24 protein-coding genes (1 of these 24 cut by a window edge) are annotated in these 57671 nt (G+C 48.1%); 20 read left to right on the forward strand and 4 right to left on the reverse strand.

Translation table 11 applies throughout. The features are described 5' to 3' along the window. From AC58U0_RS10800 to AC58U0_RS10835, 8 genes are all read left to right on the forward strand, one after another. Positions 1-2570, forward strand: partial view of a non-ribosomal peptide synthetase gene (locus AC58U0_RS10800; RefSeq protein WP_497379005.1) — the 3' portion only. The gene continues 14500 nt to the left of window position 1, outside the view; the window shows 2570 of its 17070 coding nt (coding positions 14501-17070); its start codon lies beyond the left edge, outside the window; its stop codon occupies positions 2568-2570. A 31-nt stretch (positions 2571-2601) separates the two neighbouring features. Beyond that, on the forward strand, positions 2602-10278 hold the full coding sequence (locus AC58U0_RS10805; protein WP_497379006.1) for an amino acid adenylation domain-containing protein: 7677 nt from the start codon (positions 2602-2604) through the stop codon (positions 10276-10278). Between the two features lie 87 nt (positions 10279-10365). Beyond that, positions 10366-18045, forward strand: a complete 7680-nt coding sequence (locus tag AC58U0_RS10810) for an amino acid adenylation domain-containing protein (RefSeq protein WP_497379007.1) — start codon at positions 10366-10368, stop codon at positions 18043-18045. A 95-nt stretch (positions 18046-18140) separates the two neighbouring features. Further along, entirely contained in the window at positions 18141-30818 is a 12678-nt protein-coding gene (locus AC58U0_RS10815) for an amino acid adenylation domain-containing protein (protein WP_497379008.1), read from the forward strand. Positions 30819-30842: 24 nt separating this feature from the next. Next, positions 30843-32624 carry an ABC transporter ATP-binding protein gene (locus tag AC58U0_RS10820; protein ID WP_497379009.1) on the forward strand — a complete coding sequence of 594 codons (1782 nt, stop codon included), beginning with the start codon at positions 30843-30845 and terminating at the stop codon, positions 32622-32624. Between the two features lie 3 nt (positions 32625-32627). After that, positions 32628-34409, forward strand: coding sequence for an ABC transporter ATP-binding protein (locus tag AC58U0_RS10825; RefSeq protein ID WP_497379010.1), 1782 nt, complete (start codon positions 32628-32630; stop codon positions 34407-34409). A gap of 50 nt (positions 34410-34459) precedes the next feature. Continuing rightward, a complete protein-coding gene (ectB, locus tag AC58U0_RS10830; protein ID WP_497379011.1) occupies positions 34460-35743 on the forward strand; it encodes a diaminobutyrate--2-oxoglutarate transaminase in 1284 nt (427 codons plus the stop codon). Between the two features lie 26 nt (positions 35744-35769). After that, entirely contained in the window at positions 35770-36165 is a 396-nt protein-coding gene (locus AC58U0_RS10835) for a hypothetical protein (RefSeq protein WP_497379012.1), read from the forward strand. A 57-nt stretch (positions 36166-36222) separates the two neighbouring features. On the opposite strand, the gene AC58U0_RS10840 is transcribed toward AC58U0_RS10835, so the two are convergent. Further along, positions 36223-38961 carry a bifunctional diguanylate cyclase/phosphodiesterase gene (locus AC58U0_RS10840; RefSeq protein WP_497379013.1) on the reverse strand — a complete coding sequence of 913 codons (2739 nt, stop codon included), beginning with the start codon at positions 38959-38961 and terminating at the stop codon, positions 36223-36225. Positions 38962-39211: 250 nt separating this feature from the next. On the opposite strand from AC58U0_RS10840, the gene AC58U0_RS10845 reads away from it, so the two are divergent. Next, the gene (locus AC58U0_RS10845; protein ID WP_497379014.1) at positions 39212-40411 is read left to right on the forward strand and encodes an MFS transporter; all 1200 of its coding nucleotides are present in this window, start codon (positions 39212-39214) and stop codon (positions 40409-40411) included. 78 nt (positions 40412-40489) lie between these two features. Here the strand turns inward: AC58U0_RS10845 and AC58U0_RS10850 are convergent, their stop codons facing one another. Then, positions 40490-41620 (reverse strand): NADH:flavin oxidoreductase, encoded by a 1131-nt coding sequence (locus tag AC58U0_RS10850; RefSeq protein WP_497379015.1) that lies wholly within the window; start codon positions 41618-41620, stop codon positions 40490-40492. A 152-nt stretch (positions 41621-41772) separates the two neighbouring features. Here AC58U0_RS10850 and AC58U0_RS10855 point away from each other — a divergent pair, with 152 nt between their 5' ends. From AC58U0_RS10855 to AC58U0_RS10905, 11 genes are all read left to right on the forward strand, one after another. Beyond that, entirely contained in the window at positions 41773-41991 is a 219-nt protein-coding gene (locus tag AC58U0_RS10855) for a hypothetical protein (protein WP_497379016.1), read from the forward strand. Positions 41992-42142: 151 nt separating this feature from the next. After that, positions 42143-43147: a LacI family DNA-binding transcriptional regulator gene (locus AC58U0_RS10860; RefSeq protein ID WP_497379017.1), complete on the forward strand. Its 1005-nt coding sequence runs from the start codon at positions 42143-42145 to the stop codon at positions 43145-43147. Positions 43148-43232: 85 nt separating this feature from the next. Next, a complete protein-coding gene (locus AC58U0_RS10865; protein ID WP_497313745.1) occupies positions 43233-44147 on the forward strand; it encodes an ABC transporter permease in 915 nt (304 codons plus the stop codon). A gap of 12 nt (positions 44148-44159) precedes the next feature. Next, on the forward strand, positions 44160-45056 hold the full coding sequence (locus AC58U0_RS10870; RefSeq protein ID WP_497379171.1) for a carbohydrate ABC transporter permease: 897 nt from the start codon (positions 44160-44162) through the stop codon (positions 45054-45056). Positions 45057-45173: 117 nt separating this feature from the next. Continuing rightward, positions 45174-46838: a type 2 periplasmic-binding domain-containing protein gene (locus AC58U0_RS10875; RefSeq protein ID WP_497379018.1), complete on the forward strand. Its 1665-nt coding sequence runs from the start codon at positions 45174-45176 to the stop codon at positions 46836-46838. A 23-nt stretch (positions 46839-46861) separates the two neighbouring features. Further along, a complete protein-coding gene (locus tag AC58U0_RS10880) occupies positions 46862-49105 on the forward strand; it encodes a GH32 C-terminal domain-containing protein (RefSeq protein WP_497379019.1) in 2244 nt (747 codons plus the stop codon). 40 nt (positions 49106-49145) lie between these two features. After that, positions 49146-50114: a carbohydrate kinase family protein gene (locus AC58U0_RS10885; RefSeq protein WP_497379020.1), complete on the forward strand. Its 969-nt coding sequence runs from the start codon at positions 49146-49148 to the stop codon at positions 50112-50114. Next, entirely contained in the window at positions 50101-51573 is a 1473-nt protein-coding gene (locus AC58U0_RS10890) for a glycoside hydrolase family 32 protein (protein ID WP_497379021.1), read from the forward strand. The genes AC58U0_RS10885 and AC58U0_RS10890 overlap by 14 nt, the downstream gene beginning before the upstream one ends. Positions 51574-51733: 160 nt before the next feature. Then, on the forward strand, positions 51734-52705 hold the full coding sequence (locus AC58U0_RS10895; protein ID WP_497379022.1) for a Gfo/Idh/MocA family protein: 972 nt from the start codon (positions 51734-51736) through the stop codon (positions 52703-52705). 388 nt (positions 52706-53093) lie between these two features. Continuing rightward, positions 53094-53738, forward strand: coding sequence for an FMN-dependent NADH-azoreductase (locus AC58U0_RS10900; protein ID WP_497379023.1), 645 nt, complete (start codon positions 53094-53096; stop codon positions 53736-53738). Positions 53739-53777: 39 nt separating this feature from the next. After that, a complete protein-coding gene (locus tag AC58U0_RS10905) occupies positions 53778-54068 on the forward strand; it encodes a hypothetical protein (RefSeq protein WP_497379024.1) in 291 nt (96 codons plus the stop codon). A gap of 393 nt (positions 54069-54461) precedes the next feature. Here AC58U0_RS10905 and AC58U0_RS10910 read toward each other — a convergent pair whose 3' ends face one another. After that, entirely contained in the window at positions 54462-55070 is a 609-nt protein-coding gene (locus tag AC58U0_RS10910; protein ID WP_497379025.1) for a TetR/AcrR family transcriptional regulator, read from the reverse strand. Positions 55071-55222: 152 nt separating this feature from the next. Next, positions 55223-57544 carry an alpha-xylosidase gene (yicI, locus tag AC58U0_RS10915; RefSeq protein WP_497379026.1) on the reverse strand — a complete coding sequence of 774 codons (2322 nt, stop codon included), beginning with the start codon at positions 57542-57544 and terminating at the stop codon, positions 55223-55225. Positions 57545-57671 lie beyond the last annotated feature (127 nt).

The following is a 57671-nucleotide window of genomic DNA, read 5'->3' on the forward strand; positions in this document are numbered from 1 at the left end:
GCAGTTCCTTTGACGCTTCGGTTTGGGAAATGTTTATGGCGCTGCTGACGGGTGCTTCGCTCTACGTGCTGTCCAAGGATATCATCGGTAATTATACAAGGTTTGAAGATTATGTAAGTGAACACCGGATCTCCATTCTTACTTTGCCGCCGACCTACATGACGCACCTGAATCCGGAGCGGATGACATCTCTGAAGAAGATGATTACCGCCGGCTCCGCCACCTCATTTGAATTGATCCGCAGGTGGGAAGGAAAAGTGCAGTACATGAATGCGTACGGACCGACCGAAACAACCATTTGCGCAACCATTTGGAGTGCCAGTCATTCTGAGCTGCATACGGGTGCGGTACCGATTGGTTACCCGATTCCAAATACGCAGGTGTACATCGTGAGCGCAGATAACCTGCTGCAGCCGATCGGCGTACCCGGCGAATTGTGCATCGGCGGTGTCGGATTAGCAAGGGGATATGTAAATAAGCCGGAACTGACGGACGAGAAGTTCACAGACAATCCATTTGTTTCAAGTGAACATATCTATCATACCGGCGACCTTGCCCGCTGGCTGCCTGATGGAAATATCGAGTACTTGGGACGGATCGATCATCAGGTGAAAATCAGAGGGTATCGCATTGAATTGTCAGAAATCGAATCTGTGATGCAGGATCACGATCGGATTCAAGAAGCGATCGTCATTGCCCTTGAAGACCATCATGGTCACCATTACTTGTGCGCTTATTTCACAGGTAGATCCAGTGCTCCTATATCGAACATGAGAGAGCATGTAGCTGAATCATTACCCGACTACATGGTGCCATCGTATTTTATTCAACTGGGGCAAATGCCGCTGACACCAAACGGTAAAATTGACCGCAAAGCACTTCCGGAGCCTGAACCGGGCACAGTAATCACCGGTACGGAATATGAAGCGCCTAGAAATGAACTCGAGCGTCTGCTAGCGGAAGTATGGGAAGAAGTGCTGGGCGTTCGTCCAATTGGCATCAAGAATAATTTCTTTGAGCTTGGCGGCGACTCGATCAAAGCAATTCAAGTATCAACGCGTTTGTATAAACATGATTTGATGCTGGAAATGAAGGATTTGTTCCAAAATCCCGTTATTGAAAAAGTTAGTTCCTACGTACAAATATTAAGCCGTAAGAGCAGTCAAGAAATGGTTGTCGGGGAATTAGAGCTGTCTCCCATCCAACGATGGTTCTTTGCTCAGAGATTCACCGATATGCATCATTGGAATCAATCGATCATGCTGCAGAGTACACATGGATTTAAGGAGTCAGTTGTCCGCAAAGTATTCACCAAAATTACCCGGCATCATGATGCGCTAAGAACCGTATTCCGGGTTGATAACGATAGAGTCGTTGCACAGATCCGCGGTTTGGTGGAACCCTTGGTAGACCTGAAAGTGATCGATGTAAGGAATCAAGCTGATGAGTCTTCGGTTATTACCGAAGAGGCGAGCCGCCTGCAGTCAAGCTTTGATTTGAACGAGGGGCCTTTGATCAAGCTGGCGTTGTTCAGAACAATAAGCTGTGACCATCTGCTAATTGTCGCGCACCATCTCGTGATCGATGGCGTTTCCTGGCGTATTATTCTGGAGGATTTTGCTTTAGGGTATGAGCAAGCGATGAACGATGAGGACATCCTGTTTCAGGATAAAACGGATTCCTATCAAGTTTGGACGGAACAGTTGAAGACCTATGCCGCAAGTAAAGAATTGGCAAAGGAAAAGAATTACTGGCAGCAAATCAACGACTTGTCCTGGACTACGCTGCCGAAAGATAAAAAAGCGGAAGAAATGAAACTCATTCATACGAGAAGCACTGCCTTTGAGCTGAATGAGGAAGAGACTGAACGGTTATTGAAGCAGGTTCATCAAGCTTATCATACTGACATTCAGGACATTTTGTTGACGGCTTTAGGCTTAAGCGTCGGGGACTGGACGAAGCAGGACAGCGTGATCGTCAATATGGAAGGGCACGGCAGGGAAGATCTGGATGGGCAGGTTAACGTATCGAGAACGGTCGGTTGGTTCACAGCACAATTCCCGATAGTATTTGACTTGACAGGATCGAACGATATGGGCTCCCATATTAAGCGGATCAAAGAGCATGTAAGGCGTATTCCGAACAAAGGCATCGGATTCGATCTGTTGAGATTTATGTCCCCGGAGGAGCTGCGTTTGAACTTGGCACAAAAGCCTGAGATTGGCTTCAACTATTTGGGCCAGTTCGACTCTGACGTTACAACAAAATGGTTTACGGTGTCACCCTATGATATGGGAGATCCGATGAGTCCGGATGCGGAGCGTTTGTTTACACTCGACGTGACCGCGATGATTCAAGGCGGCAAACTAAGCGTCCGTTTTTCCTACAATATCCAGGAATATAATCCGACGACGATTACACAGCTGCAGAATAGCTTTAAGAAGTACCTGCTGGAAATCATGGAGCATTGCGTTAATAAACAAGGACCTGAGCTGACCCCGAGCGACCTCGGCGATCATGAGCTTTCCTTGGAAGAACTGGATGGTTTGGTTGATATTTTCGAGATTTGATTCCGGAGTGCGAACTCTTTAGAGGTGAATAATGAAAAAATCAGACACAATCCAAAAAGTGTATCCGCTCACTCCCATGCAGGAAGGGATGCTCTTTCATTCAATCATGGATCCAGATTCGAGCGCCTATCATAACCTGCTGCAAGCAAAAATATGCGGGCTGCTCGATGTTAGTCTTTTCGAACAAAGCTTTAACCAATTAATCGTAGAAAACGATATTTTACGTACAGCTTTCGTACATCAAAATCTTCAGCGCCCAAGGCAGGTCGTTTTAAGCAAAAGAACGATCCAGATTCATTTCGAACAAATCGATCATCTGGATGAAAGAGAGCAGCGGATCTGCATCGCGTCTTTTATCAGTGAACGGAATGCCGGCCATTATAACCTGGCCAAAGATATACCGATGCACATTGCTGTATTCCAAACGGCTGATCAGGAATATCAGTTCATCTGGAGCCACCATCATATCTTGATGGACGGGTGGGGACTTGGTATTGTCATCAACCGGCTGTTTCAAATCTATGAAGCTTTGAAGCATGACAAGACGCTGCCTCAAGAAGCGGTATACCCTTTTAGCGATTATATCAAGTGGCTGGAAAAGCAGGATAAAGACGAATCGCTGGCCTATTGGCAAACGTATCTGGACGGCTACGAGCAATCCGCTCATATACCTAAAGCACCCGCACCTAAGGACAGTTTGTATCGCAAAAAAGAGATCAGCTTCACGATAGACGAATCGACGACTGGGCGGATTGCTCAGCTTGCCAGCAGCTGTCAGACGACTGTAAACACGGTTTTCCAGACGATTTGGGGTCTGCTATTAAGCAAATATAACCATACGAACGATGTTGTGTTTGGCTCGGTCGTTTCCGGACGCCCTTCACAGGTGAAGGGCATAGAGAAAATGGTCGGTTTGTTTATTAACACCATTCCGGTACGCATTTCCTATCAAGATGAGCAATCGTTTGGCAGCCTGCTAGCCGAAGCTCAGCGCAATGCGCTGGCTTCGGAGGCCAATCATTTCGTTCCTTTGTACGAAATTCAGAGCCAGAATGGACATAAGCAGGATTTATTCGATCATATTGTTATTTTTGAAAACTATCCGGTCGCCAAAGAACTGCAAAATAACGGTTGGGAAGGGGCGCTGGGCTTTACTATCAACGATGTGCATGTCGAGGAACAGACCAATTATCCTTTGAATATCGTTGTGGCGCCGGGCGCCGAACTCTTGATCAAGCTAAGTTTTAATGCAGCTGTTTATGCGGCGGAATGGATGAACAGCATCGAAGGGCACATGAAGCAAATCATCGCTCAGGTTGTTGCCGATCCGCAAGTGCTGCCCAAGCATATTCAAATCGTAACGGAGCAAGAGAAACAGCAAATTCTCTACTCTTTTAATGATACGGAAATCCGTTATCCTCAGGACCAGGAGCAAACGCTCCATGCGCTGTTTGAGCAGCAGGTCGAAAAAACACCGGATCAAACGGCTATTGTTTGCGGAGATTTGAGCATGACGTACCGCGAGCTTAACGAAAGAGCCAACAAACTCGCTCGGGTATTAAAAGAAAAAGGCGTAGGCAAGGACCGAATGGTTGCCATTATGACGGAACGTTCCTTAGAAATGCCCGTCGGTCTGCTCGCTATTCTGAAGGCCGGCGGGGCTTACGTGCCATGTGACCCGGAATATCCAGCTGAGCGGATCCGCTATTTGCTTGAAGATAGCGGAGCACAGCTCCTATTGAGCAAAAAGGGCTTGATGCACAAGATCGATGGGGGCCGCCTCGAATTCCTGGATCTGCAAGACGAGACGAATTTCGCTGCCGATGCTTCCAATCTTACGGGAACAAGCGGACCAGCGGACTTGGCTTATATGATCTACACATCAGGAACGACCGGTCAGCCGAAGGGCGTTATGATCGAGCACGCAAGCATCATGAATACGATCCGTTGGAGAAAAGAGGAATATGGTTTCGGTACGGATGATCATATATTGCTGTTTTTATCGTTTTCGTTTGACGCCTTTGTTAGCAGCTTTTTCGCACCGATCGTGTCCGGTTCGACGGTTGTCCTAGCGAGTGATGAGGAAGCGAAAGATCCGCTGGCGCTGAAGAAACGAATCTCATCCTTGCAGATTTCCCATTTTAGCTGCGTTCCGAACATGTATGCTGCGATTTTGGATTCGATGGATATCGAGGAGGCCTCATCGCTGAAAGCTGTAACACTAGGCGGAGAGAGTATTTCACCCTATTTGCTGGAGAAAACAAAGAGAATCATTCCCGGAGCGGAAATCGTCAACGAGTACGGTCCGACGGAAAACAGCGTCATTTCCACCGTAAGCCGAAATCTTATGCCTGGAGAGTCAGTGACAATCGGTCACCCAATCGCTAACTCGCAGGTGTACATCGTGGATCAACATCACCAGCTGCAGCCTGTTGGGGTGAAGGGCGAATTGTGCGTAGCTGGAGCAGGGCTGGCCAGAGGGTATTGGAACAGAGAAACGCTCACCTTGGAAAAATTCATCGACAATCCCTTCCTTCCAGGTACGAAGATGTACAAAACCGGCGATTTGGCCAAGTGGCTGCCGAACGGCAATATCGAATTTATCGATCGGATCGACCATCAGGTTAAAATTCGCGGTTACCGCATCGAGCTCGGAGAAATTGAAGCAGCTATTCATGGGCATCGCCGAGTGAAAGAAGCTGTCGTGCTCGTCGTTGAAGACGGCGGGGGAGAAAAAGCGCTTGCTGTGTATTATACACTTGAAACAGAGGCAACAGCTGCTGAGCTTAAAGAAGACCTCCTGCAAAAGCTTCCGGCGTATATGGTGCCTTCCTACTTTATACCGATGGAACGCCTGCCGCTTACGTCAAACGGCAAGATTGACCGCAAAGCGCTGCCGAAGCCGGAAGGGGAAATGAAAGCCGCTGCTGTGTATGAAGCGCCGGCCAACCTTACAGAAACTAATCTGCTGCCGCTATGGCAAGAGATTTTAAAGACGGAGTATCTCGGTGTCACCGACAATTTTTTCGAAAACGGCGGCCATTCTTTGAAGGCGATGATGCTCATTTCAAAAATTCATCAGGAACTGAAAGTGGAAGTGCCGATCAAGGTACTATTCGACAGGCCTACGATAAGGCAGATTGCCAAGTATATTCAAGGCGCAGACGAACTAGCCTACGAAGCTATCCGATCTACGGAGCAGCGTGATTATTATCCGGTATCCTCCGCGCAGAAACGGATGTTCGTGCTGAATCGTCTTGACCCTGACGGTACCAGCTCCAATATGCCAGGGGCCATGCTGCTGGAAGGACCACTCGATGTAGAAAGGTTCCGCGGAGCATTCCAAGCTCTTGTGGCGCGGCACGATACGCTGCGTACTTCTTTCGATACGGTGGACGGGGAGCCTGTGCAAATCGTACATCCGCAGGTTGATCTGCAAATCCGTTTAAAGGAGGCGAACGAAGAGGAAGCTGCTGGGATGTTGAACGACTTCATACGCCCGTTTAATTTAAGCAAGGCGCCGCTGCTGCGCGTGGAGTTAATCGGATTCGCTGCAGAACGCCATCTCTTCTTGTTCGATCTTCATCATATTATTTCCGACGGTACCTCGATGGGTCTCATCGTCAAGGAATTCATGCTCCTGTATCAAGGGAACCACTTGCCGGAGCTTGCGATCCAGTATAAGGATTTTTCCGTTTGGCAGCACGAATGGTTCGGATCCGAAGTGATGAAACGGCAGGAGACGTTCTGGGTCGAGATGTTTGGCGGGGATGTTCCTGTTCTTGAAATCCCAACGGATTATCCAAGACCTCCGCTGCAGAGCTTTGAGGGGGATAAGGTCATCGTCCATACTGGCAAAGAACTGCAGGATGCGCTCAGACGTCTTGCATCTGAATCGGGATCTACATTGTTTATGGTGTTGCTGGCAGCCTACAATGCGCTGCTTGCCAAATACACCGGACAGGAAGATATCGTCGTCGGGACGCCGATTGCAGGCAGATCCCACCCCGATCTGCAAGCGATCATCGGCATGTTCGTGGGTACGTTGGCGCTTCGTAATCGAGCAGATGGCAAACTTCCGTTTGCCGAGTTTTTGACACAAGTCAAGATGAACTTGCTGCATATTTACGATAACCAGGATTATCCATTCGAAACGCTGGTTGAGCAGGTCGATGTGCGCAGAGATATGAGCCGTAATCCGTTGTTCGATACGATGTTTGTCCTGCAAAATATGGAGCTTGAAGCCATGGAGCTGGACGGATTGTCGATATCGCCAGGCCTACTCGACAATCCCATCGCGAAGTTCGATTTGACGATTGAAGCGAGAGAAGACGAAGAGGGGATCGAGCTTTGCTTCGTTTATAGGACCAAGTTGTTTAAACAGGAAACCGTTCAGTGTATGGCCGATCATTTTCTGAATATTTTACAAGCTGTAGTTTCGAACCCGTACCAGTCGCTTTCGCATATAGATATGCTGAGCGAGGCGGAGAAGAGACATTTGCTGGTCGAGAGGAACGACACCGCTGCCCAGTATCCGGAAGGACTGACGCTGCACGAACTTTTCGAGGCACAAGCTGCGAAATGGCCGGATCGCATAGCGGTCGTATTTGGCGGGGATCGGATGACCTACCGCGAGTTGAATGAGCGAGCCAATAAGCTTGCTCGAGAAATGCGAAGTCTCAGCGTACTGCCGGATGATAGGGTCGGTCTGCTCTTGGAGCGCTCACCCGATATGATCGTGGGCATACTCGCCACGCTGAAGGCCGGCGGCGTCTACGTGCCGCTCGATCCGGATTACCCTCAGGACCGACTGCAATTTATGCTGGACGACTGTGGCGCCCGCGTATTGCTGACTCAGCCTCATTTGACCGGCAAAGTGCCGTTTGATGGGACCGTACTTGATTTGGGAGCGCTATATAACGGAGACGGCTCGAACCTGGAGTCCGTAAATCAGCCTGAAGATATGGCTTACATCATTTATACGTCCGGCACGACGGGCAAACCGAAAGGCGTCATGATCGAGCACCGCAATGTCGTTCGTCTGATGCTGAACGACAAGATGAAGTTCGATTTTAAAGAACTCGACGTGTGGACTGTGTTCCACTCCTTCTGCTTCGATTTCTCCGTTTGGGAAATGTACGGCGCTTTGCTGTACGGCGGCACTTGTGTCGTTGTGCCAAAAGCGGTGGCACAGAATCCGAAGGCGTTCGCAAAGCTGCTGCGTCAAGAGGGTGTAACTGTGCTAAACCAGACGCCGACCGCGTTCTACGCGCTGATTCACGAGGTGCTGGGTCGACAGGACAATGATCTGCAGGTCCGTTATGTCATCTTCGGCGGCGAAGCGTTGAATCCGATCATGCTGAAGCCATGGAAAGCGAAGTACCCGCATACACAGCTGATAAATATGTACGGCATCACAGAAACGACCGTTCACGTTACTTATAAAGAAATAACGGAACAGGATATGGAGTCGAGCTTAAGCAACATCGGCCGACCGATTCCGACACTGACAAGCTACATCTTTGATAGCGGGCAGCGTCTCGTTCCGATTGGCGTCACGGGAGAACTTTACGTGGGCGGAGAAGGTGTAGCCCGCGGGTACTTGAACCGCGAAGAGTTGACGGCTGAGCGGTTCATCATGAATCCTTACAAGCCGGAGGAAAGGCTGTACAGATCAGGCGATCTCGCCAGATTATTGCGCAGTGGAGAAATGGAATATTTGGGTCGGATTGACCACCAAGTCAAAATCCGCGGGCATCGGATCGAGCTGGGCGAAATCGAGACACAGCTCTTGAAGCAGGAGGCGATTCGCGGGGCTGTTGTGATGGCACTGGACGATGAGCAAGGGCACAAGTTCCTTTGCGCGTACGTGGTGTTGGATCAGGATCTGACCGTGGCGGAGCTGCGGGCGCATGCATCCGAGGATCTGCCGGCCTACATGATACCGTCGCATTTTGTAAGGCTCCCGCAGATACCGATGACGTCTAACGGTAAAGTTGACCGGAAGGCGCTGCCGAAGCCGGAGGGCGGGCTAAAGACAGGTGCCGAGTACATAGCGCCTCGAAACGATTTGGAAGAAATGCTGGTGCATATCTGGCAGGAAGTGCTTGGATCGGACCAGATCGGTATACGTGACAATTTCTTCGATCTCGGCGGCGATTCGATCAAAGGCATTCAAGTAGCCTCGCGTCTGTTCAATCAAGGGCTGCAGCTTGAGATGAAAGATCTGTTCCGATACCCTTCGATCGAAGAGTTGAGCGGCTTAGTTGCGCTGGTCAAGCGCCAAATCAGTCAGGAGACAGTAACAGGTGAAGTCGGGTTGACGCCGATTCAGCAATGGTTTTTCGATCAGCGGTTTGCAAACCAGCATCACTGGAATCAATCTGTCATGCTGCATAAGTCTGACGGATTCGATTCGCTGGCTTTGGAGAAGGCGCTGCGGGATCTTGTCCGGCATCATGATGCGCTTCGCATGGTTTATGACGAGAAGGACGGGCGAATCGTCCAGTTCAACCGCGACCTGGAAGGCGAGATTTACGGATTCGAGCAGTTTGATTTCAAGCATCATTCTGACACAGAAGTACGCATTGCATCGGAAGCCAATCGTATTCAACAAAGCTTCGACCTGAATCAAGGTCCTCTGCTGAAAGCAGCTCTGTTCCAAGCAGCCAATGGTGATCACCTGCTGCTTGCCGCTCACCATTTAATCGTAGATGGTATCTCCTGGCGCATCCTGTTTGAAGATTTGGCGACAAGCTATGCGCAGGCCCTAGCAGGTGAAGAGACATCCCTACAGGAGAAAACGGATTCGTTCCAATATTGGTCTCAGCGGTTAACGGCCTACGCGGAAAGCAAGGAATTGCTGCAGGAAATTGATTACTGGAAGCAATTAGAAAAAACGTCAGTTGGCTCATTATATAAAGATTTTGCGGTTGAAGCCTGTACACTTGGCGAGAGTGCAACGGCAGAAATGGCGCTTACCCGGGAACAGACCGATCATCTGCTGAAACATGTTCACCATGCCTACCATACGGAAATGAACGACATTCTTTTAACCGCTCTTGGATTGGCGGTTCAGGAGTGGGGTCAGACCGATCGTATTGCTATTCAACTCGAAGGCCACGGACGCGAAGAGATGATGGAAGACGTCAACATTTCCCGGACAGTCGGCTGGTTCACCTCCATGTATCCGATCGTGCTTGATCTGACGGATGGTGATTTATCCAAGGAAATCAAGTCGGTGAAAGAGACCCTCAGACAGGTTCCGAACAAGGGAATCGGCTATGACATTCTGAAATATCTGACACCGGAAGACAAACGGGCTGGGCTGCAATTTAAGCTAAAGCCGGAGATCTGCTTCAATTATCTCGGTCAGTTCGATGCGAATCTCGTCCATGATGCGTTCGGTCCGTCCACGTATGACATGGGAGATCCGATTAACCCGAATTCCCGCCGCATGTATCCGATCATCACGAACGGAATGATCGCAAACGGCGAGATGAGCTTCCGGTTCTCGTATAGCCCTAGGCAGTATGAAGAGTCGACTATGCAATGTTTATCTGCAGCGTTCAAATATCATTTGCTCCGCATCATTGACCACTGTAGGAACAAGGAGGAAAGCGAGCGGACTGCGAGCGATTTCAGCTCCAAAGGACTGACTACGGACGATGTCGATGATATCTTCGAATTGCTGGGTGAAAAGCTGTAATCATGTCGAGAAGCGCAAATCGAGCGCGATAGCAAATGCCTACGAAGCAAGTTTCCTAATGTAAATTCTAAGGAGAGAAGCCGCTGTATGAGCCAATTTAAAAAAGAACACGTCCAAGACATGTATTTTTTATCCCCGATGCAGGAAGGGATGCTGTTTCATTACTTGCTCGCGCAAGGCCAATCGAACGCTTACTTCGAACAAATGTCCATCCGCATACGAGGGACACTCGATAATAGCTTGTTTTCGGTCAGTTTAAACCGAATCGCTCAGCGGTATGACGTATTTCGCACTGTGTTCCTTTATGAAAAAGTGAAACGCCCGGTGCAAGTGGTGCTGAAAGAGCGACAGATTCAGGTCCACTTAGAAAATGTCAGCAGTTTGCCTGAGCAGGAACGCGACCTATTTGTAGAGCGGTTTAAACAGGAAGATATGGAGCGGGGATTTGATCTGTCCAAGGACATGATGATGCGTGTCTCCGTCATACAGACGGGCGAGTCCGACTATCAAATCTTTTGGAGCCACCATCACATTCTGATGGACGGTTGGTGCCTCGGTATCATCGTCGGCGAACTGTTCCAAATCTATGCCTCTTTGCGTGAACAAGCGCCGATACAGTTGGAAAGGACGTATCCATACAGCGACTACATCAAATGGCTGGAACGCCAGGACAAGGAAGAAGCGAAACGTTTTTGGGCTGAGGCGCTCTCCGGATACGAACAACTAGCGTCCGTGCCGCAGAAGACAGCTGCCGCCACGGATCATGCAAAGCGCGGATATAAGCAGGAAGAGCTGACGATCCGGTTCGATGAGAACCTGACTGCGAAGCTGCAGCAGTTGGCGAGTAAGCATCAGGTAACGTTGAACACGGTGTTTCAGACGATCTGGGGCATCGTGCTGCAAAGGTATAGTCATGCCAATGATGTCGTATTTGGTTCCGTTGTTTCCGGGCGGCCGTCGCAGGTTGTCGGCATTGAGAAAATGGTCGGTTTGTTCATTAATACGATACCGGTACGCGTAAAGTCGTCCCCGGACCAGTCATTTGCAGATGTGCTGCAAAGTGTACAGTTGGGTGCGCTGGCTGCAGAATCGTACACCTACTTGCCGCTTGCTGAGGTTCAGGCGCAAAGCGTGCTAAAGAGTAATCTGTTCGATCATATTCTCGTTTTCGAAAACTATCCCGTAGAAGAGTCTGTGCAAAATGGATCGCTCGAAAGCCAATTGGGATTTGAAGCAACGGATGTGAGTATGATCGAGCAGACGAGCTACGATTTGAACTTGTTGGTGATGCCAGGCCGGGAGCTGGCGGTGCGCCTGAACTATAACGCGATCGTGTACGACACGCAATTTCTGCGGAGCATCGAAGGGCATTTGAACACCGTCGCATGGATGATCGTTGAGCATCCGGAGATACGCCTGCAGGATCTTGTGATGGTCACTGATGAGGAGAAGCAGCTTCTTCTGCAGCTAAACGATACGAGGGAAAAGGTTTCAAGCCATTTAACCATTCATCGTATGTTTGAGGAACAGGCGGAGAAAACGCCGGATCTGGTGGCCGTTGTATTTGGGGAACGGCAATTGACGTACCGTGAACTGAACGAAAAGGCCAACCGATTAGCCAGAACGCTTCATGGCAAAAACGTTGGAGCGGATCAGGCTGTCGGGATAATGGTGGAACGTTCGCCGGATTTGGTAGTCGGTATTCTGGCGATTCTGAAAGCGGGAGGCGCTTATGTGCCGATCGATCCGGAGCTGCCGGAAGAGCGTGTAAACTATATGCTTCACAACAGCGGTGCATCCATTTTACTAACACAAAGCCATTTACACGGAAAAGTAGCTTTTAGCGGGGAAATCATCGATATTACGAGCGATGATGTATATGACTCGGAGAGAAGCAACTTAGAGCTAACCAGCAACGCTGATCAGCTATTCTATATTATTTATACGTCAGGTACGACAGGCAAGCCGAAAGGTGTCATGCTGGAGCATCGCAATATGGTCAACCTGCTTCACCATGTTTTCCGCAACGACAAAGTCAATTACGGCAGTACCGTTCTGCAATACACAACGATGAGCTTTGACGTGTGCTACCAGGAGATTTTTTCAACATTGTGTTCGGGAGGGAAATTATATCTGATTGACGGAGATACAAAACGAGAGGTGCACAAGTTGCTTCATTTGATTGAAGAGGCGCAAATCGAAGTCGTGTTCCTTCCGGTCTCCTTCTTGAAATTTATATTTAACGAGCAAGAATATGCCAGCCGGTTTCCATCCTGTGTACGGCACATCATTACTGCCGGCGAGCAGCTCGTGGTCACGAAGCGGCTTCGTTCCTTTTTGCAAAAAAATGGCGTGAACCTACATAACCATTACGGTCCGTCGGAGACCCATGTCGTTACCATCTTTCAGATGGAGCCAAACGATGACATTCCTGAGCTGCCTTCGATTGGAAAGCCGATTGCAAACAATGGCATCTATATTTTAAATGATGGATTGCAGCTTCAACCGTTCGGCGCACCGGGAGAATTATTCATTGCCGGCGATAACGTGGGGCGCGGTTACAGAAACAACGACGAGCTGACTGCGGAAAAATTTATGCAAAATCCATACCATAGTGGCGAGCGTATGTATCGAACAGGCGATCTGGCGCGGTGGATGCCGGACGGTAATCTCGAGTTTCTCGGGCGTATCGACCATCAAGTAAAAATCCGTGGACACCGCATTGAGCTTGGCGAAATCGAATCGCAGCTGTTGAACCATCCTTCCGTGACAGCCGCAGCCGTAATGGACCGGAAAGATGCGCAGGGAGGAACCTACTTGTGCGCTTATTACGTGTCAGAGAGACCGCTCCATTCGCAAGAGCTGCGGGCGTATTTGCTTAAAGAACTGCCGGAATACATGATTCCGTCGTTTTTTATGGAACTGGCTAAGCTGCCTGTGACACCGAACGGCAAAACAGACCGTCGAGCGCTGCCTGAGCCTGATGGGGAATTCGTAACGGGGACGGAGTTCATACCGCCGACCAATGTCGTGGAAGAAGCGCTTATCGCGATTTGGCAGGAAGTGTTGGGGATTGCCCGCATCGGCATTCATGACAATTTCTTCAGTCTCGGCGGACATTCGCTGAAGGCCATGACGCTGATGTCGCGCTTGAACAAGCACTTCGGCGTCAACATCCCGCTGCGCGAGCTGTTTGAATCGCCTACGGCGGAAGGGTTGGCACGCAAAATCCGCGAGGCGGAGGAGGATGTCAGGAACGCGATCCAACCAGCGGGTAGAAAGCCGTATTATCCGGTATCCTCCGCACAAAAGCGGATGTTTGTGCTGCAAGATTTGGATGATGCAGGTACAGGCTACAATATGCCCGGCGTGTTCATCATCGAAGGCGTGTTAGATCGCGACCTGTTCGAGGGAGCGTTCCAGCGCCTTATCCTGCGGCACGAATCGCTGCGCACGTCCTTTGAGTTGATCGACGGGGAGCCGGTTCAGAAGATTCATGAAAACGTCGATTTCACTGTAGAGTTCTCACGATTGTCTGAAGGCGCCGAGGATTTGGCCGTAGAAAACAAAGTTATTGAACGTATGGTCGAACGTTTTATGCGTCCGTTCGATCTGCAAAAGGCGCCATTGATCCGTGTGGCGCTCGTAGAGTTGCAGGAACGGCGGCATTTGTTCATGTACGACATGCATCATATTATCTCAGATGGCGTATCAATGTCCGTTATCGTGAAGGAGTTTGTGCAGCTATATGGCGGTGGTACTTTGCCTGAGCTGTCCATCCAATATAAAGACTACGCGGTTTGGCAGCAGGCTCAGATGGAAAGTGAACCACTGCGTAAGCAAGAAGCGTTCTGGTTGAATTCGTTTGCTGGCGAGCTGCCGCAGCTGGAGCTCCCGTCTGACTTCCCTCGTCCTGCGGTGCAGAGCTTCGAGGGTGACCATATACGCTTTGAAGTTGATACCGAATTGCTCGGCTCATTGAAACGTTTGGCTGCGGAAAACGGGTCAACGCTTTACATGGTTCTGTTTGCTGCTTATAATGTGCTGCTTTCCAAGTATTCGGGACAGGAAGATATCGTTGTAGGAACACCGACGGCCGGCCGTTCCCAGGCTGATTTGGAGCATGTCGTCGGGATGTTCGTCGGTACGCTGGCGCTGCGAAGCCGTCCGGAAGGCGGGAAAACATTCCGCACCTTTTTGTCGGAAGTAAAGGAGTTTGCCCTTCAAGCATTTGAAGCGCAGGAGTATCCGTTTGATATGCTGCTGGATCGGTTGAATATTAGGCGCGATCCCAGCCGCAATCCTCTGTTCGATACAATGTTCAGCATGCAGAGCATCGATCCTGGACTAGGCCTAGAGGACGGAGCAGGCTTTGGGGAAGTGACCTTTACACCGCATGTATGGCAAAGCGGCATCGCCAAATTCGATCTGACGCTGGAAGTGCGGGAAGGAGCGGGAAATCTGGCGTTCCAGCTGGATTACAGCACGAATTTGTTTGCGATGGAGACAGCGGAGCGGATAGCGCGTCATTTCGTATATTTGTTAGAAAAAATCGTATTAGTCTCGGATCTGACATTGGCGGAACTAAGCATAATACCAAATGAGGAAGCATGGCAAATCGTCCAAGAATTCAACGATACAAGCTCTCATTATCCGAACAGCGAGACGATCGCGACGGTGTTTGAGAAGCAGGCTGCGCTGACGCCGGATCATCCGGCTGTCGTCTATGAGGGCAAACAACTCACCTATCGGGAACTGAACGAGAGGGCAAATCTTCTTGCAAGTGAACTGAGGAAGCAAGGTGTTGGCCCCGACAAGGTCGTTGGCCTGTTGGCGGATCGTTCGATCGAGCTGATGATCGGCCTGATGGGCATTCTGAAGGCGGGCGGCGCTTATTTGCTGCTTGATCTAGAAATGCCTGCGGAACGGATCAGATTTATGCTCGAAGATAGCGGCGCCATCATTGTACTGGCGCAAAGGGAATTGTACTGGATGGCACAGGCGGCGCTCGCTGAACATGTGATCGACCTCGATGATGACGCATTGTATACAGATAGCGGAGTTAACGAGAACTTGCTGTCGCTGGGAGGACCGCGCGATCTAGCCTATGTGATCTACACGTCCGGCTCCACAGGTAAACCGAAGGGCGTGCTTATCGAACAGCGCAGCGTCGTGCGGCTGGTGAAAGAGACGAACTACGTCCAGTGGAACGAAGACGAACGCATTTTGCAGACAGGCGCGCTTGGCTTCGATGCTGTTACGTTTGAGATCTTTGGCGCACTGCTAAACGGAGGTACGCTGTATCTAGCAGATAAGAGCGTTATTCTGGATAGCGATAGACTCGGCGCGTTTATCGCCGCCAATCGAATCACAACCATGTGGCTCACTTCACCGCTTTTCAACCAGCTTTCGCAGGAAAATGCGGAGTTGTTCACGGGTGTGCGACAGCTGCTGGTCGGCGGAGACGCGTTATCACCGAGTCATATTAATCACGTGCGCTACATGTGTCCGGGTCTGCGTTTGATTAATGGTTATGGTCCGACGGAGAACACAACGTTCTCCACAACATTCTTGATCGAACGGGATTACGAGGGAAGTATTCCGATTGGGCGGCCGATCAGCAATTCCACAGCGTACATCGTGAACAAGCACGGACAACTACAGCCGATTGGCGTGCCGGGCGAGCTGTGTGTCGGCGGTGATGGCGTGGCGCGAGGGTACGCAAACCGTCCAGAACTAACGGTCGAGACCTTCATACCGAACCCATTCAAAGAGGGAGAGACGATGTACCGCACCGGCGACCTGGCGAAATGGCTGCCGGACGGGACGATTGAATATAGAGGCAGGATCGATCAGCAGGTGAAGATCCGGGGGTACCGGATCGAGCTGGGCGAGATCGAATCGGAGCTGATGAAGCATCCCGCCATGAAGGATGCCGTTGTGATCGCACGTGAGGACGCGAACGGGCAGAAGTTCTTGTGCGCCTACATAGTGGCGGAGCAGGAGCTTGGTGCACCAGAAGTCAAGGCGTTTCTGGCGCAGGAGCTGCCATCTTACATGGTGCCGACGTACGTGGTGCAGATGGAGAGGCTGCCGTTGACCGTTAACGGCAAAATCGATCGCCGCGAGCTACCTGAGCCGGAGGGCGGCTTGGGACTAGGCACAGCATATGCAGCGCCGCGCAATAGTGTGGAAGAGCGTCTCTGCGTCATCTGGCAGGACGTGCTCGATGTACCGCAGGTCGGTATCCGCGATGATTTCTTCCAGCTCGGCGGCCACTCGCTGAAGGCGATGACACTGCTGGCGCGAATCAAGCAGCAGCTTCAAGTGAATGTGCAGCTGCGGATGCTGTTCGAGTCGCCGACGATAGAGGCGCTTGCCCAGCAGATCGCACAGGCCAATAAGGCGGCGTATACGGCATTAAAGCCGGTGGAGCCGCGCGACTATTACCCGGTTTCCTCCGCCCAGAAGCGGATGTTTATCATGAGCCAATTTACTGGCACGGGCACGAGCTATAACATTCCAGGCGTCATGTTCATCGAAGGCGAATTGGATCTGGAGAGATTCGAGCAATCGTTCCGATACCTAGTTGCCCGGCATGAATCACTGCGGACGACGTTCGAGACGGTAGGCGGCGAAGCGGTGCAGATCGTACATACGGATGTTGATTTTCAGGTTGAGTACGCCAGAAGCACTGAGGAAGGGCTGGCGTCCATCGTTACAGAGTTTGTACAGCCATTCAATCTGCAAAAGGCGCCGCTGCTGAGAGTCAAGCTCGTACATGTAAGTGCTCAGCGCTATTTACTGCTGTTTGATATGCACCACATTGTATCCGACGGCGTGTCGATGGGCATTTTGTTGAACGAATTTGCTTGTCTGTATCACGGAGAGGATCTGCCTGAATTAACAGTTCATTATAAAGATTTCGCGGTTTGGCAGAACAGCATGATCTCTTCCGAGTCGATGCGTATCCATGAAGCCTACTGGCTTGAGACGTTCTCCGGCGATATTCCGTTGTTGGCGCTGCCGACCGACCATCCGAGACCCGCCGTGCAAAGTTTTGAAGGAGATGCAGTCACCATGAGGTTAGAGCAGTCATTGCGCGATCATATTCATAAGATAGCGTCCGAATATGGAGCCACACTCTATATGATGATGCTTGCTGCGTATCAAGTGCTGCTTTCCAAATACAGCGGGCAGACGGATGTGATCGTTGGAACACCGGTTGCGGGAAGGCCGCTTGCAGAAACGGAGAACATCCTTGGTATGTTCGTTAATACGCTCGCTATACGAAGCAAGCCGGAAAGCAGCAAAACGTTCGCGCAGTTTTTAGAGGAAGTGAAGCGAAGTTCATTACTTGCTCTGGAACACCAGCATTACCCGCTAGAGATGCTTATTGATCAATTGGAGCTGCGCAGGGATTTAAGCCGAAATCTGCTCTTCGATACGGTTTTCAGTGTGCAGAATCAGGAGATGAAAGCTTCAGAGTTTGCCGGCCTTAGATTCGAGCCTTACCAAAGGGAAAACAATATCGCCCAGTTCGATTTGTCTGTCAAAGCGATCGAGGACGAGAGCGAGATTGTGCTCCATGCGGAATACGGTATCCATTTGTTTAATAAAGAGACGATTGAACGGATGATGACCGATTATCAAGCGTTACTGCAACAGGTTACGGAAAATCCGGACATTTTGTTGAGAGACATCACTCTGCAGCGCTACGTTAAGTTAGAAAATGTGCTGGATGAGACAGTAGAGTTTCTATTTTAGTTGGCCAATGCTTACGAAGTCAGTTTTCCTTTGCAAAACTCAGCCAATGCTTACGTAGAAAGTTTTGCTAAAGCAAAACTCTTAGGAGGATGCTCATGATCGATAAATATTCGCAAAATATGATGCTTGCTGGCGGTCAATTTGAGAAGGAACAGCAGTATTGGCTGAACAAGCTGCAGGGTGAAATCGTTCTTTCGGAATTTCCGAGGGATGCTGATCGATCAGGCGCTATCCCTGACAAAATGTCGGCGATGAAATATGACTTCCCGTCAGAGCTCTCGCAAAAGCTGCAGAATATCACGAGTAAGTCCGATTTTGCTCTTTATATGATCCTCTTGTCTGGGGTTACATACATCCTGCAACGGTATACTTCCCAATCGGAGATCGTCGTTGGCATGCCTGTTTTCAAGCAAAACAAGCAAAGCTCCGTTCTGGTGAACTCGCTGTTGCTATTGCAAACGACCTTCAACCAGGATAACTGCACGTTCAAACAATGGCTGACAGCTGTAAAAGAAACCATCCTATCTGCCAACGAGCATCAAAATTTTCCGTATGCGAAATTAGCGGAGCTGCTTGACCTGCCGAGAGGGAGCGGAGACAAACCCTATCTGCCTACACTCGTTTTGCTCGATAGCATTCATGACCGCAGCATCGCCAACCATGTCCAATCCAATGTTATCTTCCAGTTTTCAAAAGCCGAAGAGCAGGTTGAACTGGTTATCCAATACAACACAGGTATGTATAGCGAATTTTTGATGAAGCAAATCGTGTTTCACCTGATTCATTTTTTACGGTCGGCTTTGAATGAGCCGGACCGCAGCCTGGCGGAGTTTGAGCTTGTATCCATGGCCGAAAAAATGACGCTGCTGGACGAATTCAACCAGACCGCGGCGAAGTTCCCGCAGGATCAAACGATCCACGGTTTATTCGAGGAGCAGGTGCAAAGGACGCCGGAGCGTGTCGCTGCTTCTTGCGGCGAGGAACGGCTGACGTATCGCCAGCTGAACGAACGTGCCAACAGCCTTGCCCGCATTCTTCGCAGCCACGGAGTGGGGTCGGATGTTAGGGTTGGCCTGCTCGTAGAGCGCTCACTCGATATGATCGTCGGCATCCTCGCGACGCTCAAAGCCGGCGGCGCTTATGTACCGCTGGACCCTGACTATCCGCAGGAGCGCACGCAGTTCATGCTGGAGGACAGCGGGGCTCGCGTCCTGCTGACGCAGCCGCATCTAGCCGATAAGGTGCCTTATGACGGCGTTGTGCTCGACATGAGCGACGCTCAGGTGTACGCCGGGGATTGTGCAGGCTTAGAGTCTGTGAATGGGCCGCATGATATGGCCTACATCATCTACACATCCGGCACGACCGGCAAGCCAAAGGGTGTTATGATCGAGCATCAGAACGTCGTGCGTCTCCTCGTTCATGACCAGCTGCAATTCGATTTCAACGAGCGCGACGTGTGGACGGTATTCCACTCCTTCTGCTTCGATTTCTCCGTGTGGGAAATGTACGGGGCGCTGTTGTACGGCGGCAGGTGTGTGGTTGTGCCAAAAACAACCGCACAAAACCCGAAAGCATTCGCCCAGCTGCTGCGGCAGGAGCAAGTGACGATACTGAATCAAACGCCGACCGCTTTCTATACGCTGGTCCAAGAGGAGCTACAGGAGCCGGGCAAGGGGCTTGCCGTCCGCTGCGTCATCTTCGGCGGGGAAGCACTGAATCCGGTCATGCTGAAGCCGTGGAAGACGAAGTATCCAGATACGCTGCTGATCAATATGTACGGGATTACCGAAACGACTGTGCATGTTACGTATAAAGAAATAACGGATCGTGAAATCGAAACGAACCTGAGCAACATCGGCCGTCCTATTCCGACGCTGACGAGCTACATCTTCGACGCGCAGCGCAGGCTGGTGCCGATTGGCGTCGTCGGAGAGCTGTACGTGGGCGGAGACGGCGTGGCTCGCGGATATTTAAACCGCGAAGAACTGACGGCGGAGCGGTTCGTCGCGAATCCATACAAGCCGGAGGAACGGCTGTATCGATCCGGTGACCTTGCGCGTCTGCTGCCCAATGGCGAGATGGAATACTTCGGACGGATCGACCATCAGGTGAAGATCCGAGGGCATCGCATCGAGCTCGGCGAGATCGAGACGCAGCTGCTGAGGCACGAGCAGATCAAGGAAGCGACGGTGCTGGCGCAGGATGACAAACAGGGGCAGAAGTTCCTGTGCGCCTACTTCATCGCAGACGGGGAGCTGACCGTATCCGAGCTTAGGGCGCATATCGGCAGCGATTTGCCGGCGTACATGATTCCGTCGCATTTTGTGAAACTGGACAAAATCCCGCTTACCGCCAACGGCAAAATCGACCGCAAAGCGCTGCCGAAGCCGGAAGGCGGGCTGGACTCAGGCACGGCCTATGTGGCGCCGAGAACAGAGTTGGAAGCGGAGCTTGCACAAATTTGGCAAGAGGTCCTCGGCTGCGGCCAGGTTGGGGTGCTGGACGATTTCTTCGCGCTGGGCGGGCATTCGCTGAAGGCGATGTCGCTCATCACAGCGCTGCACAAAGCGTACGAAGTGGAAGTACCGTTAAGCTTGATTTTCGAGACACCGAATATTGAAGCAGTAGCACGTTATATAGAAGCTGTCGACGTAGAAAGCAGCGGATTTATGGCGATTCGCCCTGCACCGCAGCAGGATGTTTATCCCGTTTCTTCGGCACAAAAGCGGATGTATATCATCAATCAATTTGAGGGATCAGGCACAGGCTATAATATGCCAGGCGTGTTCATTTTGAAAGGGAAGCTGGATAGAAACCGCTTGGAACAGGCATTCCGCCGATTGATTGAACGCCATGAGACGCTGCGAACATCGTTCGAAACGGTAAATGGAGAGCCTTTTCAGAGAGTACACGCATCTGTTCCGTTTGAGGTCAGTTATTCGGAGGTTGATGGGGGAGAGCCGTCTCATGTCGAGGTCGAGGCGTTAATCCGCTCATTTATTCAACCGTTTGATTTGCATTCGGCTCCGCTGCTCCGCGTAGGGTTGATTCAGCTTGCCGACGATCATCACATCTTCATGTGCGATATGCACCATATCATTTCGGATGGGGTGTCCATGTCGATCCTCGTCAACGAATTTACAGAATTGTATCATGGGGCAGATCTGCCGGAACTTTCCGTTCAGTATAAAGATTTTGCTGTATGGCAGCATGACAGTCTGCACAGCGAGAAACTGAAAAACCAGGAAGCCTACTGGCTTGACTTGTTTGAAGGGGAACTGCCGCAGCTGGAGCTGCCGACTGACCATGCGAGACCTGCGGTGCAAAGCTTTGAGGGCGATCATTTGACGCTGCAGGCGGAAAAACGAATCTTGGAAGGCATCAAGCGCATTGCTGCGGAAACAGGAACAACGCTTTACATGGTGCTGCTTGCCGCCTATAACGTCTTGCTCTCCAAATATTCCGGAAAAGAAGACATTATTATCGGTACGCCGACAGCCGGAAGATCCCATGCCGATGTGGAAGGTATCATTGGCATGTTTGTCGGCACGCTGGCAATGAGAAATAAGCCCGAGGGCCACAAAACATTCAAGCAGTTTTTAGCGGAAGTCAGGTTAAACGCGATGATGGCGTACACCCATCAGGATTACCCGTTTGAATCACTGCTCGAAAAGCTGAACATTGTGCGCGATATTAGCCGCAATCCGCTGTTTGACACGATGTTCATGGTACAAAATATTGATGTACAGGAGGCAGGATTCGAAGAGCTGCATGTTGAGCCGTACGCTGTTGAGAATTACGTTTCCAAATTCGATTTATCCTTGGAAGCGAAGGAAGCGGCGAATGGTCTGAACGTACATATCGAATACAGCACGAATCTTTTTGAGAGGGAAACCGTTGAGCGAATGGGACGCCACTACCTCGTACTGCTCGAATCCATTGTGCAGGAACCGGAGAGGAAGCTGGCGGAGCTCGACTTGCTCTCTGAGGAAGAAAGACAACAAATTTTGGCGGATTTCAACGATACGCAAACGGATTATCCGAGCGAGATGACCATCGCTGCATTGTTTGAGCGGCAGGCCCGGCAAACGCCTGATCATCCAGCACTTGTTTGGCAGGGTCAACAGTTGACATACCATCAGCTCAATGAGCAGGCAAACCACCTTGCTCGGACGCTGATAGCACAGGGAGTAGGGCCCGATCATGTCGTCGGATTGATGGCGGAAAATAAATTGGAGCTCATGGTTGGTCTGATCGGCATCCTGAAGGCAGGCGGCGCCTTCTTGCTCCTTGATCAGGATGTGCCTGTAGAGCGCATGAAGTACATGCTCGAAGATAGCGGCGCTCGTATCATTCTGACGGAGCGGCACCTGCGTCAGCAAACAACGGCATTTGCTTTTGTTCAAGTGATCACCCTTGACGATGAGGTTGTCCCTAATGATAGTGACTGCTCCAACCTGGAACTGCCCGGCTCATCTCGCGATCTGGCGTATGTCATCTACACATCCGGATCCACCGGCAAGCCGAAAGGGGTGCTCATCGAGCAGCGCAGCGTCGTAAGGCTGGTCAAGGATACGAATTACGTTCAGTGGAACGCGGATGAGCGGATCCTGCAGACAGGAGCGCTTGGATTCGATGCGATCACCTTCGAGATCTTCGGGGCGCTGCTGAACGGAGGTACACTCTACCTGACCGACAAAAGCGTCATCCTGGATAGTGAGCAGCTCAGCGCATTCATCACCGAACACCGCATCACGACCATGTGGCTCACGTCACCGCTGTTCAACCAGCTTTCGCAGGAGAACGCGGAGCTGTTCACGGGTGTTCGCCAACTGCTAGTAGGCGGAGATGCGTTGTCGCCGAGCCATATTAACCATGTACGCAGCAAGTGTCCGGATTTGCGTCTGATTAACGGCTATGGGCCGACGGAGAACACAACGTTCTCCACGACATTTAGGGTCGAACGGGATTACGAGGGAAGCATTCCGATTGGACGGCCGATCAGTAATTCCACCGCGTATATCGTAAACAAGTACAACCAGCTGCAGCCTGTCGGCGTGCCAGGTGAGCTGTACGTCGGCGGTGATGGTGTGGCGCGAGGTTACGCGAACAGATCGGAGCTGACGGCCGAGACCTTCGTACCGAACCCATTCGTAGCGGGAGAGACGATGTACCGCACAGGCGACCTGGCGAAATGGCTGCCTGACGGGACAATTGAGTATAGAGGACGCATTGATCAGCAGGTGAAAATCCGAGGGTACCGGATCGAGCTGGGCGAGATCGAGGCGGAGCTCATGAAGCATCCTGCCATGAAAGATGCTGTAGTGATCGCACGCGAGGACGCGAACGGGCAGAAGATTTTGTGCGCCTACATCGTAGCGGAGAAGGAGCTGGGTGCGCAGGAAGTAAAAGCATTTCTGATGCAAGAGCTTCCGTCCTACATGGTGCCGGTGTATGTGGTGCAGATGGAGAAGCTGCCGCTGACGGTTAACGGCAAAATCGATCGTCGCGAGCTGCCTGAACCGGAAGGCGGTCTTAGAATCGGTTCGGACTATGCAGCACCGCAGAATGAAACGGAAGAAAAGCTCGCTCTCATCTGGCAGGACGTACTCGGTGTGCCGCAGGTCGGCATCCGCGACGATTTCTTCCTGCTCGGCGGCCACTCGCTGAAGGCGATGACACTGCTCGCGCGAATCAAACAGCAGCTTCAAGTGAATGTGCCGCTGCGGGTGCTGTTCGAGTCGCCGACGATAGAGGCGCTTGCCCAGCATATCGCACAGGCCGATAGGGAGGCGTATACGCTGCTCAAGCCGGTGGAGCATCGCGACTATTACCCGGTTTCCTCCGCCCAGAAGCGGATGTTTATTCTTGGACAATTTGAAGGCTCCGGAACGGCTTACAATATGCCCGGTGTTATGTTCATTGAAGGTGAGCTGAACCTCGAAAGATTCAAACAGTCGTTCATTCGCTTGGTTGAACGGCACGAATCGCTGCGCACCTCTTTCTCTGTTGTAGATGGCGAACCGGTTCAAACCGTACATCGGAATCTGCAATTTGAGATTGAATATATGGATTACATTCAAGATGGTACTGATTTAGGCCAATTGGTGGAACAGTTCGTAAGACCGTTCGCTTTATCAAAAGCGCCTCTGCTTCACGTTGGTTTGATTTATTTACAGCCCGGACGTCATCTATTCCTTTTCGATATGCACCATATCATTTCCGACGGCGTATCGATGGCTATTCTCGTCGATGAATTCGTCCGTTTGTATCAAGGGGAAGCCTTGCCGGAGCTTTCGATCCACTATAAAGATTTTGCTGTGTGGCAAAACGAGTTTTTTCAATCGGAATTCATGCAAAAGCAGGAGACTTATTGGTTATCTCAATTTGAAGGGGAAATTCCGGTGCTGGATTTACCGACCGATTTCTCCAGACCTTCCATCCAAAGCTTTGAAGGCGATTATATGACCGTAGGGTCAGGTAAAGAGCTGGCTGACATGCTCAAAGGACTTGCTGCCGAAACCGGCACAACGCTGTTTATGGTGCTTTTAGCTGCTTATCATGTGCTGATGTCCAAATACAGCGGGCAGGAAGATATCGTGATCGGAACGCCGATCGCCGGCAGACCGCGTGCAGAGCTTGAACCGGTTATCGGCATGTTCGTAAACACGCTAGCACTGCGTAACCGCTCGGAAGGCAGGCAAACGTTCAAGCAGTTTTTGGCATCGGTGAAAGATACGACGCTCAGCGCATTCGAGCATCAAGATTATCCCTTCGAATCTCTTGTCGACAAACTGAACATGGCTCGTGATTTAAGCCGCAACCCTTTGTTTGACACCATGTTCAGCATGCAGAACATTTCTGTTCGGGCGGCACAAATGGAAGGGCTCCAATTTACGCCTTATGAAATGGAGAGCCGTATTGCCAAATTCGATCTTTCAATGGAAGCAACGGAAGAAGAGGATCAAATCCGTTTCAATTTGGAATACAGCACGCAGTTATTTACCCGGCCGACAATGGAAAGATTAGCTGATCATTATTTGCGGACGCTTCATCAAATCGTCAAGAACCCAGATAGTTTGCTGGCTGAGATTGATATGCTTAACGCTGCGGAGAGGCATGAGATCATCCATGTATTTAACGATACGAAAGAACCGTTCAACCTGGATGTTACGATGCCGCAGCTCTTCGAACAACAAGCGGCGCAAACGCCGGATCGCATTGCGGTCAGCTTCGAAGGAACGCACCTCACTTACCGCGAGTTGAATGAGCGGGCAAATCGGTTAGCTCGTTACTTGCTGATAAAAGGTATGAAGCAGGAGGATTTGGCGGCCATCTTGCTTCACCGTTCACCAAGGATGATTGTGTGCATCCTGGCGATTTGGAAGGCGGGCGGCGCTTATGTGCCAATCGATCCGGACTATCCGCCGCAAAGAGTCCGCGATATGCTTGCTGATTCTGGCGCTCTCTGCCTATTGACCGAAATGCCATACTTAACAGCTGAAATCGAGCAAGGCTATAACGGAGTAATCATTCCGATCGACACGGACGATGAGGTCATCCGTCAGGTAGAGGAAGAGAACGTCAAGCTTCCCGTACCCGTATCGGGCAACCTGGCATATGTCATTTATACGTCCGGCTCTACCGGAAAGCCGAAGGGCGCCATGCTGGAGCATGCTGGCATGCTGAATCATATGGATGCGATGATCAGCGCCTTTCATCTAGACGAACAAAGTGTCATTGTTCAGAATGCCCCGCACTGCTTCGATATTTCCGTTTGGCAGTTGGTTACTGCCTTGGTCATTGGTGGACGGACGGCGATGTACAGTCATGAACTCGTATTGAATGTACGTGAATTTATGAAGCAAGTAGCGGAAGACAAGGCGACGGTTCTGGAGGTAGTCGTTTCATATTTGACCGCGATGCTGGATTTGCCGGAAGCAGTATCGCTTCCCGACCTGCAATTTGTGTTGGTAACCGGGGAGTCGATCAAACCTCCGCTCGCACGAAAATGGTTCGAGCGCTATCCGCACGTTAAGCTGGTTAACGCATACGGGCCAACCGAAGCGTCGGACGACATTACGTTGTTTGAGATGGATGAAGCGCCGAAACTGGAAACGGTGCCGATCGGCAAACCGGTGCAAAACCTGCATGTTTACATTGTGGACCCTTATATGAAGCTTGTGCCGATTGGCGTTCAAGGCGAATTATGTGTGTCAGGCATCGGTGTTGGACGCGGCTATTTGAATGACCCGGAGAGAACGAAGAAAGTGTTTATGGAGGACCCGTTCCGCAGCGAAACTGGAATTCGCATGTACAAAACAGGTGACTTGGCACGCTTCCTGCCAGACGGCAATTTGGAATATGTCGGACGGGTCGATCATCAGGTCAAAATCAGAGGCTACCGGATCGAGCTCGGCGAAATCGAGGCGATTTTGCTGAAACAAGCGGGTATCAAAGAAGCCGTAGTCGTTGATCGGACGGATTCCCATAGTCAAAAGTACTTATGCGCGTACTTCGTTTCGGACGAAATCATGCCAGCTTCGGAGCTGAAGGAAAGCTTAAGCAAGGAGCTTCCTGCTTATATGGTGCCGTCTTACTTTGTTCAAATGAATCAGCTTCCTTTGACACCGAACGGTAAAATTAACCGCAAAGCGCTTCCGGAGCCGGATGGCGGGCAAGAGCACGATTATAGGGCACCGTCAAATGAAACGGAGCGTAGGCTATGCGGCATCTGGCAACAGATACTCGGAATCGGCCGGATCGGCATTGAAGATAACTTTTTTGAATTGGGCGGCCATTCTCTGAAAGCGATGATGCTCCTCGCCCAGATTCACCGTGAAACGGGTGTAGAGGTGCCGCTGCGTACACTGTTCGAAATGCCGACGGTGCAGCAGATTGCCAAGTTTGTTGACCAATCCGCATCGCACGATTACCGCTCGATTCAGCCTGCAGAAGAGCAGCCATATTACCCGCTGTCATCTGCTCAAAAACGGATGTTCATTCTGCAGCAGTTTGAGTCGGGCAGCGTTGGTTATAACATGCCGGATGTGATGCTGATCGAAGGCGAGCTGGATTTTGGGAGATTTGAGCAGGCTTACCGGGCACTCGTTAGTCGGCACGAAGCACTCCGCACTTCATTCCATACCGTGGATGGGGAGCCGAGGCAGAAGGTGCATGCGGATGCCGAACTGAATGTTCAAATCGAGGTTTTCCAGGCTGATTCAGACGAAGCTGCCGTCCAGCTTGTACAGTCTATTATCCGTCCGTTCAAGCTTAATGAAGCGCCATTGGTTCGCGCAGCTTTGATTCGAAGAGCGGACGATAAGCACGTCTTTGTCTTAGATATGCATCATATCGTTTCAGACGGTGTCTCGAGCGGTATCATTGTGAATGATTTTGCTGCTTTGTATGCGGGCGCTGAGCGGCCAAAGATGACTATCCAGTACAAGGATTTTGCGGTATGGCAAAATGAGCAATTCCAAAGCGGTGTTATGCAGAGGCACGAGCAATACTGGTTAAGCAAGTTTGCCGGCGAAGTGCCGCTGCTAAATCTCGCGACTGATTATCCTAGACCGCAAGTGAAAAGCTTCGAAGGGGATTATATCGTTTTCGGCTCAGGCCTCAAAAGGATGGAACAGTTGAACCGACTGGCTGCTTCGCAGGGAACGACGCTGTATATGGTACTGCTCGCCGCATTTAATGTGCTGCTTGCCAAATATTCCGGTCAGGATGATCTTGTAGTGGGTACGCCAATTGCCGGCAGACCGCATGCGGACGTGGAAAGCGTCGTAGGTATGTTCGTCAATACGTTAGCGCTGCGGAGCCGGCCAGAAGCCGGATTGACATTCCGAGACTTCCTCCAGCAAGTCAAAGAAACTGCGCTGCAGGCTTACGAGCATCAGGATTACCCGTTCGAGCTGCTGGTAGAAAACTTGGGCTTACAAAGGGACTTAAGCCGTAACCCGCTGTTCGATACGATCTTTATCTTCCAAAATACAGACGATGCGGAGATCGAACTTAACGAATTGCAGTTCAAACCGTTCCCTCTCGAGCATAAAGTCGCCAAATTCGATCTCGCGTTAACAGCGGTTGAGACCGAAGCTGAGATCGGATTTAATCTGGAGTACTGCACAAAATTGTTTAACAAAGCAACGGTAGAGCGTATGGGGCGCCATTTGTTAAACCTGATCGACAACTTACTTGATCGTCCCGATACGTCGTTAGCTGAGGTTGCCATCGTGACGGAGGAAGAGCTTTCGCAATGGGCTCTTTTCAACGCAACGCAGACTGAAGTGCTAAACGTTAATACGCTGCACGGGCTATTTGAGGAGCAGGCGGCGCGAACACCGAAGCAAACGGCAGTCGTCTGTGTAGGCGGGCAGCTGACCTATGCGGAGTTGAATACGAAGGCCAACCAATTGGCAAGAACGCTGCGAGTTAAGGGAGTTGGCCCAGAGACGCGGGTAGGCATTATGGCCGACCGGTCGCTCGAGCTGATCGTCGGTATCATGGCAATACTGAAAGCCGGCGGGGCCTATGTGCCGATTGATCCGCAGTATCCGCAAGAGCGGATTCGCTACATGCTGGAGGATAGCGGCGCTGCGATCGTGCTCACTCAGGAGCGGCTGATCGCGGGCATGAGCGATGAAGTAAAGGCCGCTTTCACCGGGGAGTGGTTGGATCTGAACAACGATCAGCACTACGCTGCCGATAGCTCCACTTTGCACAAGGTCAATGAGATGACGGATTTGGCCTACATCATTTATACATCTGGAACAACGGGTAAACCGAAAGGCGTCATGATCGAGCACCGCAGCATCGCCGGCAATCTCTTGTGGAGAAAGTCGGAATATGCACTGAGCACGAACGATCATGTACTGCAGCTGTTTTCGTTTGCTTTTGACGGCTTCGTGACCAGCTTCTTCACACCGATTCTGGCGGGAGCCACGGTTGTCTTACCGCAAGAGGAAGATGCGAAAGACCCTATCGCTATCAAAAAGCAAATCGCGGAGCATCGCATCACGCATTTCATCAGCGTGCCAAGCTTGTACGCAGCGCTGCTCGAGTGCATGAACACGGAAGAAGCTAGCTCGCTGCGCATCATTACGGTTGCGGGCGAGAAGGTAAATAAACTTGTGATCGATCGCAGCAAACAGCTCTTCCCGCACATTGAGCTTGTGAATGAATACGGTCCTACGGAAAGCAGCGTCGTAGCCACATTCCTGCGAGACCTGGCGCCGGATAAGGACATTACCATCGGCCGTCCGATCGCAAATACGCAAGTATACATTGTGAATGAGACCGTTCAGCATCTACAGCCGATCGGCATCATTGGCGAGTTGTGTATCGCAGGGGATGGTTTGGCTCGAGGATATTTGAATCGTGATGACCTGACTTCGGAAAAATTTGTCGCGAATCCATTCACAGCCATAGCAGGCACAAGTGAACGGTTGTACAAAACGGGAGATCTTGCCCGCCTCTTGCCAGACGGTACGATTGACTATATCGGCCGACTCGACGAGCAGGTGAAAATTAGGGGCTACCGGATCGAACTGGAAGAGATAGAAGCTACTCTTCTCAGACATGAACAAGTACAGGAAGCTGTCGTCGTGACGGAAGAGATGCACGGGGAAAAGGTGCTTTGTGCCTACCTTGTCGTGGGAGAAAGTACGGATATGGCAGAGCTGAGAGCGTATCTCTCCTCCGAGCTGCCAGCTTACATGGTCCCGAGTTATTTCATCCGAATGGAAGCCATGCCGTTGACACCGAACGGTAAGCTGGATAAAAAATCGCTGCCGAAGCCGGATGAAAGCACATTGGCACGCGCAGCTTATGTCACACCTCGTAACGCAACCGAGGAGCGGCTCGCAGCCATATGGCAGGAGATCCTTGGTCTGAAGCAAGTTGGCGTTCACGACAACTTTTTCGAAATTGGCGGCCATTCACTGAAAGCCATTCAGCTTGTGACACGAATTTACGAATCGATGCAGGAAGAATTGCCGCTGCATTACTTATTCCAGCATCCGACTATTGAACAAACAGCTCAATACATGGATTCCCAAGAGCTAAGGATCGATTTTAACAAACCTATTACCTTATTGAACCGGAAAACGGATCGTCATGTATTCTGTTTCCCGCCGGTCGGCGGCTTCGGTTTTGTGTTTAAAGAGCTCGCGGAATCGATCAGTTCGCATACCCTCTACGGTCTTGATTTTATCGAGAGCGAGGATCGGCTGGAACGTTACATGGAGCTTGTGACAAGTGTTCAGTCGGAAGGGCCGTATGTCTTTATGGGATATTCCGCAGGCGGCAATCTCATGTTCGAGTTGACGAAGGCGATGGAGGCAAAAGGGTACGCCGTCTCGGATCTGATCATGCTGGATGCGTCCAGGAAAAATAAAGTGATACGTCAATCCGAAAAGACAGTGGTGAAAGAGGTCGACGCTTTGGTTCAAGAAGCCGAGTCTAACGCAAAGTACGAAGCTTATGTCAGTAACGAGCTTTTCAAAAACACGGTGATTCAAAAAATGAAAAGCTACATGATCTTCCTGAACGGTTTGCAAAACACCGGCACTATTCATGCAAATATCCATTTTGTACAGAACGAAATCAAACCAAGCAGCAAGTTAAACGGCAGTACATTGTGGAACCAATCCACGACTTCGCAGTATCGCAGCTATGAGGGAGCAGGTCCCCATGAAGACATGTTGGATGCGCCATATGCCGCCAAAAATGCGGAGATTATCAAGGGAATCTTATCCTTATAACCCGCGATGAAGAGGAGCGATACTTTGGCCAGTCGAAAAAGCAAGTCGCAGCCACCAAGACCGAAGCCGATTTTCTTTCGGCTAGTGGCCTATATCAAGCCTTACAGCTTTTGGGTTCTTCTGACGATTGTAACCTCGCTCATGGCTGCAGGCGTCGATATCGAGATGGGTAAGCTGATTGAACAAATGGTCGACCGTTCTTCGGGTACACTGCTATTCACCGCTAGTTTCATTGCTGTTTTGGCGCTGATCGGTGTGATTTCGAAGTATTTGATCAAATTTGCTTCAACTCGGTTTAGTGCCTACGCACTGCGCGATTTGCGCAATGCGGTTGCGAATCATCTGGAGAACCTGCCGGTTTCTACTGTAGAGAAGCAGCAATCGGGCGATCTCGTATCCCGCCTGACGAACGATACGACCTTGCTGCAAAACTTTTTTATCCACCATTTTGCCAATCTATTTTACATGCCGGTCGTCTTTGTTAGTGCGCTTACGATTCTTTTGCTTACGAGCTGGAAGCTGATCCTGTTCAGTCTTATCCTGCTGCCTGTTGGAATTGCCGTTACCGCCATATTAAGCAGGCCGATCAGCAAATATTCCGAACAGCTGCAGGAACAACTGGGCTCAGCCAATGCGGTCACTCAAGATATGATCGGCGGTATCTCGATGGTCAAAGCTTTTAACAGGCAGGATACGCTGCTCGAAAAGTATAGCACCGTGATGCAGCAGGTTTTGTCCAAAAGCCTGCTGCTCGAAAAGCGTCGCGCACTCATGTCGCCAATCAGTATTCTGCTGCTTTCAACACCGCTCATTTTTATGGTCGCCATCGGCGGCTACTTGATTGAAAAAGGCGAGCTGACATCCGGCAACATCATCATTTTCTTGTATATGTTTTCGTTTGTTCTTCAGCCCATATCCATGATCCCAGTGCTGTCTGCTCAGGTACAGGAAGTGACCGGGGCAGCCAGGCGGTTGTTTGATGTTCTTGATATGTCGGTGGAGCAGGACATCCTTTCCTTCCAAGATGTGGATCTAAATGCGGCACCGATTGAATTTGAGAACGTCACGTTCTCCTATGACGGACAAACGAATGTGCTGAATGGTTTAAGCTTTTGGCTGCAAAATCAGCAGACGATCGCTCTTGTAGGCTCCAGTGGCTGCGGGAAAAGCACGCTGTTCAAGTTGCTTTGCGGATTTTACGAACTGTCACCGGGGGGCGGTACGATTAAGGTACTCGGCAGGCCCTTGCATGAGTGGAATCTGAAGCAGCTTCGCAGCCAAATCTCACTCGTTTCTCAGGACACCCACCTGTTTCCAGGGACGATTGCTGAGAACATCGGTTTCGGGAACCTTCATGCCACCCGTGACGATATCATACGGGTGGCCAAAGAAGCGAATGCGCACGATTTTATTATGCAGCAGCCTGAAGGGTATGAAACCATCATCGGGGAACGGGGTTCCTTGTCCGGAGGTCAAAAGCAGCGGATTGCGATCGCACGCGCTCTGTTGAAGGATGCGCCGATACTGCTGCTGGATGAGCCGACATCCGCGCTCGATACGCACTCCGAAGCCATCGTTCAGGAAGCGCTTGAACGGGTGATGAAAGACCGTGCCGTTCTCGTCATCACGCATCGACTGACAACGATAGATCAAGCGGATTGTGTGATTTTTATGAGCGGCGGACAAATTGTGGAATGCAACACACATGAGAAATTAATTCGCAGCAATGGTCCTTACAAGAAGCTGTACTTCAAACAATTTGTACGGCAAGAAGATACCGCCAGCGCAGACAGAGAGGGGGCTTAAGTCATGTTCCTAAGGCAGTCCTACAAGGAATTTAAACGACTAATGTCTTTTATGCAGCTACGCCGTAAAAGGTATTTCTTCGGATTAATCGGAGATAGCTTAAGCAATGCCAGTATTGCTATTCTGATGTCTTTTGTTATTCAATATTTACTTGAATTTTCCGTTCATCGCGATCAGGCTGATCTCATGAAGGCGGTATGGGTCGTTGGCGGCACGTTCGTCATGCTTAGTGTACTGTCGCCGTTTTTTAGCTATATGTATCATCGCAGCGTGAAACAAACGATGGTAGACATTCGGCTGCTCGTTTTCGAACGGCTGGGACGGCTGCCGCAGAGCTACTATGAATCCCATCATTCAGGAGATATCGTTTCGCGAACAACGAATGATATGCAGTTGATGGAACAAACGTTCACTGAGCATTTGAAATCGATCATTGTAGAATGCATGACTCTGGTCGGCTCCCTGACCGTTATGTTTGTACTCGATTGGCGGCTTGCCTTGGTATTGCTGGTGCTCGGTGTGCTGTCTGTCTTGATCAATACGCGCTTCGCACGCCCTTTGCGGAAAATAAGCGACAGGTTTCAAGCGCAAACCGGCGGTTTGACCGAACGTTTGTCAGACCTGCTCGCTGGTCTGCAAGTGATCAAGATTTTCTCGCTTCATCGTACGGTTACGAAGCGTTTCCATGATATGAATGGGGAGGTCACGGCCTCAGCAATGAAGCAGGGGCATCAAACGGGACTTCTTGAAGCAGTGAATTTCCTAATTAACTTCATGAGCTTAGGCGGGGTGCTCGTTGTTGGGATTATCATGTATTCGCAGAACTTGATCGAACTCGGTGTTCTGGGACAAATCGTACAGCTGCAAACAGGTGTTTCGATGGTATTTCTGCAGCTTGGCAGCATCGTTTCATTGATACAGCATTCGTTTGCCGGGGCCGCACGCGTATTCGAGCTGCTTGATGAAAGGGCGGAGCCGGATCGATATTCGTCCGTATCCCCGCAGGGCAGCGAGCAGGAGGCGATTCCAAGTGCGGAATTGGAAATGAGCGACGTGATCTTTGATTACGGCACTACTGCCGGCATTCTAAACGGGAGTACACTTTCCGTGCAGAAAGGACAGATAGCCGCCCTCGTTGGTGCCAGCGGCAGCGGTAAAAGCACAGTCATGAAGCTGTTTCTGGGTTTCTATCCGCCTAATGGCGGGACGATCCGCATGCTTGGCAAACCGCTAGGCCATTATAAGCTTTCTGAAATCAGAGAGCTAACTGCGTATGTTCCACAGGATCCTTATTTGTTTCACGGTACGATTAGCGATAACATCCGATTCGGCAAACCCGATGCTTCGGATCAAGAATTGAAGGATGCGGCAACAGCGGCTTATGCGCATGATTTCATTTTGGAGCTGACTGACGGCTACGATACGATGGTTGGCGAGCGCGGAACTTCGTTATCCGGAGGACAGCGTCAGCGAATTGCCATTGCCCGGGCTTTGCTCAAAAATGCTCCGATTCTCCTGCTCGATGAGGCTACCTCTGCACTGGACGCTGAGTCCGAGTTTTGGGTACAAAGTGCTTTACATACATTGATGAAAGACAGGACGACCCTAATGATCGCTCATCGGCTATCTACGGTTGAACAGGCAGACGTCATTTATGTTATGGAGCAAGGTGTCGTAAAGGAAAAGGGGAGCCACCAGCAGCTCTTGGCCAAAGAAGGGTTATATGCAAAGTTGTACCGGCAGCAATCGCATAAAGAGCACGAGACGGAACCGGTCACCGCTTAAGAGAAGGATGCTTTCATGAAATCAATCGAAAGATAAGAGGAGTGGAGTTCATGTCTATTTTCGAAAAAATGGAATCGAATGTACGTTCTTACTGTAGGTCTTTTCCCGATGTGTTCACGAAAGCAAAAGGTTCTACGCTGTACGCCGAGTCCGGCAGAACGTTTATCGACTTTTTTGCAGGCGCGGGTGCTTTGAATTACGGTCACAACAATGATTACATCAAAAGTAAGCTGATCGATTATTTGGATTCAGACGGCATCTCCCATGGCCTTGATATGTTTACTTCGGCGAAAGAGACGTTTCTGCATACATTTTCAGAGCACATTTTGAAGCCAAGAGAGCTTGATTATAAAGTCCAATTTTGCGGACCGACCGGAACGAATGCTGTAGAAGCGGCGTTAAAGCTGGCTCGCAAAGTCAAAGGACGTTCGGGTATTTTCTCCTTTATGGGCGCTTTTCACGGCATGTCCCTTGGCAGCTTATCGGTAACCAGCAACCTGTACCACAGATTGGCGGCGGGTACGGATTTACACAATGTTTCCTTTATGCCTTTTCCATGCGGTTACATGAGTACATTTGACACGATCAAATATATTGATGAAATACTGGCGGATGACCATTCCGGTATCGACAAGCCGGCTGCCATCATCTTTGAAACTGTGCAAGCGGAGGGAGGCCTGAATGAAGCGCCGATTGAGTGGATGCAGCGTCTTCGCGAGCTGTGTACCCGTCATGACATTTTGCTCATTTGCGATGAAATTCAAGTTGGCTGCGGCCGAACAGGTCCGTTTTTCTCCTTTGAACGGGCGGGAATCGTTCCAGATATTGTCGTATTGTCTAAATCGATCAGTGGCTATGGACTTCCGATGGCCATTACCTTGTTAAAGCCTGAGTTGGATGTCTGGAATCCAGGTGAGCATACGGGGACTTTCCGCGGCAACCAACTGGCGTTTGTCGGTGCAACTGCAGCACTGGAGTACAGGGAATTATACAATTTAGAGGCTGAGGTTCATCAGAAAGCTCATTTTGTAAGTCGGTTTTTGCAGGAGGAAATCGCTCCGATAAGCGGGGATATCCAAATTCGGGGAATGGGTCTGCTATGGGGCGTTGATGTATCCGCGAGCAATTATGTGAACATTTCCAAAGAAATTGCCAGCCGCTGTTATGAGTTGGGACTCATTTTGGAAAGGGTGGGCCGTCAAGATGCTGTCATCAAGCTGATGCCCCCGTTAACTATATCGATGGAGGAGCTTGAGCGGGGCTGCATTCTGTTGAGACAGGCGGTTCAAGAATGCTTTGAGAAATCCGGATTAAGGCAGCCCGCTTTAATCTGATAGCCAAATTGCGGGAAAGCAACGATATGGAGATTGATATGAGAAATAAGAAAAAAGGAATAATAATAGGTTATTTGGGCCTAGGTATTCTTGCTTTTAATCTTGCAGCCATGCTAATCATTAAATGGAAGATTGTTTTACCAAATGAATATTTAATGAATGCAGTAGCCGTATTGTTGATAGCTTTATTCTTATGGCCGGTTGTTTCAATCTCTGCTTTACTTTCTGCATCCAATCATCTAAACAAATTGAAGGTACGGTTATTGGAAAATGATGCAAATGATAGATGTAAGCAAGATCATTTGAGTATGAGAAATAATCATAAGAAAAGCATTTCGATTAATACAACTTTTTTAGTAACGGATTGTCTATTTGTTATTTGGTTTGTCATATTCATTTGGCATGCATTATTGAGCGTTTAATAAAGGAAGTACCCCAGGACATGTTGTCCTGGGGTACTTCTAATTCACTGAAAGATACTACTCTGAATAAATAATCTTAGCAATGTTATCCGCAGACATCGGAAGACCCAAATAATATCCCTGCGCTTCATGACAACCATAGTTCTTTAAAAGTTTAAGCTGATCCTCAGACTCGACACCTTCAGCGATTACTTTTAGATTTAAATTTATACCCAAAGCGATGATTGTTTTCACGATGTTTTGATCGCTTATATCGTTAGAAAGGTCTTTAATAAATGTTCGATCAATTTTAATGCGGTCGATGGGGAAGTTCTTCAAATACGCCAATGAACTAAACCCCGTACCAAAATCATCAATGGAAATGCTTACTCCAATGCCTTTCAGTTTGGAAAGCAGCATCGTTGCTCGGTCCAGATTCATCGTGATGCTTTCCGTAACTTCAATTTCCAAGAAATGAGGGTCCATTCCTGTTTCATTCAAAATCTTGGTCATTAATTCAATTAAGTCCGGTTCGTACATCTGCCTCGAGGATAGATTGACGGACATTTTAAATGTACGTCCAAAATGGTTGTGATCCATCCATAAACACCACTGTTTGCAGGCTTCATGCAAGACCCATTTCCCGATTGGAACAATAAGTCCAACTTCTTCGGCAAATGGAATAAATTGCAAGGGAGAGACGATTCCCTTCTCTGGATGATTCCACCGAATTAATGCTTCTACACCCATGAATTCTTTCGTTGCTATATCATATTGCGGTTGATAAACAAGTGCAAATTCATTGTTGTCTAATGCTTTTCTTAGATTTCTGTAGAGTTCTACATGTTCAGAGGCAGGATACTCATTCTCTTTGACATAAAACTGGTATAAATTTTCCCCCTGGTTCTTCGCCTGATACATCGCAATATCTGCCTGTTTGATCAATGTTTCAAAAGTGCTCCCATCAAAAGGAAACATGCTGATTCCGATACTAGTCGAGATATATAAATCTTGATCTTGAATGCGGAAGGGGATGGTCAATGCACCCATAATTGATTTAGCAATAACTTCAGTTTCCTCTTTGGAAGTGTTGGGTAACATGATAGTGAATTCGTCTCCGCCTTGACGTGAGACAACGCCTCTATTCATAATCATGTTTTTCAAACGGTCAGAAACATTCTGCAGTAGAACATCTCCTGAGGAGTGCCCCATGGAATCGTTGATCATTTTGAAATGGTCTAAATCAAGATAAAGCACGGAAACGATTTGATCGTTTTCTTTGGCTTCAACAATGACTTTTTCGAGCATATGTTGGAATGATTTTCGATTCGGAAGTTCTGTTAAAGAATCATGAAAAGCCATGTGACGAATGGTTGCTTCCGCTTTATCCCGTTCAATCACCAAACTTACAAGATATGCCGCTCGTTCAATCAATTTAAGCTCATAGGTTTGGGGAGAATGCGGTGTTTTGTAATACATGGCAAATGTTCCAAGCACCTGATTTTTTTTATCCGTTATCGGTACGGACCAACAAGCTCTAAGCCCGTGGACGAATGCAATCTCGCGAAAATCATCCCATAGAGGATCATTCCCAATATCAGAAACTATGATTTTGGTATTGTAGAAAGCGGCTGTGCCGCATGAACCTACGGCTGGTCCTATTTCCACTCCATCTATCGCATGAATATAGGATTCAGGCAGGTTTGGTGCTGCATAATGTTTCAACCGTTCGTTTTCCAATAAAAGAATCGAACAAATAGCTCCGCTTTGTTGTTCCACTAATTCAATAATTCGATGCAAAATATCAGTTATGGGTTTTCCTTTTGCTATCATTTCCAATATATCATTTTGACCTAATAAGTTATCTTGTACTAATTTCCGATCCGTAATGTCGCGGCCAATAACAATGAGCCATTCTCGGTTTCCGTTATGATCAAAAACGGGCACTTTGGTATATTCAACCATCATACTTGCACCATTGGAACGTTTAATTTCTTCCTCGAAAATGATTGCTTTTCGTGCCTGCCAAGCTTCTTGATCCGTTTCTTCACATGTAATGAATATCTCTCTGTAAAATTCATTGGCTTTTTGGAAATCGCTGTTCGTTTTACCTTTGTAGGTATCTTGATCTAACTCAAATAGTCGAAGAACCGTATTGTTCGCTTCGATCCATCTACCTTTTCCATCTTTAAACACAACAATGTCAGGCATAGTATGTATTAAAGTTAGTAAATTCTGCTCGCTTATTTTTAATTTTTTCTCTTCCAACAATCGTATTAGCTCAGCAGATGCCCTAAACGAGAAAATTTTCATAATAGTTTCTGCAAGAGACCGGTCATGAAGAGGTTGATCATTCATCACAACAAGGATGCCAATTACAGTACCATCGACGTGTAAAAGGGGAATACCCAAATAGCTTTGAATATCAAATTTGGTCAAATCCGAGTCCAAAGGAAATAAATGCTGCACACAATCTTGATAGCAGCACAGACGCTTTTCATTTACAACATTTTCACAAGGGGTATGTTCAAGATTATATTCAAATTGCTCTATCATTTCTCCTTGCTTGTACATGGCGATTGTTTTTGCACAGTGATGATCAACTTCAGCAATGAAAGCATAGGAGCATTTTAAAACGCGAGCTAAATATTGCACCAAGTGAATAAAAAAACTTTCTGCGCCCTCACCTTCAATACCCTGCGCGATATCGAGAATGGTTTTTTTGAGATAATCATTTTCATTCTGTAAGGCAATGAAAGCTTCAGCAGTATTACTTGGTTTAAGATCTATATTAGGGCTATTAAATTGCTTTTTCATATGTTCTCCTGAAGTAGATAATAGTAGCTATAAAATTCGACAAAAAATGATAAACTCCTTCCTCTGAGGCGCTAAGTCGTACGACGACGCGCCTAGCGCTGATGGGAGTTGACAATAATCTAGAATAGTGGTAATTTTATCAAACAAATAAAACACATGGAATTAATCGGAATAAAAAAGCTGACTGGTCATCCGGAAGCATGGATATAGAATCCATGCTATTTTTTATTTCCGGAAAAGGGAGTGGCAAATGGAGCGCAATTGGAAACGCAATCTATATATGTTATGGCTGGGTTTATTTTTTAACCACATGGCGTTTACCCTTTCGGTGCCTTTTTTTCCTATTTTTTTGCAAAATGACCTAGGGATTCAAAGCGGGTTGGAAGCTTGGTCGGGTGTCTCCATTTCGATCAGCTTTCTGATCAGTGGTTTGTGTGCTCCTTTTTGGGGATCACTCGCCGATAAATATGGCCGGAAGCCTATGCTTGTTCGCTCAGGCATAGGTTTGAGTTTGGCACATTTCGCTAACTTTTTTGTTCATGATCCTTTTACTTTCATTCTTGTTCGGATTTTTCAAGGACTTATGGCAGGCTTTAGTCCTGCTTCCATCGCTTTAGTTGGCACGAATACACCGGAGAAGCACGTCGGTTACGCACTGGGGGTCATATTAACGGCGTCTGCGGCCGGGGGAATTCTTGGACCGCTCGCGGGAGGTGTTCTTAGTCATTGGATGGGTTTGCGGGCGTGTTTCGTGGCATCGGGCCTCATTACGCTAGTTTCCGCTTTCATCGTCCTAGTGGGTGTTAAAGAGGTTCACGAGCGGCATAATGGGGCTCGTACCAATGTCATAAAGGATCTTAAACTAGCTGCCGGCAACACAAGATTGATGCGGATATTTGGGCTAACTTTACTAGTCTCAACTTCGGTGATGATTTTGGAACCGCTGCTGACGATCTATGTGGGGCAAATCGGTGGCAGTATAAACAACGCTTCGCTCAGCTCGGGCATAGTTTTCTCTGCAGTAGGCATTGCCACGGTCATTATGGGTCCCCGCTGGGGGATCATTGGCGGGCGAATCGGTTATGACAAAATACTTTTCATAGGGTTACTAGGCGGGGGTATAGGCAATCTGCTGCAGCTCGGTGTTCATCACCTTGTCGGTTTTGGCATCCTGCGTTTCAGTTATGGACTGTTTTTTGCAGCCGTTTACCCAGCGTTGAATGCGCTCATCGTCCAATATACAGAGGCTGATTTCCGAGGAAGGGCTGTCAGCCTGAACCAATCGTCGAGTCAGTTCGGGATTGTGGTTGGTCCTTTGCTTGGCGGTGTACTTGGTGGATGGATTGGTATCCAATTCGTCTTTCTCATTACTGGTGTTACATTGCTTGGAGCTGCCTTGACGATGAAGGTTGTTGAATCTAAGCGAGTTGACCAGAGGCTGCCTGGTTGAGGATGTTTTGTGAAATTCACCAATGAACATAAAAAATGACTCCCATTGAAAATAGGAGCCACTCTAGGACACTCGTAATTAATAGAGTGTTTTGGTTGATTCAGGAGTGAAGGGCAGAAGTTCATTCATGCGGCCATCGCGAATCTTGTTGACCCATTCGGGATCATGCAGCAAAGCGCGGCCGACAGCGACCAAGTCAAATTCGCCTTGTTCCAATCGTTCCAACAGATTCCCAAGATGCACAGCATTCGCTCCTGTGCCTTCATGGAATAGCTTTGTGAATTCAACATCCAATCCGACGGAGCCAACGGTGATGGTCGGTTTGCCTGTCAGCTTCTTAGTCCAGCCGGCAAGGTTCAGAGAGGAGCCTTCAAATTCAGGTTCCCAGAATCGTCGGGTAGAGCAATGGAACACATCGACACCGGCATTAACCAATGGAGCCAAGAATTGCGCAAGTTCCTCCGGTGTGTTCGCTAACTTGGCTTCATAATCAGAACTCTTCCATTGGGAGAATCTGAACACGATAGGAAATTCGGGGCCGACTGCACGCCGGCAAGCCTCGATGACTTCAACTGCGAATCGGGTGCGGGCAACCAAGCTTCCACCGTAGTGGTCAGTACGCTGATTCGTTTTCTCCCAGAAGAATTGGTCAATTAAGTAACCGTGTGCGCCATGCAGCTCGATGCCGTCAAATCCGATTCGTTTGGCATCGGCAGCAGCTTGCGCGTAGGCAGCGACAAGCTCGCCAATTTCTTCTATGGTTAGCGGTTCAGATACCTTCTCTCCCGCCAAATCGAGTCCGGACGGGCCTACGGGAAGCACCTCAGGATTCGGTTCGCTTCCAACCTTGCGTGCCGTCCCTACTTGCCAAAGTTGCGGAATGATTTTACCTCCTGCCTCGTGTACGCCGGCTGCTACTCTTGCCCAACCTTGCAAGGCAGCTTCGCCGTGAAAATTCGGCCAGTTCGGGCTTGCACCAGCAGCCGGATGGTTGATGAGCGTTCCTTCTGTCACAATGAGACCGACACCGTGCTCAGCCCGACGGCGATAATAATCCGCAACGTTTTGTCCCGGAACCCCCCCAGGCGAGAATCCACGTGTCATGGGGGCCATTACGATTCGGTTAGCCAATGCCAAATGTTCCGCACGGAAAGGCTCGAATAAGGAATGTGCCGAAACGGAGCTAGCAGGGCTATTCTGATTTGTCATACGTTGATCTCCTTTAGAACATCATTTCATCGAAGGAACCTTGGCTCCAGCGGTGATAAGCTTAGAATATCATAAATTCAGACTAAATTCATTGGAATACATTATTTAAAAGGGGTGCAACTAGAAATTCGGAGCAATAAAATATTAAATGGATGTACCTCTGGAATCCGATTGATGTTGGATATTTAGCTGGTTATACCGCTGACGCGTTAGTGAAAGGTACGTTAACGGGTAAAGAGGGCGAGAAATTCAAAGCGGGTAGACTCGGCGATAAACAAATCGTGAAAGATGGCGACGGTACCCAAATCATGCTTGGAGATCCGTTCAAATTTGAAGCTTCCAACATTGCGGAGTGGAAAAAGGTGTACTAAGGATAGTAAACGAAAACCCAAAATTCCCTCAAAGGGGGATTTTGGGTTTTTTTTCTAACAAAAAAAGCCATTGACAACGCAAAGATTTCAGCAATATAATAAAAGAAAACGGTTACGTAAACGTTTTCTTGAGAGAAGAGGGTCGAATGTTATGCGGTCGGGTATTAAGCAGGTAGCCGAGCAAGCGGGCGTTTCGATAGCATCAGTATCACATGTAATTAATAACACCCGTTATGTGTCAGAAGAAGTTAAGCGCAAAGTTTATGAAGCGATGGAAGAACTCGACTACCGCCCAAATTCGGCAGCCAGGAGCTTGCGCAGTCAGAAGTCTAATACAATTGGCCTCATCGTGCCAGTTCTCCCATCAGATACCTCTAATTTCTTCTTTATGATGGTAGCACAAGGTATTCAGTACACATTGAAGCAGCACGGCTATCATTTGCTGCTGAGCAACAATACAACGGAACAAATTGAAGATGAAAAAGAACAAATTAAATTGTTTAATTCCAAGTTAATTGACGGCTTATTTATTGCTTCAATCGCTGAAGATGTCAGTTATTTAAACGATATCGTGCGTTCTAATTATCCTGTCGTGTTCATCGATCGCAATCCGACAGGTTATAACGGGGATTGTGTGTTGGCCGACGGAATTGGAGGCGCTTACGAAGCAGTAAAAACGCTCATCCTGAAAGGTCATCGCCGAATTGGGCTGTTAACCGGAGAACTCGGTATTACAACGAGCAATGAGCGCTATGATGGGTACAAAAAAGCATTAGTAGATCACGATATTCCGTTTGATTCGTCCATTGTGAGGATGGCGGAATCTAACTTTGAGAGCGGATACGAAAGCGTTAAGGCGCTGCTTAGCGAGCAGAAGATTACTGCTCTGTTTATTGCCAATAACGTATTGACAATGGGCGCGATGAAATACATACAAGAACGACGGATTCAAATTCCAGCCGAGCTGGCTATTATTGGTTTTGACGATTATGATTGGACACAAATTACGTGTCCGCCTTTGTCGGTCATCCGGCAGCCTTCTTACGAGATCGGTGTGAAAGCAGCAGAGATCATGTTAGAACGGATCGAGAAGCCAAGCACAATAAGTGAAGAATATAGACTGCCAACCTCGCTAATTCTGCGAGATTCCTGTTAAAAAGCTGTTCCAGCTTTTTTTTAAACATCAGAAAAACGTTTACGTAAACGATTTCCAGAAAAAGAAAGGGGCTGCATCACAACTAATGAACAAATTCAGGGAGCCACTTAAACAGATCAGAACCAACTATGAGTTATATCTTCTCATTTTGCCAACCGTGATCTATTTTATCATTTTTAAATATTGGCCTATGTATGGGGTTCAAATCGCATTTAAGGATTTTATCGCTTCCAAAGGTTTCTGGGGTAGTCCTTGGGTAGGCATGGAGCATTTTCAGCGGTTCTTCGATTCTTTCAACTTTTGGACCGTCATTCAGAATACGTTAGGACTTAGTGTTTTCTCTTTAGTGGTTTCTTTTCCTGTGCCGATCCTCATCGCGTTGATGCTCAATCAGCTGCTCCATGAAAGGTACAAACGATTTATCCAGACTGTCATTTATGCTCCGTATTTCATCTCAACAGTCGTCCTCGTTGGTATGTTGTATGTGTTCTTATCGCCGGGAAGTGGACTAATCAATCACATCGTTCAACTTTTTGGAGGCGAGCCGATCTACTTTTTATCGAAGGCAGAATGGTTCAAAAGCCTCTATGTGTTCTCCGGTGTATGGCAAGAAACAGGATTCGCCTCCGTTATTTATTTAGCGGCGTTAGCCGGTATCGATCCGCATCTTCACGAGGCGGCGGTTGTCGATGGAGCTACGAAGTGGCATCGGATCTGGCATATCGATATTCCTGGCATCCAGCCGACGATTCTCATTTTGTTCATATTGGCGATTGGGAACCTCATGAATGTTGGCTTTGAAAAAGCTTTTCTCATGCAAAATGACCTGAATGCCAGTTCGTCTGAGATTATCGCTACGTACGTGTACAAAATCGGCTTGCAGCGAGCGGAATACAGCTTCTCTGCAGCAGTAGGTTTGTTCAACTCCCTGATCAATTTCGTTCTATTGCTATCCGTTAATCGCATCGTCAAAAAAATAAATGGCAGCGGCCTATTTTAATAGAGAGGAGGTATTCGCCCAATGATTACAGCTAAGAGTACCGCTGATAAATGGTTCGACGCTCTAAATATCCTAGTGTTGAGCGGCTTTGCATTGTTGATTCTGTATCCTCTTTATTTCGTCGTTATTGCTTCCATCAGCGAGCCAGATCAAATCTATGCCGGCAATGTTTGGCTATGGCCCAAAGGAATTACACTCGAAGGTTATAGGAGAATTTTATCAGATCCTCAGATCTGGTCTGGTTATGGAAATTCGATCCTTTACGCGGCTGCAAGTGCCCTAATCAGTGTTACTTTAACGATCGGAGCTGCCTATCCGCTTTCTCGTAAGGATTTTTATGGACGCAATGTGTTTATGCTGTTCTTCGTGTTTACGATGTTTTTCTCCGGCGGCTTAATTCCAACGTACTTATTGGTCAAAAGTCTGGGCATGGTGAATACGATTTGGTCGGTCATCCTGCCATCAGCAGTTGATGCTTTTGGGATTATTATTGCCCGGACGTTCTTCCAGTCAGCAATACCCGATGAGCTCCGAGAAGCGGCTTTCATGGATGGCTGCAGAAATACGCGCTTTCTATGGAGTGTTGTCATTCCATTATCCAAACCCATCATTGCGGTGCTTGTGCTGTTTGCAGTTGTTCGCCAGTGGAACGGATTCTTCGATGCGTTAATTTATTTGGAAAATGAAAAGCTGTATCCGCTGCAGCTGGTCCTCCGTAATATTTTGATCCAGAGCCAGCCTATCGGCGACATGGTATCGGATATTGACTCTCTTTTAGCTAAACAAAGGGTCTCTGAGTTGATCAAATATGGGGTCATCCTCATTGCGGCGGCACCACTTCTCATTTTATATCCATTTTTACAACGTTATTTCGTTAAAGGTGTTCTGATTGGATCTGTAAAAGGTTAGAAAACGGAAGGTAAATATGAAAGGTGGTGGTGGGGCTTTCGGCGATATCAAAAGTGTGCATCCAAGGATCAGGCATAAATCGTAATGGGCTACATACAAAGAGGAGGGTATCGACAAATGAAAAAAAGACTAACGACAGTAACGATGGTAACGATGAGCTTAAGTTTGGTATTGGCAGCATGCAGTGACAAAGCACCGGCAGCGAAAGATGCCGCATCTGCATCCCCGCAAAACAGCGAGAAAGCATCCTCCAAAAGCTTCAACGAAAGCGGTTACCCGATTGTAAAGGATAAAGTTACGCTGAAAATGGTATCGCCCAAAGCACCGCTTGCGCCTAATTATGGCGAAATGGAAATATTTAAACGTCTAGAAGAACAGACAAATGTACATATAGATTGGGATAATGTGCCAGAAGCGAACTATAACGATAAGAAGAACATCCTGCTAGCTAGCTCCAACTTACCGGATGTCTTCTATGGTGCTCGCTTCACGGATAACGATTTGGTGAAATACAGCAAAGACGGTACGATCATCCCTCTGAATGACCTCATCGATAAGTATATGCCTAACGTGAAGAAGCTGTTTGAAAAAAGACCGGAGCTGAAAGCGTTCGTTACCGCGCCTGACGGGAAAATTTATTCGCTTCCTGTAGCGGAAGAGTTAGGTAAAGGGCAGGCCGGCATCGGCTCGAATCCGGATTTTCTCTTCTTGAACAAAGCTTGGCTGGATAAGTTGAGTTTGAAAATGCCTACGACCATTGAAGAGTTGCATAATGTGCTTACCGCTTTTAAAACGAAAGACCCTAATGGGAACGGCAAGGCCGATGAAGTACCGATGTCCTTCATGAATACCTTCTGGACCGGAGATATTGGTTACTTGTTCGGAGCTTTCGGCGTCCCAGACAAAACGTATCAGCCTGGCGATAACTCGTTTATCGAGCACTTGAATGTGAAAGATGGCAAGGTGAATTACGCCGCAATTGATCCGAAATATAAAGAGGCAGTCGCGTATTTCCACAAATGGGTCGAAGAGGGCCTCGTAGATAAGGATTCATTTACTTTCAATAATAATCCGGCACCCTACTTTGCAAAGGGAAAAACGAAGGATGTTACGCTAGGTTCCTACCTCTGGTGGGAAGAGACGGAAATTGTTGGACCAGATCGCTCCAAGGATTATGCACTTGTACCGCCCTTCAAGGACATGGTCGTGAAATACAACAATGGCTCTCCTTGGAGTCGCGGGGGTCCTGTCATTACGAAAGTGAACAAAAATCCAGAAATCACAGCCAGATGGCTAGATTTGCAATATGAGCCAAAGATGGCCGCTCAGCTTCATTGGGGACCGATTGGCGTCGTATTCGATGAAAAAGAAGGCAAACTGGTGCAGAAACCGCTTGATGCAGGCGTAGCAGCAGGCGAATTCCGTCAAAAAGTAGCACCGAACATGACCGGTGTCATCTTGGCGGAGGATTTCCAAAATCTCGTCGCTCCTGAACCACGTGCCTTGGAAAGAATGAATCGGATTAAAGATACTTTTGTTCCGCAAATGGAAAAAGAGAATTACCCGAGCATTTTCTTTACACCGGAAGAGTTGGATAAAATCAGTAAAATCAAACCCGATATTGCCAAGCTGACCAATGAAAAACGCTCCAAATGGTTGATGGAAGGCGGCGTTGAGAAGGAATGGGATACTTATTTAGCGACACTGAAGAAAATGGGATTAGATGACTTATTGAAAATCTATCAGGATGCATTGGACCGTTACAATAAAGCGGCCAAGTAACGGGATAACAGGAGGTATCGAGCATGGAACCTATTGCCTATTGGTCCTTCGATGAGGGGCAGGGGCGCATAGCGCATGATCCGTATTCGGGTAGTGGGGATTCAATTCAATATGCCCTTACGAAAGGTCGGTATCAGCCGCCGCAAGATCCGGTTTGGCGGAATGGGATCCGTGGAAGTGCGCTGTTGTTTGATGGTTATTCAACATGGCTGCAGCGCACAGTAGACAAGAGTCCTAAGTTGTCGAGATCGTTGACGATTACCGCTTGGATTGCTCCGCGCAGCTATGACTTCGGAGATGAGCAGCGGCTCGCCGCCATCGTCAATCAACATGACAGAGAACGCTGCGAGGGTTATGTCTTCGGTTTATCTCGACATGGATCATGGTCACTCCAGCTTGCGCTTGGCGATCAATGGGTAGAGGTTTGGTGCTATAATCATCCACTCCCTAAGGGAGAATGGTCCTTCGTCGCCGCTACTTACGAAGCGTTAACCGGACAGTTGAAGCTGTATTTGAACGGATATATGGTTGCAGTAAAGCACCATGGGCAGGAGAATACTTTGATTACTCCTAGTCAGGAAGATTTGATAATCGGGCGCAATAACAAGGGTGTTATTTTGGCAGAAGCCTTCACGATGAATATGTTCGACGGTTTGATGGATGAACTTTGTCTATATGATCTCGCGATGTCTGAGGATGACATCGCGAGATCTTACCGGGAATATTTAATCGAACACGGCGGAGCTGCACCCGCTATTCCTTACGAAGATCTGGCCATACCTAGAGCTAACTTTGTTCAGGATCGGCATCGTCCGGTGTATCATTTAACTTCGCCGGGGCATTGGATGAACGAACCGCATGCGCCGATTTATTTCAATGGACACTACCATTTGTTCTACCAATTCAACCCAAACGGCCCATTCTGGCATTACATTCATTGGGGACATTGGGTGAGTGAAGATTTAGTTCATTGGCGGGACCTTCCGGCAGCTTTGGCGCCGGAGCCCGGCCTTGATCCGGATGGCATCTGGTCAGGAAGTGCAGCTTATGATGAACACGGTTATCCGGCCTTATTTTATACAGCAGGGAATAACGCATGTTCTCCCAATCAATCGGTGGGTCTGGCTCGAACGACTTATCAGCGGGATGGAGACTTAGATTTGAAGACTTGGGTGAAGCATCCCGAGCCCATCGTGGTTCAGGATCCTGGCGTTGGATACTTTGGTGAATTCCGTGATCCCTTTGTATGGAAAGAGAATGAAGAATGGATCATGCTCGTCGGCACGGGGATAGAGGGACAAGGCGGAACCGCGATGGTCTACCGCTCTGCAAACTTGACCAACTGGACGTGCGAAGGCCCACTGTACGTAAGTAATTATGAGAAATATCCTTACCTTGGCGTTGTATGGGAGCTGCCAGTACTGCTGCCGTTAAAGCGTAATGGTGAGGAAACAGGCAAACATATTTTGCTGATTAGCCCATGGGGGCCTGAGGCTAAAGTAGAAGTGAATTATTGGATAGGCGCATGGGATAATGCGCGTTACCAGTTCATTCCGGATCATGAAGAGCCGGGACTCATCGATGTAGGTGATTTCCATTTCACCGGTCCGAGCGGCATGGTGGATCCCGTAACAGGAAGAACGCTTCTATTTACGATTGCACAGGGTGAACGTACACCTGAAATCGATTACGATTGCGGGTGGTCGCACGGCGCTGGCATGCCGATCAGCTTGACTCTAAGAGAGGATGGGCTGCTTGGGATCGAACCCATTGAGGAAATGCATCAACTCCGGGGGATAGAGCTTCTGAACGTACGGGATCTTAGTTTGGAGGAAGCGAATGAGAGCTTGCAGCACATTCGGAGTGATACGTTTGAGATAGAGCTAACATTTGGTTCAGTAGCAGAGCACCAATATGGAATCACGTTAAGACGATCACCAGATGGAGAAGAGGAGACCGTTCTCTTCTATGATCAAGATCGAGAGCGGCTTGGCGTGAATCGAAATAAAACGACGTTAGATACGCGTGAACGAACGACTGGCATTCAAGAGGGGCTGCTTGAGCTTCACGGTGAACCGCTGCAATTGCGGGTGTTCGTAGATCGTTCATTGATCGAGGTCTACGCCAACGGGCTAAAAAGCTTAACAACACGCGCCTACCCATCTAGACTAGACGCACTAGGGTTGCTTTTGCACGGGGATCGAGACATTCGAATCACCTCCATGCGAATATGGGAGATTAAACCGGCATTTCAGGTGTCGATGTAGAGAAAAAGTGGATGAACAATATCGGGAGGTAGAGAGAGCGATGTATGATATCGTTGCATTAGGTGAAGTGTTAATCGACTTCACACCAGCTGGAAACTCAGAGTTAGGTTATGCTTTATTTGAACGCAATCCTGGAGGCGCGCCTGCCAATGTGCTGGCTGCCTTAGCCAAGTGGGGCAAGCGGACTGGCTTCATCAGCAAGGTTGGATCGGATATTCATGGTCATTATCTAGTGGATACGTTGAGAGAGTGCGGCATGGATACGCAGGGCGTAGTGATGAGCAGCGAAGCAAATACGACGCTGGCATTTGTTCAATTGGATGCGAGTGGCGACCGCTCCTTTAGCTTTTATCGTAAGCCTGGAGCTGACACCTTGCTGACGGAAAATGAGGTGCTCCTCGATATGATCGCGCAGTCGAAGTTATTTCACTTTGGCTCGTTGTCCATGACGAATGAGCCATCGGCCTCCGCGACAAGGAAAGCCCTCCTGTTCGCCAAAGAAAATGGCTGCACGGTATCGTTTGATCCCAATTTGCGAATTCCGCTTTGGGACGATTTGGAGCATGCCAAACGTATGATGGAATATGGCTTGGCGCATGCTGACATCGTGAAAATATCCGAAGAAGAACTCATTTTCCTAACGGGTGCTGCGAATCTTGAAGAGGGATCACGCATGCTATATGAAACCTTTGGCCCTTCTATCATTTTAATTACGCTGGCTGAAAAAGGTGCTTTTTACCGATTCGGTCAAGTAACGGGGAGCGTTAGTGGTCATACAGTAGATGCCATAGACGCTACAGGTGCGGGGGATGCGTTCTTTGGAGGTTTCCTTAACAGTTGGATGGATTCTAATCAAGCCATTCACACAATGAGTGAAACTGAAATTCGAAGGATGATCAGCTTTGCCAATGCAGCAGGTGCCTTAGCGACAACCCGAAGAGGGGCTATACCGGCGATGCCGAGCCTAGAAGAGATACGAAAGGTGACGAAGCATCATGATAACAGCTAACAATCAAACCAAATTCCGGCCGCAGCTTCATTTCACACCGAAAGATCAGTGGATGAATGACCCGAATGGGATGGTATTTTATGAGGGGGAGTATCATCTTTTCTATCAATACCACCCCGAAAGTACAGTTTGGGGACCTATGCATTGGGGTCACGCTGTCAGTCAGGATCTGGTTCACTGGGAGCATCTTCCCATAGCGCTTGCGCCTGATGAACACGGTGCTATTTTTTCAGGCAGCATAGTGGTAGATAAGCACGATACGAGCGGCTTTTTTGGCGGTAAGTCAGGTCTAGTTGCTATTTTCACACATCATGATACGAAGCCGGGGACTGATCTAACAAGGCAAAGACAAAGTCTTGCTTACAGCATGAACCGAGGGCGGACGTGGACAAAATACGCAAACAACCCCGTACTAACGGAAGAAGATCTGCCTGATTTTCGTGATCCCAAAGTATTCTGGTACAATCCTCAGCGAAGCTGGGTGATGGTCATTGCTGCGGGCGACGAGGTCCGATTTTACAAATCACCGAATTTGAAAGATTGGACCTATTCGGGTGAATTTGGGTTAGGACAAGGCTCGCATGACGGCGTTTGGGAATGTCCAGATTTATTCGAACTGCCTGTAGATGGCGATACCATCAACAAGAGATGGGTGCTTATTGTTAGCATTGGAGAAGATGCCAACTTTGTGGAAGGATCACGCACGCAGTATTTCATTGGTTCTTTCAATGGGGATACTTTTGTCCCAGAAGAATCTCCGGCTCCACTTCTTTGGCTGGATCACGGGAGAGATAACTACGCGGGCGTCACGTGGTCAGACGTGCCTGAACAGCAGGGAAGACGCCTGTTTATCGGATGGATGAACAATTGGAAATATGCCAATGTGATTCCAACCTTCAATTGGAGAGGAGCGATGACGCTTCCTAGAGAGCTAACACTTACGGCGGAATTGGAGGGAGTTCGGCTCCTTCAAAAGCCTATTCGTGAGTTCCAGGCTCAAAGGCGGAGTGAACAGAGTTGGGCAGCCTTTGAGCTGAGCAATTCAGAATTAACGATAACTCATGGCGATTTGCTTGAAATCATCGCTGAATTTGAGTTTGATGATGAGTTAGAATTTGGTTTGAAGCTAAGAGCCTCCGAATCAGAGGAAACAATCGTTGGATATAGCACTCATGAGCAACAGCTGTTTATTGATCGCAGTCGTTCTGGAGCTATTGATTTTCATAGCGATTTTGCATGCAAGCACAGCGCTTTATTAAAAGCGGAGACTGGAAACGTTAAACTGCATATTTTCGTGGACAGATCGTCCGTCGAAGCTTTTGCGAATGACGGGAAACTCGTCATGACGGATCAGATTTTCCCATTATCCTCGTCAACAGGCATAAAACTGTATGCGAAAGATGGGAGCGTTAAGGTTAAATCCCTAACGATTTATATGCTTAATTCTATATTTGATTAAGGTTATTCCTATATATTAAGAGAGCTAGTTCTTCGAACAACAGAAGAACTAGCTTTCTTATTTATTTCTATTCGAATGCTCGACGAACACTGACTTTGTATTTAAGTATGATGCTATAATAAGACTAGCAAAAATATAATAAGAACAGGAGCAAGTAATCATGTTACATATCGGTATTATCGGTACAGGCGGGTTCAGTAAGATGCACGCAAAAATTTTAAATGAAATGGAAGACGTGCAGATCCAAGCGGTATGCGGGACGAGTAAGGCAAAAGCGGAGGAGTTCGCTTCAGCATACAGCATTCCCTCCAGCTATGAAAATGTTAGTGAGATGTTGGACTCGGAACGCTTGGATGCCGTATATATTCTAGTACCGCCAATGTCGCACGGGGAATTTGAAATCGAGCTAATTGAAAAAGGCATTCCTTTTTTTGTTGAAAAGCCACTTGGTGTGAATGCTGAGCAGCCCTATCAGATTTTAACCGAATTACGCAAGAAACCCCTGATTACGTCCGTAGGCTATCATTTTCGTTATACAGATACAGTAAGTCAGATGAAACAATTGTTGAGCCAGCAAAATGTCGGCATGATTACAGGCAATTGGATGGGAAATATGCCTCAGGTTGCATGGTGGAGAGATCAAGAGAGATCAGGCGGACAATTCATAGAACAAAGCACACATTTGGTCGATATTCTGCGTTACTGTATTGGAGATATTGAAGAAGTCTACGCTTTGTATGGCAATCAAGTGATGCACAAGCAATTTGATGGGGTAACAGCAGCTGATGTAGGAACGGTGACCTTGAAATTTAGCAGTGGTGTTATCGCTAATATTTCTAATACGTGTGTACTGCCAAGCGGTTTGGGCAAAGTGGGTATTACCTGCTATACGCAGGAGGGCATGCTGGAGTGGGATACGGAGCGTTTGAAATTGATCGAAGCTCATGCAACCTCTGAAATTAAAAGATTGGTTAATCCCTATTACGTAGAAAATGAAGCCTTCATTCATGCATTGAAAACAGGGGATACCGGGCGTATTCTTTCTGATTATGAGGATGCTTTTAAGACACAACAGGTAACTGTTGCTGCATTGGAATCAGCGAAATCGGGATTGCCCGTTCGCATTGTTTAAGTAAAGAAGCATACTTAACAGTGAAAATATCATTGTTAAGTATGCTTTTTTTTTAATGAAAGCCATAGTAAACTTATAGAATCGGAATTCATATTCCGTTTAATTGACGGTTAACCAAGTTGCATGATATTATCGATGTGTAATGCGGAATGTTAATTCCTTTTGGTTTAATTATCATTCATGGAAGAGTAAATTATTATTAATTAACAAAGAATATAAATAAGGATTTGGACTTTTATGATAATAATCATCATTATTGTTATATTTCTGATTTCCGCAATCTTGCATTATAAAAAGACAATAACCGATAGAAATCTAACGCTTATTTGGCTTTTGGCAATTATTTTTGCTGGAATATTCAAATGATCACTTAGAAGGAGAGATTTTGATGAATAAAATGCTTGTTATAAATGCTCATCCCAAAGTAGATTCTACATCATCTTTTAGTCTGCAGGTTTTAAACCATTTCTTGAAGGTGTTTAAGGAACAAAATCAAACGGAGACCATTGAACAAATTAATCTTTATGATGATCATGTTCCTTCCGTTGATCGTACGGTCCTAAGTGCATGGGAGAAGTTGGCAAAAGGAGAGCAGTTAACTGACGAAGAGCAAGAGGTTACTAGTCGGATGTCTGAAATACTAAAGCAATTCAAAAGCGCGAATAAATATGTCATTGTCATGCCATTGCATAACTTTAACATTCCATCCAAGCTCAAAGATTATATGGATAATGTCCTTATAGCCCGTGAAACTTTTAAATATACGGATACCGGCTCAGAGGGCTTGTTAAAGGACGGCCGCAGCATTCTTGTCATTCAAGGAAGCGGCGGGGTATATACCAATAATGATTGGTATACAGAAGTTGAATACTCTCATAAATACCTCAAATCCATGTTTAATTTCATTGGACTTGAGGATTACCAAATCATTAGAGCTCAAGGAACTGCATTCCTAAATCGAGATGAAATATTAGCGAATGCCAACAAAGAAGCTGAAAAAGCTGCTGAGCGTTTATCTGGTGTTTCTGTGTAATTTAAATGAATTCAAATGATTTATTGAGGCTGCTGTCCAATGACACAAAAGTGCCTACATAATTTTATAGTAGTCTTACGACACAAATTCACCTACTGCGGCTCTGACAATAGATATCTGTTATGTAACATCGGGTCGTTGATCGGAAAGTTTGAAAATGGAATTGGCGTGTTTAATCAAGTGGTAGAAACACCAGACGGAAAACCGCTGCACATGAGATTCACTTGGGATGAGATCACGGAGGATACCGCTCGCTGGCAACAAGCTTTTTCGTTTGATGACGGCAAAAACTGGGATACCAATTGGATTATGGAGTTTACGAGAAGATAACCGCTCATACACCCAACTTCTTGCACGTAATCGAAGACGTATGTGTAAGGTGCAACAAAGAAGGTCTTTATTCCTCAACTGCCTCAAAAATGATGAATACATTAGAGGGGCTGCTTTTTCATGGGTATATGCATCTATCTACCAATGGCAGGCTTCCACTAAAGGGAACGTAGAGGCGCTATTTGCGTGAAATATGCTCAAATTCAAGAAAAGAGGAACGTAGTGACTCTATTTCGTTGATTTTAGCTTCGAATAGCTCTAATTGCATTGAATAACGTCCTCTCGTTCCGCTAATTCAATTTTCAGCTCATTTCATCCACTTTAGCGGCTTGTAGTTCCGTTAAGAACAACGCTGACCCCCAAAAAAGGTCCTCCCCCTAATGGTGGAAGTCCTTATTGCTTTACAAGCCCTAATAGAATCATGTCGGAAACCGTTTCTGTAATTTTCTCCGCGGGAACATGCTCTTTTAATTTTAGAATGAGATGGGGGTTAATCATGTTGATAATGAGCAATTCCAGCAGTTTCGGATCGCCTTCTCTAAATAATTCTTCTTCTTGGCCTTGTAGTATAATATCTAGCACGCTGCCCTCTATAGCGGTTAATAGGGAGGCTTTCATTTCATCGCCCAATTCACCTATCGTTGCCAAATGAAGCCCCATACTATGTATTTTTCCATATTGTAAGTGCGAAGCTGAGAAGATTTCAAATAATAGTCGGATTTTTTGATCAGCGGGCATGTCCATTTTGACGACTTGCAATTGCTTTTCTTTAATTTTTTGGAAAATGTCGGTGACTACAGCAGTGGCTAACACGGTTTTATTGGAAAATCGCCGATGGACAGTTCCTACGCCTACCCCTGCTTCATTCGCAATTTCTTCGATGGTAGCGTCATAGCCTTTCATAGCGAAAACTTTATAAGCAGCAGTTAGAACTCTTAGTGTATTTTGATTGGCATCTTTACGATTGCTTGGCGTTGATAAATCCGAACCCTTTAGTGGCATCTGCGAGCTCCTTATCGTATGTGTTGTTAGTAACCGGAATGTGAATTCCTTTTATATTATACAGTAGTTATAGACCGGTGTATAACTGCTAATCCTTGCAGAAGTGGAAAACGGCTGACCCTGTATGAATAACAGGGCCAGCCGTTTATTTATTACAATCTTACTGCTATCTTTGATGTGCTGGGTTCTGGAGTTAGCACGATGCCGATTGCTGATTTTGTCCAAGATGCGCCTTCTACGGATGAGATTTGATTGAAGCCTCTCAGTACAAGGGTATAAGGTTTCGTTCCGCCTTGAACAGAAATGTCGATCAGCTCATTCATTCGGACTGCTTCTACGGTTAATTGCAGATTAGCTTGTACATCATAAATTGACGTTTCCGCGGCTGCTCCATCCCCCAGTTCAAATAAATGAAGAGATACACCATCCGCATAATCGTAATCGGGCTTCTGCTCATTTGCTCCTATGGCAAGCAGCGTATTCGGTTTAACTAGCAAGGGCAGCGTCATATAGCCATGAGTTTCCTCCTGCCATTTCCCGCCTTCAACAACTCTTCCGCTGAAGAAATCGGTCCAACGTCCTTCGGGAACATAGTACATCACAGTTCCTTGCTCATTAAAGATTGGGGCAACGAGCAGGTCATCTCCTAACATGTACTGCGTATCCAGGTGATGAGTGGACGGGTCTGATGCGAAATCAAGCACCATTGCGCGCATCATCGGTATCCCCATTTCTGTAGATTGGATAGCACTTGCAAACAGATAGGGCATTAACGTGCTTTTTAGCTTTGTAAAATGTCGGAGAACATCGACCGCTTCTTCGTCAAACAGCCATGGAACACGGTAAGATTCATTGCCGTGCAGACGGCTGTGCGAAGACAGCAGGCCGAAGGCTACCCAGCGTTTATAAATATCGGGCGGGGCTGTTTTTTCAAAACCGCTAATGTCATGGCTCCAGAATCCGAAACCGGATAAACCGAGGGAAAGGCCTCCGCGAAGCGACTCCGCCATGGAGTCGTAGTTGGCCGAGCAGTCGCCGCCCCAGTGTACGGGAAATTGCTGCCCTCCGGCCGTAGCAGAGCGGGCAAATAACATAGCTTCGTTCTTGCCGAGTTTTTCTTCCAGTACTTCAAATACGGCTTTATTGTAGAGGAATGTATAGTAGTTATGCATTTTCAATGGATCCGAACCGTCGTGGTATTTGACATCGGTCGGGATGCGCTCGCCGAAATCCGTTTTGAAGCAATCCACGCCCATATCGATCAGCCGTCTTAAATGACCTTTGTACCATTCCGTGGCTTCCGGATTGGTGAAATCGACAAGCCCCATGCCGGCCTGCCAGAGATCCCACTGCCAAACGTGATCATCCAAGGTTTTGACCAAATACCCCTTGTCCATGCCTTCTTGAAAGAGCGGTGATTTCTGGCCAATGTACGAATTGATCCAGACACATATTTTCAGTCCCTTGTCCTTAAGCCGTCCCAGCATTCCTACCGGATCGGGGAACATATCGGCATCCCACTCAAAGTTGGTCCATTGATATTCCTTCATCCAGAAACAATCAAAATGGAACACATGCAGCGGAAGGTCTCGTTCAAACATGCCGTCAATGAAACTGTTCACGGTAGCTTCATCATAATCTGTCGTGAAGGAGGTTGTTAACCACAAACCGAACGACCATGCCGGCGGCAGAGCGGGTTTGCCGGTAAGCTTCGTGTAATTATTTAGAACATCTTTTAGCGTTTTGCCGCCAATAATGAAATACTCCACACTTTCGCCTGGTACGCTGAACTGGACTTTGGACACAACCTCAGATCCGACTTCGAACGATACGTGTTCGGGATGATTGACGAAAACACCGTATCCTTTACTAGATAAGTAAAAGGGCACATTTTTGTAGGCTTGTTCACTGCTCGTGCCGCCATCTTCATTCCAAATATCTACGGTCTGCCCGTTCTTCACTACATTTGTAAACCGTTCTCCGAGTCCGTAAATATGCTCACCAATACCAAGCTCAAGCTGCTCGCGAAAGTAAATCTCTTTGTTAGCTGTCGTAATATGTCCCGCACCTTTGCTGTTGGTGCCAGTTAGACGCCGGCCTTCGAAAGAAAATTCAGCTCCCCACGTACTATGTTTGTTGGCTTTTACGCTTAATCCGCCGGATGTCATGGTCACATGATCGTTACTGTCATCGATTGAAACCGGAGTCTGCGGATTATCGAACAATTCAAAAGCGGGTCCTTGCGAACGTTTGCCTGCATGATGTGTCCAACGTACACGGATGATATCGGGAAGGGGCGAGCTCAGTTCACATGTCAGCATCGCACCATTTAAAGTATCCCCTTTTCGCTGAATCTTCCGTGCGGCAGCATATACAGTCAGACTGCTATCTTCTTGATGAACATCGCGGACATCGACAGGATTAAGAACGGTGTACCCTTCTTTTGCCATCCAATAACCGTTAGAAAATTTCATTACCATCATCCCTTCAAAGTGTTGTAATATAATTATATTGATTTAAAAACTCCATTCCTTTCGGTATATTGTGAAATAATATCAGTATTTTGACATACGATTTGAAATTTTCTAAGGGGGGACTGCC

Source organism: Paenibacillus sp. J31P190 (assembly GCF_059692075.1).

Excerpts from the sequence above, each read along its gene's own strand:
- AC58U0_RS10805 (WP_497379006.1), top strand. The coding sequence starts at position 2,602 with ATGAAAAAATCAGACACAATCCAAAAAGTGTATCCGCTCACTCCCATG.
- AC58U0_RS10810 (WP_497379007.1), top strand. The coding sequence starts at position 10,366 with ATGAGCCAATTTAAAAAAGAACACGTCCAAGACATGTATTTTTTATCC.
- AC58U0_RS10815 (WP_497379008.1), top strand. The coding sequence starts at position 18,141 with ATGATCGATAAATATTCGCAAAATATGATGCTTGCTGGCGGTCAATTT.
- AC58U0_RS10825 (WP_497379010.1), top strand. The coding sequence starts at position 32,628 with ATGTTCCTAAGGCAGTCCTACAAGGAATTTAAACGACTAATGTCTTTT.
- ectB (WP_497379011.1), top strand. The coding sequence starts at position 34,460 with ATGTCTATTTTCGAAAAAATGGAATCGAATGTACGTTCTTACTGTAGG.
- AC58U0_RS10835 (WP_497379012.1), top strand. The coding sequence starts at position 35,770 with ATGGAGATTGATATGAGAAATAAGAAAAAAGGAATAATAATAGGTTAT.
- AC58U0_RS10840 (WP_497379013.1), bottom strand. The coding sequence starts at position 38,961 with ATGAAAAAGCAATTTAATAGCCCTAATATAGATCTTAAACCAAGTAAT.
- AC58U0_RS10845 (WP_497379014.1), top strand. The coding sequence starts at position 39,212 with ATGGAGCGCAATTGGAAACGCAATCTATATATGTTATGGCTGGGTTTA.
- AC58U0_RS10850 (WP_497379015.1), bottom strand. The coding sequence starts at position 41,620 with ATGACAAATCAGAATAGCCCTGCTAGCTCCGTTTCGGCACATTCCTTA.
- AC58U0_RS10855 (WP_497379016.1), top strand. The coding sequence starts at position 41,773 with ATGTACCTCTGGAATCCGATTGATGTTGGATATTTAGCTGGTTATACC.
- AC58U0_RS10860 (WP_497379017.1), top strand. The coding sequence starts at position 42,143 with ATGCGGTCGGGTATTAAGCAGGTAGCCGAGCAAGCGGGCGTTTCGATA.
- AC58U0_RS10865 (WP_497313745.1), top strand. The coding sequence starts at position 43,233 with ATGAACAAATTCAGGGAGCCACTTAAACAGATCAGAACCAACTATGAG.
- AC58U0_RS10875 (WP_497379018.1), top strand. The coding sequence starts at position 45,174 with ATGAAAAAAAGACTAACGACAGTAACGATGGTAACGATGAGCTTAAGT.
- AC58U0_RS10880 (WP_497379019.1), top strand. The coding sequence starts at position 46,862 with ATGGAACCTATTGCCTATTGGTCCTTCGATGAGGGGCAGGGGCGCATA.
- AC58U0_RS10885 (WP_497379020.1), top strand. The coding sequence starts at position 49,146 with ATGTATGATATCGTTGCATTAGGTGAAGTGTTAATCGACTTCACACCA.
- AC58U0_RS10890 (WP_497379021.1), top strand. The coding sequence starts at position 50,101 with ATGATAACAGCTAACAATCAAACCAAATTCCGGCCGCAGCTTCATTTC.
- AC58U0_RS10895 (WP_497379022.1), top strand. The coding sequence starts at position 51,734 with ATGTTACATATCGGTATTATCGGTACAGGCGGGTTCAGTAAGATGCAC.
- AC58U0_RS10900 (WP_497379023.1), top strand. The coding sequence starts at position 53,094 with ATGAATAAAATGCTTGTTATAAATGCTCATCCCAAAGTAGATTCTACA.
- AC58U0_RS10905 (WP_497379024.1), top strand. The coding sequence starts at position 53,778 with ATGACACAAAAGTGCCTACATAATTTTATAGTAGTCTTACGACACAAA.
- AC58U0_RS10910 (WP_497379025.1), bottom strand. The coding sequence starts at position 55,070 with ATGCCACTAAAGGGTTCGGATTTATCAACGCCAAGCAATCGTAAAGAT.
- yicI (WP_497379026.1), bottom strand. The coding sequence starts at position 57,544 with ATGAAATTTTCTAACGGTTATTGGATGGCAAAAGAAGGGTACACCGTT.